The sequence below is a fragment of the Mesorhizobium sp. B2-1-3 genome, from assembly GCF_006442495.1.
Lineage (GTDB): Bacteria > Pseudomonadota > Alphaproteobacteria > Rhizobiales > Rhizobiaceae > Mesorhizobium.
Genome location: NZ_VFWL01000009.1, coordinates 1 through 55,836 on the forward strand (window position 1 = coordinate 1; position 55,836 = coordinate 55,836).

52 protein-coding genes, 1 other RNA gene and 1 pseudogene (1 of these 54 only partly in view) are annotated in these 55,836 nt (G+C 63.9%); 19 read left to right on the top strand and 35 right to left on the bottom strand.

Annotated features, from left to right (window positions below; translation table 11 throughout):
- The first annotated feature begins 242 nt into the window (after positions 1-242).
- Positions 243-407: a hypothetical protein gene (locus FJ973_RS16210; protein WP_140496794.1), complete on the top strand. Its 165-nt coding sequence runs from the start codon at positions 243-245 to the stop codon at positions 405-407.
- 113 nt (positions 408-520) lie between these two features.
- Here FJ973_RS16210 and FJ973_RS16215 read toward each other — a convergent pair whose 3' ends face one another.
- The 18 genes from FJ973_RS16215 to FJ973_RS16300 all read right to left on the bottom strand — a co-directional run bounded on the left by FJ973_RS16215 (position 521) and on the right by FJ973_RS16300 (position 17,769).
- Positions 521-1,222, bottom strand: a complete 702-nt coding sequence (locus tag FJ973_RS16215; protein ID WP_140556714.1) for a tRNA (guanosine(46)-N(7))-methyltransferase TrmB — start codon at positions 1,220-1,222, stop codon at positions 521-523.
- A 27-nt stretch (positions 1,223-1,249) separates the two neighbouring features.
- Positions 1,250-2,515 carry a methionine adenosyltransferase gene (gene metK, locus FJ973_RS16220; RefSeq protein ID WP_140496798.1) on the bottom strand — a complete coding sequence of 422 codons (1,266 nt, stop codon included), beginning with the start codon at positions 2,513-2,515 and terminating at the stop codon, positions 1,250-1,252.
- A 169-nt stretch (positions 2,516-2,684) separates the two neighbouring features.
- Complete coding sequence (locus FJ973_RS16225) at positions 2,685-3,104, bottom strand: helix-turn-helix transcriptional regulator (RefSeq protein WP_140496800.1); 420 nt, start codon at positions 3,102-3,104, stop codon at positions 2,685-2,687.
- 138 nt (positions 3,105-3,242) lie between these two features.
- Positions 3,243-4,835 carry an apolipoprotein N-acyltransferase gene (gene lnt / locus FJ973_RS16230; protein ID WP_140496802.1) on the bottom strand — a complete coding sequence of 531 codons (1,593 nt, stop codon included), beginning with the start codon at positions 4,833-4,835 and terminating at the stop codon, positions 3,243-3,245.
- Between the two features lie 200 nt (positions 4,836-5,035).
- Positions 5,036-5,503, bottom strand: a complete 468-nt coding sequence (locus FJ973_RS16235; protein ID WP_140556716.1) for a VOC family protein — start codon at positions 5,501-5,503, stop codon at positions 5,036-5,038.
- 10 nt (positions 5,504-5,513) lie between these two features.
- Positions 5,514-6,608, bottom strand: a complete 1,095-nt coding sequence (locus FJ973_RS16240) for a hemolysin family protein (protein WP_140496806.1) — start codon at positions 6,606-6,608, stop codon at positions 5,514-5,516.
- Between the two features lie 27 nt (positions 6,609-6,635).
- The gene (gene ybeY, locus FJ973_RS16245) at positions 6,636-7,142 is read right to left on the bottom strand and encodes an rRNA maturation RNase YbeY (RefSeq protein WP_140556718.1); all 507 of its coding nucleotides are present in this window, start codon (positions 7,140-7,142) and stop codon (positions 6,636-6,638) included.
- Between the two features lie 17 nt (positions 7,143-7,159).
- Complete coding sequence (locus FJ973_RS16250) at positions 7,160-8,152, bottom strand: PhoH family protein (RefSeq protein ID WP_224518987.1); 993 nt, start codon at positions 8,150-8,152, stop codon at positions 7,160-7,162.
- Between the two features lie 83 nt (positions 8,153-8,235).
- Positions 8,236-9,645, bottom strand: a complete 1,410-nt coding sequence (miaB, locus tag FJ973_RS16255) for a tRNA (N6-isopentenyl adenosine(37)-C2)-methylthiotransferase MiaB (protein WP_140556720.1) — start codon at positions 9,643-9,645, stop codon at positions 8,236-8,238.
- Positions 9,646-9,709: 64 nt separating this feature from the next.
- Positions 9,710-10,510: a lysophospholipid acyltransferase family protein gene (locus tag FJ973_RS16260; RefSeq protein ID WP_140513156.1), complete on the bottom strand. Its 801-nt coding sequence runs from the start codon at positions 10,508-10,510 to the stop codon at positions 9,710-9,712.
- Between the two features lie 21 nt (positions 10,511-10,531).
- Positions 10,532-11,026: a ribosomal protein S18-alanine N-acetyltransferase gene (gene rimI / locus FJ973_RS16265; protein WP_140496816.1), complete on the bottom strand. Its 495-nt coding sequence runs from the start codon at positions 11,024-11,026 to the stop codon at positions 10,532-10,534.
- Positions 11,026-11,703, bottom strand: coding sequence for a tRNA (adenosine(37)-N6)-threonylcarbamoyltransferase complex dimerization subunit type 1 TsaB (gene tsaB, locus FJ973_RS16270; RefSeq protein WP_140513154.1), 678 nt, complete (start codon positions 11,701-11,703; stop codon positions 11,026-11,028). The genes rimI and tsaB overlap by 1 nt, the downstream gene beginning before the upstream one ends.
- A gap of 109 nt (positions 11,704-11,812) precedes the next feature.
- Entirely contained in the window at positions 11,813-12,919 is a 1,107-nt protein-coding gene (locus FJ973_RS16275; protein ID WP_140556721.1) for a DUF1513 domain-containing protein, read from the bottom strand.
- Between the two features lie 2 nt (positions 12,920-12,921).
- Entirely contained in the window at positions 12,922-14,001 is a 1,080-nt protein-coding gene (locus FJ973_RS16280; protein ID WP_140556723.1) for an imelysin family protein, read from the bottom strand.
- Complete coding sequence (locus tag FJ973_RS16285) at positions 14,001-15,596, bottom strand: di-heme oxidoredictase family protein (protein ID WP_140556725.1); 1,596 nt, start codon at positions 15,594-15,596, stop codon at positions 14,001-14,003. Before FJ973_RS16285 ends, FJ973_RS16280 begins: the two co-directional genes overlap by 1 nt.
- A 12-nt stretch (positions 15,597-15,608) precedes the next feature.
- The gene (gene bfr, locus FJ973_RS16290) at positions 15,609-16,094 is read right to left on the bottom strand and encodes a bacterioferritin (protein ID WP_140496826.1); all 486 of its coding nucleotides are present in this window, start codon (positions 16,092-16,094) and stop codon (positions 15,609-15,611) included.
- On the bottom strand, positions 16,060-16,371 hold the full coding sequence (locus FJ973_RS16295; protein WP_140496828.1) for a (2Fe-2S)-binding protein: 312 nt from the start codon (positions 16,369-16,371) through the stop codon (positions 16,060-16,062). The genes bfr and FJ973_RS16295 overlap by 35 nt, the downstream gene beginning before the upstream one ends.
- A gap of 108 nt (positions 16,372-16,479) precedes the next feature.
- Positions 16,480-17,769 carry an imelysin family protein gene (locus FJ973_RS16300; RefSeq protein WP_140556727.1) on the bottom strand — a complete coding sequence of 430 codons (1,290 nt, stop codon included), beginning with the start codon at positions 17,767-17,769 and terminating at the stop codon, positions 16,480-16,482.
- 438 nt (positions 17,770-18,207) lie between these two features.
- Between FJ973_RS16300 and FJ973_RS16305 the strand changes: the two genes are divergently transcribed.
- The 3 genes from FJ973_RS16305 to FJ973_RS16315 are packed head-to-tail and all read left to right on the top strand — an operon-like array spanning position 18,208 to position 20,061.
- On the top strand, positions 18,208-19,461 hold the full coding sequence (locus tag FJ973_RS16305) for an FAD-dependent oxidoreductase (RefSeq protein ID WP_140556729.1): 1,254 nt from the start codon (positions 18,208-18,210) through the stop codon (positions 19,459-19,461).
- Positions 19,462-19,498: 37 nt separating this feature from the next.
- Positions 19,499-19,729 (top strand): type II toxin-antitoxin system ParD family antitoxin, encoded by a 231-nt coding sequence (locus FJ973_RS16310; RefSeq protein ID WP_140496834.1) that lies wholly within the window; start codon positions 19,499-19,501, stop codon positions 19,727-19,729.
- Positions 19,730-19,740: 11 nt separating this feature from the next.
- Entirely contained in the window at positions 19,741-20,061 is a 321-nt protein-coding gene (locus FJ973_RS16315; protein ID WP_181167355.1) for a type II toxin-antitoxin system RelE/ParE family toxin, read from the top strand.
- Positions 20,062-20,115: 54 nt separating this feature from the next.
- Here the strand turns inward: FJ973_RS16315 and FJ973_RS16320 are convergent, their stop codons facing one another.
- Positions 20,116-21,393 (bottom strand): 4-aminobutyrate--2-oxoglutarate transaminase, encoded by a 1,278-nt coding sequence (locus FJ973_RS16320; RefSeq protein ID WP_140496838.1) that lies wholly within the window; start codon positions 21,391-21,393, stop codon positions 20,116-20,118.
- 465 nt (positions 21,394-21,858) lie between these two features.
- Between FJ973_RS16320 and FJ973_RS16325 the strand changes: the two genes are divergently transcribed.
- From FJ973_RS16325 to FJ973_RS16335, 3 genes are read left to right on the top strand one after another with little or no spacing between them, the layout of a single operon-like run.
- A complete protein-coding gene (locus tag FJ973_RS16325) occupies positions 21,859-22,998 on the top strand; it encodes an efflux RND transporter periplasmic adaptor subunit (RefSeq protein WP_140496840.1) in 1,140 nt (379 codons plus the stop codon).
- Positions 22,995-24,074, top strand: a complete 1,080-nt coding sequence (locus FJ973_RS16330) for an efflux RND transporter periplasmic adaptor subunit (RefSeq protein WP_140556731.1) — start codon at positions 22,995-22,997, stop codon at positions 24,072-24,074. Before FJ973_RS16325 ends, FJ973_RS16330 begins: the two co-directional genes overlap by 4 nt.
- Positions 24,071-27,169, top strand: a complete 3,099-nt coding sequence (locus FJ973_RS16335) for an efflux RND transporter permease subunit (protein WP_140556733.1) — start codon at positions 24,071-24,073, stop codon at positions 27,167-27,169. Before FJ973_RS16330 ends, FJ973_RS16335 begins: the two co-directional genes overlap by 4 nt.
- Positions 27,170-27,181: 12 nt before the next feature.
- On the opposite strand, the gene FJ973_RS16340 is transcribed toward FJ973_RS16335, so the two are convergent.
- From FJ973_RS16340 to ffs, 13 genes and pseudogenes are all read right to left on the bottom strand, one after another.
- The gene (locus tag FJ973_RS16340; RefSeq protein WP_140556735.1) at positions 27,182-27,496 is read right to left on the bottom strand and encodes a hypothetical protein; all 315 of its coding nucleotides are present in this window, start codon (positions 27,494-27,496) and stop codon (positions 27,182-27,184) included.
- A 39-nt stretch (positions 27,497-27,535) separates the two neighbouring features.
- On the bottom strand, positions 27,536-28,285 hold the full coding sequence (locus FJ973_RS16345; protein ID WP_140556737.1) for an ABC transporter ATP-binding protein: 750 nt from the start codon (positions 28,283-28,285) through the stop codon (positions 27,536-27,538).
- A complete protein-coding gene (locus FJ973_RS16350; protein ID WP_140513126.1) occupies positions 28,282-29,142 on the bottom strand; it encodes an ABC transporter ATP-binding protein in 861 nt (286 codons plus the stop codon). Before FJ973_RS16350 ends, FJ973_RS16345 begins: the two co-directional genes overlap by 4 nt.
- A complete protein-coding gene (nikC, locus tag FJ973_RS16355; RefSeq protein WP_140496850.1) occupies positions 29,139-30,065 on the bottom strand; it encodes a nickel transporter permease in 927 nt (308 codons plus the stop codon). Before nikC ends, FJ973_RS16350 begins: the two co-directional genes overlap by 4 nt.
- Positions 30,066-30,261: 196 nt before the next feature.
- The gene (locus tag FJ973_RS16360) at positions 30,262-31,329 is read right to left on the bottom strand and encodes an ABC transporter permease (RefSeq protein ID WP_140556739.1); all 1,068 of its coding nucleotides are present in this window, start codon (positions 31,327-31,329) and stop codon (positions 30,262-30,264) included.
- 9 nt (positions 31,330-31,338) lie between these two features.
- Complete coding sequence (locus FJ973_RS16365) at positions 31,339-32,982, bottom strand: ABC transporter substrate-binding protein (protein ID WP_140556741.1); 1,644 nt, start codon at positions 32,980-32,982, stop codon at positions 31,339-31,341.
- Between the two features lie 253 nt (positions 32,983-33,235).
- Positions 33,236-34,513, bottom strand: coding sequence for a lytic murein transglycosylase (locus FJ973_RS16370; protein ID WP_140556742.1), 1,278 nt, complete (start codon positions 34,511-34,513; stop codon positions 33,236-33,238).
- A 197-nt stretch (positions 34,514-34,710) separates the two neighbouring features.
- On the bottom strand, positions 34,711-35,316 hold the full coding sequence (gene recR, locus FJ973_RS16380; protein ID WP_140513120.1) for a recombination mediator RecR: 606 nt from the start codon (positions 35,314-35,316) through the stop codon (positions 34,711-34,713).
- A 98-nt stretch (positions 35,317-35,414) separates the two neighbouring features.
- Positions 35,415-36,374 (bottom strand): cell wall hydrolase, encoded by a 960-nt coding sequence (locus FJ973_RS16385; protein ID WP_140556744.1) that lies wholly within the window; start codon positions 36,372-36,374, stop codon positions 35,415-35,417.
- 196 nt (positions 36,375-36,570) lie between these two features.
- Positions 36,571-36,978, bottom strand: coding sequence for a hypothetical protein (locus FJ973_RS16390; protein ID WP_140556746.1), 408 nt, complete (start codon positions 36,976-36,978; stop codon positions 36,571-36,573).
- Between the two features lie 71 nt (positions 36,979-37,049).
- Positions 37,050-37,379, bottom strand: a pseudogene (locus FJ973_RS16395) (YbaB/EbfC family nucleoid-associated protein); the annotation flags it as partial.
- A 24-nt stretch (positions 37,380-37,403) separates the two neighbouring features.
- Complete coding sequence (locus FJ973_RS16400) at positions 37,404-39,230, bottom strand: DNA polymerase III subunit gamma/tau (RefSeq protein WP_140556747.1); 1,827 nt, start codon at positions 39,228-39,230, stop codon at positions 37,404-37,406.
- Positions 39,231-39,335: 105 nt separating this feature from the next.
- Positions 39,336-39,432: signal recognition particle sRNA small type (gene ffs, locus FJ973_RS16405), an RNA gene on the bottom strand.
- 145 nt (positions 39,433-39,577) lie between these two features.
- On the opposite strand from ffs, the gene FJ973_RS16410 reads away from it, so the two are divergent.
- From FJ973_RS16410 to FJ973_RS16420, 3 genes are read left to right on the top strand one after another with little or no spacing between them, the layout of a single operon-like run.
- The gene (locus FJ973_RS16410; protein WP_140556749.1) at positions 39,578-39,997 is read left to right on the top strand and encodes an HIT family protein; all 420 of its coding nucleotides are present in this window, start codon (positions 39,578-39,580) and stop codon (positions 39,995-39,997) included.
- A 51-nt stretch (positions 39,998-40,048) separates the two neighbouring features.
- The gene (nudC, locus tag FJ973_RS16415) at positions 40,049-40,990 is read left to right on the top strand and encodes an NAD(+) diphosphatase (protein WP_140496871.1); all 942 of its coding nucleotides are present in this window, start codon (positions 40,049-40,051) and stop codon (positions 40,988-40,990) included.
- A 19-nt stretch (positions 40,991-41,009) separates the two neighbouring features.
- Positions 41,010-41,309, top strand: coding sequence for a Dabb family protein (locus FJ973_RS16420; RefSeq protein WP_140523808.1), 300 nt, complete (start codon positions 41,010-41,012; stop codon positions 41,307-41,309).
- Between the two features lies 1 nt (position 41,310).
- Here FJ973_RS16420 and FJ973_RS16425 read toward each other — a convergent pair whose 3' ends face one another.
- A complete protein-coding gene (locus tag FJ973_RS16425; RefSeq protein ID WP_140496876.1) occupies positions 41,311-42,174 on the bottom strand; it encodes a prephenate dehydratase in 864 nt (287 codons plus the stop codon).
- A 35-nt stretch (positions 42,175-42,209) separates the two neighbouring features.
- Positions 42,210-42,938: a 3-deoxy-manno-octulosonate cytidylyltransferase gene (locus FJ973_RS16430; RefSeq protein WP_140556751.1), complete on the bottom strand. Its 729-nt coding sequence runs from the start codon at positions 42,936-42,938 to the stop codon at positions 42,210-42,212.
- Between the two features lie 191 nt (positions 42,939-43,129).
- Between FJ973_RS16430 and FJ973_RS16435 the strand changes: the two genes are divergently transcribed.
- From FJ973_RS16435 to FJ973_RS16465, 7 genes are all read left to right on the top strand, one after another.
- Positions 43,130-43,831, top strand: coding sequence for a cytochrome c family protein (locus FJ973_RS16435; RefSeq protein ID WP_140496880.1), 702 nt, complete (start codon positions 43,130-43,132; stop codon positions 43,829-43,831).
- A gap of 165 nt (positions 43,832-43,996) precedes the next feature.
- Positions 43,997-45,874, top strand: coding sequence for an extracellular solute-binding protein (locus FJ973_RS16440; protein WP_140556752.1), 1,878 nt, complete (start codon positions 43,997-43,999; stop codon positions 45,872-45,874).
- Complete coding sequence (locus FJ973_RS16445) at positions 45,874-47,742, top strand: extracellular solute-binding protein (RefSeq protein ID WP_140556754.1); 1,869 nt, start codon at positions 45,874-45,876, stop codon at positions 47,740-47,742. The genes FJ973_RS16440 and FJ973_RS16445 overlap by 1 nt, the downstream gene beginning before the upstream one ends.
- A 168-nt stretch (positions 47,743-47,910) precedes the next feature.
- Positions 47,911-49,005, top strand: coding sequence for a microcin C ABC transporter permease YejB (locus FJ973_RS16450; RefSeq protein ID WP_140496886.1), 1,095 nt, complete (start codon positions 47,911-47,913; stop codon positions 49,003-49,005).
- Positions 49,005-50,150 carry an ABC transporter permease gene (locus tag FJ973_RS16455; RefSeq protein ID WP_140556756.1) on the top strand — a complete coding sequence of 382 codons (1,146 nt, stop codon included), beginning with the start codon at positions 49,005-49,007 and terminating at the stop codon, positions 50,148-50,150. Before FJ973_RS16450 ends, FJ973_RS16455 begins: the two co-directional genes overlap by 1 nt.
- Positions 50,147-51,778: an ABC transporter ATP-binding protein gene (locus FJ973_RS16460; protein ID WP_140556758.1), complete on the top strand. Its 1,632-nt coding sequence runs from the start codon at positions 50,147-50,149 to the stop codon at positions 51,776-51,778. Before FJ973_RS16455 ends, FJ973_RS16460 begins: the two co-directional genes overlap by 4 nt.
- A gap of 86 nt (positions 51,779-51,864) precedes the next feature.
- On the top strand, positions 51,865-52,806 hold the full coding sequence (locus tag FJ973_RS16465) for a glyoxylate/hydroxypyruvate reductase A (RefSeq protein WP_140496893.1): 942 nt from the start codon (positions 51,865-51,867) through the stop codon (positions 52,804-52,806).
- A gap of 43 nt (positions 52,807-52,849) precedes the next feature.
- Here the strand turns inward: FJ973_RS16465 and FJ973_RS16470 are convergent, their stop codons facing one another.
- Entirely contained in the window at positions 52,850-53,209 is a 360-nt protein-coding gene (locus FJ973_RS16470) for a hypothetical protein (RefSeq protein WP_140513098.1), read from the bottom strand.
- Between the two features lie 186 nt (positions 53,210-53,395).
- Here FJ973_RS16470 and FJ973_RS16475 point away from each other — a divergent pair, with 186 nt between their 5' ends.
- Both FJ973_RS16475 and FJ973_RS16480 read left to right on the top strand, forming a co-directional pair.
- Positions 53,396-54,406 (top strand): ligase-associated DNA damage response exonuclease, encoded by a 1,011-nt coding sequence (locus FJ973_RS16475; RefSeq protein WP_140496897.1) that lies wholly within the window; start codon positions 53,396-53,398, stop codon positions 54,404-54,406.
- A 4-nt stretch (positions 54,407-54,410) separates the two neighbouring features.
- Positions 54,411-55,836, top strand: partial view of a cisplatin damage response ATP-dependent DNA ligase gene (locus FJ973_RS16480; protein WP_140496899.1) — the 5' portion only. It continues 176 nt past the right edge of the window; the window shows 1,426 of its 1,602 coding nt (coding positions 1-1,426); its start codon is at positions 54,411-54,413; the stop codon falls past the right edge of the window.

The window sequence follows — 55,836 nt, forward strand, 5'->3', positions numbered from 1 at the left end:
TGAACCGCTTCGACGCCAAAACAGAAGCGGACAGATCATGTGCTACCAAACCGGACAACTTGATTAGCTACCGACAGCCCGCCGTCCCAACTGCGCGAATGTCCTGGCGCATTGGGGTTGCGCCAGGTGCATGCCATCCATGCGGCAACGGCCCTTGTTGGTCCTCAAGCCGCGCTCCTATCTATGTTGCATTGCACAAAGCGACAGCGATAGCGCGTCACCGCACGCGAAAGGACATGACAATGAACAGCCGCAAGGTTTTTTCCGCCATAGGCGATCTCTTCACCACATTCGGCAGCGCCGTAGCCGCGTCGCGGGCGGTGGAAGCCGGCCGCAAGCCGCGCGCCCAGGATCTGCGCAGCCTCGGCATGGATCCGACGGCTTTCGACAAGATCGGCCGTTTCTGAACTCCGGCCAACGGGCGACATTCGATTTCTGTGTCCCCGCAACAATTGAAGATCTCTCCCTCACGAAGGGCCCAGATCCTGATGCCCAAATCCCGATGCCTGGGACCTGATGCCTAGGTCCTGATGAAGGTAAGATAGGCCGGCCGCCTGCCCTCGCGGACGGCTTTCGCCTCGTAGCGGGTGCCTGGCCAGCCATCGTAGGGGCGATGCCAGTCAACGGCCTCTGAAGCCTGCCAGGCGAAACCGCCATGCGCACGGCAATGCAGCAGGGTCCAGTTCACATAGGTGTCGATGTCGGAAGCGAAACGGAATTCGCCGCCACGCTTCACAACGCGTGCGAAACGATCGAGATTGACCGGGCTGACGAAACGGCGCTTCCAGTGCTTCTTCTTCGGCCACGGATCGGGATAGAGCAGGTCGATGCCATCGAGCGAGGCCTGCGGCAGCCAGTCGAGCAGCCGCGTGGCGTCGTCGTCGTAGACCCTGAGGTTGGCCAGCGGCTTTTCCCGCATCGCCATCATCATCTTGGCCATGCCGTTGACGAAGGGCTCGACACCGATAAAGCCGGTCATCGGCGCTTCGGTCGCGCGATGCAGGAGATGCTCGCCGCCGCCAAAGCCGATTTCGAGGCGAACGGCGGAAACATCGGCTTCGAACAGAGCCCGCAGATCCGACGGCGCCTCGGTCGTCAGATCGAGCCGATAGGTGTCGAGGCCGCTTTCCAGCGCCGCCGCCTGCTGCGGGCGAACCGGCTTGCCGCGCCGACGGCCGAAGAAGGCTTCTGTCGCGCGGCTTGGCCTGTCCCCGGAACTCATCGGCTGATCAAGGTCCTGTCGCCGCCCTCAGGCAGCGACAGCATCCTTGAGCGCCTTGGCGAGATCGGTCTTTTCCCAGGAAAAAGATCCGTCGCGGCCGGCCTTGCGGCCGAAATGACCGTAGGACGAGGTCTTGGCGTAGATCGGCTTGTTGAGGTCGAGGTGGCGGCGGATGCCGGACGGCGACAGGTCCATCACAGTGCGCAGCGCCTCCTCGAGCCTTGCCTCGTCGACCTTACCGGTGCCGTGCAGGTCGACATAGACCGACAAGGGCTGGGCGACGCCGATGGCGTAGGAAAGCTGGATGGTGCAGCGGTCGGCAAGTTTCGCCGCCACAACGTTCTTGGCTAGGTAGCGCGCCGCATAAGCGGCCGAACGGTCGACCTTGGTGGTGTCCTTGCCCGAGAAGGCGCCGCCGCCATGGGGTGCGGCGCCGCCATAGGTGTCGACGATGATCTTGCGGCCGGTCAGCCCGGCGTCGCCATCAGGCCCGCCGATGACGAACTTGCCGGTCGGATTGATGTACCACATGCAATCGTCGGCGATCTTGAGGTCACCCAATGCCTCGCGGATATAGGGCTCGACGACCTTGCGCACCTTCTTGGAATCCCAGCTCGCATCGAGGTGCTGGGTCGACAGCACGATCTGCGTCGCTTCGGCGGCCTTGCCGTCGATATAGCGGACGGTGACCTGGCTCTTGGCGTCCGGCCCGAGCTTGCCGGCATCGCCGTTGTTCTGGTGGCGGGCGGCGGCCAGGAGTTCGAGGATCTTGTGGCTGTAGTAGATCGGTGCCGGCATCAGGTCCGGCGTCTCGCGGCAGGCATAGCCAAACATGATGCCCTGGTCGCCGGCACCCTCCTCGCCCTGGCGGTCGGAGGCATTGTCGACGCCTTGGCCGATGTCGGGCGACTGGCCATGCAACAGAACGTCGATCTTGGCCTTTTTCCAGTGGAAACCGGCCTGCTCATAGCCGATCTCGCGGATCGCCTTGCGGGCGACCGACTTGAACTTCGCCGGGTTGACGACCGGATGGCCGGCGGCATCCCTCAGGATGTTGCCTTCCTTGTCCTTCTTCAGCAGCGTCTCGGGAACGCGCACCTCGCCGGCGATGACGACGCGGTTGGTGGTCGCCAGCGTCTCGCAGGCGACGCGGACTTTCCACGGGTCCATGCCCGTCTTCTTGGCCTCACGGTAGACCAGGTCGACGATCTCGTCGGATATCCGGTCACAGACTTTGTCGGGATGGCCCTCGGCAACGGATTCCGAGGTAAAGAAGTAGTTCTGCCGCGTCACGGGTGTCCCCTCTTGAAAAACGATCGGCAGGCTGCCGATTTGGCGCGCCACGTGTTAGCGGGGCGAAGCGCCGCTCGTCAAGCGGTGCCGCCCTTCTGGCATGGATGTCGATGTCGATATTTTGTACCACCAGCGGCCGGAATGCCGCCGGTTCGAGTCCTGTTGCGGATCAGTCGGAATCTTCGGACGCCAGCGACTTCACCAGGTCTATGATCCTGCGACGCACCTTGACGTCGGCGATCTTGACGAAGGCCCGGTTGAGCTGAAGGCCCTCCGGGCTGCCGCAGAATTCCACGGCGAAAGCCATTGAAGCATCCTCCGCGAAACCGCGGCCGGCCGGGCTCTCCTGGCCCGGCGCATCCTCGAAAAAGAAGGCGACAGGCACGCCGAGTATGGATGCTATCGCCTGCAGGCGGCTTGCGCCGACACGGTTGGTGCCCTTTTCATATTTCTGTATCTGCTGAAATGTGATGCCGAGGTTCTCGCCTAGTTTTTCTTGGCTCATTCCCAACATATTGCGGCGAAGCCGGATGCGACTTCCAACATGGATGTCGATCGGATTCGGTTTCTTCTTGTTATCTTCTGTCATTTTTTCCTCGCCGAATTTTTTCGGCTTTGTGATTTTTTCCTACCCAAACAAAGCCGGAGGCGACTGCCCCAACAGAACGATCCACCGGCTTCGAGAAATTTTCAGGCGTTACAGTATGAGTTTCTAATGTGTCGACTGTCAATTCACCCGTAGCCTTTGCCTTACATTGAACAGGACGGCAGCCAGGGCAAACAGCAACATGATCAGCATTCCGTTAATGCGCAGCTGGCCGGCGGACACGACAGCTTGCCGCGAGATTGGCACACGGACGTCGATGGCCCCGCGCGCGTCGATCGCCAGCGCATCGACGATGCGCCCCCGTGGGTCGACAACCGCCGAGATGCCGTTGTTGGCCGCACGCAACAAGGGCAACCCGTTCTCCACCGCGCGAATCTGAGCCTGCCTGAAATGCTGATAGGGACCCGGCGTATCGCCGAACCACGCATCGTTGGTAACGTTGACAATAAGCTGCGCTGACGTTGCGTCAACCGCCACCAGTTCGGGAAAGATCACTTCGTAACAGATGAAGGGCAAGGCGCGGACGCCATCCGGCAGCGTGATCGCATGCCGCTCATTGCCTGCCGTGAAGGTCACCGGGCCAGCGACCAGTTGTTCGATGCCGAAACGATCGAGCAGGTCGGCGAAAGGCAGGTATTCGCCGAACGGCACCAGATGGACCTTGTCGACGGCGTCAGCGATTTCGCCCTTGTCGTTGATCGCCACCACGGAGTTGTAGTAGCGGCTGCCGGCACCGGCCGCCGCACCGCCTTCCTCGCGCACGACGCCGGCGATCAGCATCTGGCCGGCGTCCAGCATGTCGCCCAGTGCGGTCAAAGCGTCCGGCCGCTCGGTGAGGAGGAACGGGACCGAGGTTTCGGGCCACAGGATCAGTTGCGGCTTTTCATGGCCGGGGTCCGGCGCCTTGGCCGACAGGCCTATCAAGGTGGCGAAGATACGGTCGCGCACCGAGGCGTCCCACTTTTCCGAAAGGTCGACGGCCGGCTGGACGATGCGCACATCGATCGTGCGGGCCTCCGGCGCGGCCGGAGCGTTGAGCCTGAGATAGCCGAAGCCGGCATGAGCGGCGACGAGCACGACAAGCAGCGCGACGCCAAGACGAAGATGCGTGCGCGCCGCCAGCAGCGCCGGCAGCGAGAAGACGAACACGGCGAGCACGTTCATGCCGACCATCCCGGTGACCGAGACGCTCTGCATCAGCAGGGGCACCGGCATCGCCGCGTAGCCGATCGCATTCCAGGGAAAGCCGGTGAACAGGAAGCCGCGCAGCCACTCGGCCAGCCCGAAGGCGGCGGCCAGGGCCGCGATGCGGCCGATGTCGTTGCTCCACAGGAGCCGGGCGACCATGGCCGCAAAGCCGTAGAAGAAGGCCAATGCAAAGGGGATGCCGACCACCGCGAAAGGCAGCGCCCAGGCGAAACTGTCGGCCTCTACAAGCAGGGCCGAGCCGATCCACCACAGGCCGGCGAGGAAATAGCCGAAGCCGAACCACCAGCCGACGGCAAAGGCCGGCCGCAGCCGCGCAAACAGGCTGCCCGAGGCCTCACCGGTCGCCCCGTCGAGCAGCCAGACCAGCAGCGGAAACGAAATGAAACAAGCGGCAAAGAAATCGTACGGCGCCTGGCCGAGCACCGCCAGGGCGCCCGCGAGGAACGCCACGAGCGCACGCCGCCAACCCCAAAACAGAATTATCCGGCCGGCCAGGCGGTTCATGCATTGTTCCGAGTCGTGCGAATCACGGCAGCAGATTTATCAGGCCGCGGCCTGCGCTCCAAACTTCGGGTGGTCTGCCGTGAAACCCACTCACCACTGCTGGAGCGCATCGCGTTTAAACTGATCAGACGACGCGCCTTAGATCTTTGTTTTTGTGCATGTCCTCCTCCCAAAACCGAAGTTACTTAGGGCGACATGGATCAGCGGTGCCACCCTTCTATGCGCACGTCGCCGAGCCGTTCGGCCTCTTCCAGCGGAACGGAGCGGATGGTCTGGGTGAAGGTCCAGACATGGCCCTCGGGATCGCGCGCCCGATACTGGCGCTCGCCGTAGAACTGGTCCGCCGGCTCCTGGATTATACCGGCACCCGCCGTCCGCGCCTGCTCGCAATGTGCATCAATGCCGTCTTTCAGCCTGACATAGACCGACTGCGTGTTCTTGCCCGAGACCGAGGCCGGCCTGGCGACGTAGTCGCTCCATTCGGAATCGACAATGATGTAGCAGTCGCCGAACCGCATCTCGGAATGGACGAGCTTGCCGTCGGCATCGCTGACCACCATGCTGCGCTCGAAGCCGAAAGCTGCCTCCAGCCAATCCAGCGCGGCCCGCGGATCCCTGTAGAACACGCCGGATCCCAAGGCGGCGTGCTTGAAGGGGTCTTCGGTCATCCGCAGGCGCTTAAGCCTGCTCGGTGCGGGCCGCGGCGCGGCGGCGACGTTCGCCCTTCTGGTTCTGCACGATGCGCACGCGCTTGACGCGGCGCGGATCGGCGTCGAGCACGTGGAACTCGAAGCCAGGGATGGCCTGCACCACCTCGCCGCGCGCCGGCACCCGGCCAAGCGTGTTGAAGATCATGCCGCCGATGGTGTCGACATACTCGCCATGTTCGCCGGCGGCGAAATCCCCGCCGATCATCTTGGCAACCTCGTCGATCTCGGCCTTGCCGTCGACGACGAACACGCCTTCACCGGTCTGGGTGATCATCGGCTCGTCGTCGTCGTGCTCGTCCTCGATGTCGCCGACCACCATCTCGACGATATCCTCGAGCGAGACGAGCCCGTCGGTGCCGCCATACTCGTCGATGACCAGCGCCATCTGCGTGCGGGTCGTCTGCATGCGGCCCATCAGATCGGAGGCCAGCATGGACGGGGGCACGAACAGCACCGGCCGGATCAGGTTCAGTTCGCCTATGGTGCGCGAGAGGTCGACCTGGGTGAGGTCGAGAACCGTGGCGGCGGGTGTCTTCCTGGTCGCCCGGCCTTTCCTGACGCGCGCAATCTTGGTGATATGGGCCAGCACGTCGCGGATATGGACCATGCCGCGCGGGTCGTCGAGCGTCTCGGCATAGACCGGCATGCGGGAATGGCCGGACTGCTCGAACATGCCAAGCAGATCGCCAAGCGTGGTCGTGATCTCGACCGCCTCGATGTCGGCGCGCGGCACCATGACGTCCTCGACGCGCACCTCGCGCAGCCGCAGGATGTTGTTGAGCATGGCGCGTTCGCCCGGCGAAAAGGATTCGACATCGCTCGTCGTCTCGGCGAGCGCGCCGGCGATCTCCTCGCGCAGGCTGGTTCCGTTGCGTTGCCTGAACAGGCCCAGAACGCGGTTGAACAGGGAAGGCCCGGCAGGCGACGGCTCACTGGCAGCGCTGCCGGTGTTGGCAACGCCAGGGGTAATGGTACTCGGACTTGATCCCTCTTCCGACGTATCGGAAGCCTTGGTCGCACTGCCGGCGTCGGGGCGGACGGCAGTTTCAGGTTTGTCGTTCATCTTCGTCCGTCAATTGGTTAGAAGTAGTTACGCGTAGGGATCGGGAATGGCAAGTCTGGCGAGCGCGGCGCGCTCGACGGCCTCCATCTCCTCGGCCTCGGCATCGGTCTCGTGATCATGGCCCATGAGATGCAGCAGGCCGTGGATGACGAGATGGGAAATATGGTTCTCCAGCGGCTTGTCTTCCAGTCCCGCCTCGCGCGCCACCGTCTCCGCGGCCAGCACGATATCGCCGAGCATCGGCGGCAGGGGACCGCCCTTGGGGAAAGGAAAAGCCGGAAAAGACAAGACGTTGGTCGGCTTGTCCTTGCCGCGCCAGCCGGCATTGAGCGCCTGGACATGGGCATCGTCGGAAAAAACGACGCTGAGTTCGGAATGGCCCGTGGCGCCCGTCTCGGCGAATGCAGCGGCGGCGGCGGCGCCGACCAGCCGGACAAGCTCGGCTTCGTCCGGCCAATGCCCGGCCTCGACCGTCAGATCGATGTCGACGGGCAGCGGCGGAGCCGGCCCGTTCGGCGTTTCGGGCTCAACCATGAGGTCGCTCGATCAAATCAGCCTTCGGTCCCCAGACCGCGGGCGAGCTTGCCGTCACGGTCGTAGGCCTTGACGATCTCGGCGACCAGCGGATGCCTGACGACGTCGCCTTCATTGAAGCGGACCGTCACCATGCCGGTCACACCGTCGAGAATCCGGAGCGCCTCGACAAGGCCGGACTTGGTGTTCTGCGGCAAATCGATCTGCGTTGGGTCGCCGGTGACGATCATGCGCGAATTCTCGCCCAGACGGGTCAGGAACATCTTCATCTGCATCGGCGTGGTGTTCTGCGCCTCGTCGAGAATGACGGCGGCGTGTGCCAGCGTGCGGCCGCGCATGAAGGCGAGCGGTGCGATCTCGATCACCTCGGCGGCGATGGCGCGTTCGACCTTGTCGGCCGGCATCATGTCATAGAGCGCGTCGTAGAGCGGCCGCAGATAGGGATCGACCTTCTCCTTCATGTCGCCCGGCAGGAAGCCCAGCCGCTCGCCGGCCTCGACGGCAGGCCGCGACAGCACGATGCGCTCGACCATGCCGCGTTCGAGCAGCATCGCCGCATGCGCCACCGCCAGGTAGGTTTTGCCGGTACCGGCCGGGCCGATGCCGAACACCAGTTCCGAGCGCTCCAGCGCCCGCATATAGGCATCCTGCGTGAGCGAGCGGGCGTAGATCGTCTTCTTGCGCGTCGATATCTGGGCGGCCGAAACCTTGCCCTTGCGCTCCAGCGTCGGCAGCGTGAGCTGGTCATCGGCGGCGACCGCCATGCGCACGGCGCCGTCGACATCGGACTGGCCGATATCCACCCCCTTCTGGAGAATGCCGTAGAGATTGTCGAGCGCCCGGCGGGCCTGCTCGGCGGCGGAAGCCGACCCCTTGATGGTCAGCTGGTTGCCGCGCGAGCGGATGTCAACGCCCAGTTTCTGCTCAAGCCGGGCGAGGTTCTCGTCGAACTGGCCGTAGAGGGCGCTGGCAAGCTTGTTGTTGTCGAAAGTCAGTACGATGTGCGCCATGTCAGAAGCCCCAGATGCCGGTACCGGGGGCAGGTTCTTCAGCTCCGCTGCGCTCAACCGTCTCTCCTCATCTGCCGAGGTCATCAGACCAATTCGGCGAACAGGCTATTGTAACCCGTCTTCGTGATTCGCACCTGGATAATGTCACCGATTTCGCCGGCCTTTTCATCAACAATAACGGGCTGAAGCCAAGGTGAGCGTCCGACCTTCTGGCCGGCCTGGCGACCGGGCTTCTCAATCAGCGTATCTATGGTGCGGCCGACGAGACTCAAGCCGAAATCCTGCTGCTGCTTCAAAAGCAGCGCCTGGAGCCGCTGCAAACGCTCGTCCTTGACCGCTTCCGGCACATGGCCGGCCATCTCGGCGCCCGGCGTGCCGGGGCGCGGCGAATATTTGAACGAGAAGGCCGAGGCGTAGTTCACCTGGCGCACCAGCTCCATCGTCGCCTCGAAATCCGTCTCGGTCTCGCCGGGGAAACCGACGATGAAATCGCCCGACAGCGCGATATCGGGCCGCGCGGAACGGATGCGGTCGAGCAGCGCCAGATAATCCTCCGCCGTGTGCCTGCGGTTCATCGCCTTCAGGATGCGGTCGGACCCGGATTGCACCGGCAGATGCAGATACGGCATCAGTGCCGGCAGGTCGCGATGGGCCGCTATTAGCTCGTCGTCCATGTCGCGCGGGTGGCTCGTGGTGTAGCGCAGGCGCGCCAGCCCGGGAATTTCGGCCAGCCTGAACAGAAGGCGGCCAAGGCCCCATTCCTTGCCGTTTTCGCCTTGCCCATGCCAGGCATTGACGTTCTGGCCAAGCAGCGTCACCTCGCGCACCCCGGCTTCCGCCAGGCGCTCGGCTTCGGCGACGATCTGTGCCACCGGCCGCGACACTTCGGACCCCCTGGTGTAGGGCACGACGCAGAAGGTGCAGAACTTGTCGCAGCCCTCCTGGACGGTGAGGAAGGCGGTGACGCCGCGCTTGATCACCTCGGCGCGCTTCGGCTGCGGCAAGTGCTCGAACTTGTCCTCGATGGCGTAGTCGGTTTCGACGATCTTCTCGCCGCCGCGCACCCTGGCCAGTACGTCCGGCAGCCGGTGATAGGTCTGCGGGCCGATGACCAGGTCGACGGCGGGCGAGCGGCGGATGATCTCGGCCCCTTCGGCCTGCGCCACGCAACCGGCGACGCCGATCAGCAATTCGCGTCCGGCGGCGGCGCGTTCGGCCTTCATTTCGCGAATGCGACCGAGCTCGGAATAGACCTTTTCAGCCGCTTTTTCCCTGATGTGGCAGGTGTTTAGCAGCACCAGGTCGGCTTCGCCGATGGTCTGCGTCGCCGTGTAGCCGTCGGCGGCCAGCGCATCTGTCATGCGCTGCGAATCATAGACGTTCATCTGGCAGCCATAAGTCTTGACGAAGACCTTTTTCGCTGCCGCGGAAATCACTGCCTGCTGTCCAGCCGCAGTGCCGATGTCGTCGCTTTCAACCGTGTTCAAGTCCATCCGGCGGCTTCTAACGCCTTTCCGCGACAAAAAACAGACGATTCTGCCTGGGGGCCTTCGGGATTCAGCGGCTCGGGCGCGGCGCGGCCAGTGCCGCCTGCATCATTTCGCGCACGCGGCTTTCCATCAGCTTCGCCGTTTCCTTCCGGTTCGACCCCTTGGCGAAGGCGATCGGCTCGCCGAAATGCACCTCGACATCGAGCGCGCCTTCCGCCATCAGCACCTTGAGGTGCGGCATCAGATCCTCGTCGCCGATCCACGCCGCGATCGGCCGGTGCCGGCGGCCGAGCGGCACGCCATGCAGCCGGGTATAGGCGATCGCTACCGGCTGGATGAAGACCTGCTCCGCCGCGCCCTCCGAAATCGCCATCGAGGCGGCACCGAACAGCGTGCTCTTGAAGGGCAGGACGATGTTGCCGTCGCCCGTCGAGCCTTCGGCAAACAGCACCATGGCATCGCCCTTGGCCATGCGGTTGGCGATCTCGCTCGCCTGGTCGCCGGACGAGCGCTTGCGCTCACGCTCGATGAAGACGGTGCGCTGGAGCTTCGACAGCATGCCGATCAGCGGCCAGCCTTCCATGTCGGCCCTGGCGATGAACTTCACATCGGCAAACGAGCCCAGCACCATGATGTCGGTCCAGGAGATGTGATTTGAGGCAATCAACAAGGGGCGGCGGTCGGACATCGTGCCGTTTACATGGATGCGCATGCCGAGCGCCCTGACGATCAGCCTGTGCCAGATCTTGAGGATGAAGGTTTCCGGCCACCAGCCGGTCTTCATCGACAGGACCTGCAAAGGCACCAGGATCAGCGAACCGGCGACGACCAGCCCTATCGCCAGGAAAATCCTGATTTTTCCGATCATCGCTCCACCCCGAAACCCTGGCTAGCGAAGATCGCGGCGCATGACAAGCGCGCCGGTCGGTCCATGCTCGGGCGACCTGTAATAGTTGGGGCGCTTGCCGACCTCGCGGAATCCGAGACGCCTGTAGAGGGCGATCGCGGCGACATTGGTCTCGTCGACCTCGAGGAAGAGCGCTTCGGCGCGTTGCGCGTGCAGTTCGCGCAGCACCGCGTCCATCAACTGCCAGCCCAGCCCCTGGCGGCGATGCGACCGCGCCACCGCGACGGTCAGGATCTCGCCCTCGCCGGCCGCCAGCCGGGCCAGCACGAAGCCGACCGGCGGCTTGGCGCCCTGCCCGGTTTCGCGCGCGGCATAGCCGAACACGGTGTCCTGTTCGAGCAAGGCCGCGAACTCGCCATCGGTCCATGGGCGGACGAAGTCCTCGCGGTGCAGGAGCGAGACCGCCGGACTGTCGGTGGTCCTGAGCGGTTCGAGCGCGTAATCGCGGCGGCGCGGCTGGAGAAAAGGTATGCGCATTATTTCCCTTGCCTGGAAAGTATGAACCCGGCCTGCGGCTTGGCGTCGGCGCCGCGCAGATAAAGAGGTTTCGGCCTCTCGCCCTCGCCCTTGGTGACCGCCAGGCGGGCGTAGGTGAGAATGTCCGCGGTCGCCGTCTCGGGTCCGATGTCGAAGGAGCGTCCGGCGGATGCCGCGATCCGCGTCGCGGCGGTTCCGGCGAGCACCGAAGACCGCTCGCTCGCCATGGCCACGGCATCCGCCAGCGTGACCACGGCCGGACCGTAAGTCAAAACCGACATTTCATCATAGAGAGCGGCATGGATCTCCTCGCGGCCGGCATCGAGCGCGGCCAGCACGGCACGGCCGGGAAATGCCCCTGCCGCCTCGGCCGCCAGCGCCTCGAGCGTCGTCACGCCGATTGCAGGCAGCTTGAGCGCCAGCGCCAGGCCACGCGCAGTGGAAACCCCGACGCGCAGGCCGGTGAAGGAACCGGGGCCGACGGAGACGGCGATGGCGCCAAGGCCGGCATAGGCGGTTGCACCGGCCTTCAGCGCCTCGGCGATGACGCCCATCAGATGCTCGGCATGGCCCTTGCCTAGATCGAGCACCGCGCGGCCGAGTTCCTGCCTCGCCCCGGCATCATAGACGCAGGCGGCGCAGAGGTTGGCGGCACAGTCGATGGCGAGCATTTTCATGAAACGACCGGTTCGAAAAACAATTCCCTGTGCCTGCCACAGCGCGCCACCGCAAGGGGAAAGCGCATAATTTCTTAAGCGGCTTCGCTCCGACGCAGCGGGAAGGTGTCTATGCGGCCGGCTCTATGCGCAGCATATGGTTGTCCCAGACGTAGTCCGGTTCGGACCGTGTCGCGCCATTGCATTCGACGATTTCGCCGGCTCCGGTGGTGGCCATAAAACCCGTCCCGTCTGGCGCCACGCCGCAGACCTCGACCAGTGCGCTTGACGAGACGAGCCGCCCGCTCGCCGCATCGATCACCACAAGCGAATTGCCTTCCGGCGAAGAGACGGCAATGGTGCCGGCAACCGGATTGGCGGCGACGGAACCGATATAGTTGCGGAAGCCGGACAGGACATCCTGCGGCATGTCGAGGAGCTGCAAATCCGCGCCGCGCGCGGCGCGGCCGACCAGCAGCGGACGGTCGGTGCCGGGCCCCCTGTACTGGCAGCCGAACCAGACGGTGCCGGTCTGGTCGGTGTCCATGTGGCGGATCGACAGCTGGTGCAGCGCCGCCGGCAATTCGTGCTTCTCGACCAGATCGCCGGTGACACGGTCGATGAGCACATAGGACGGCTTCATGGTGGCGATGTTGAGTTCGGCGCGGCCATAATCGGGATGAGTCTCGATGCCGCCATTGGCAACGGCGATCGTCCTGCCGTCGCCCAGGAGCAGAAGCTCGTGGGGTCCCATGCCATAGGTCGGGAATTCACCAAGGCGCTTGAATTTCGCCCGCGCGTCGTAGACGCCGACGACGCCGGCCGCGTTGTCGAAATCGTTCTCGGTGGCATAAAGCAAGGCGCCGTCCGGGGAGAACACGCCATGGCCGAAGAAATGCCGGCCGGTGATGCTGGCGATGGTCAGCGGTTCATCGCGCCCGGCGTGATCGAAGACCACGGCGAAGGTGCCGGGCTGGCGGGCGAACACCACTGAGCGCTTCGATATGGGATCGAAGGTGACGTCGTGGCCGCGGTCGGGCAAGTCGATCGCGTGCAGGAGCTTGCCGGCCTCGGACAGGATTGCGGCGCCATAGCTGCCGTCGCGCTTGACGAAGGCGGTGGCGAAGACGGCATCGGCGGCAAGCGTATTTGCCCAGGCCGGCGGCGCCATCGCGGCGGCAAAACCGATGCCCGCGGCTCTCAGGAAATCGCGACGGTCAATGAGGGAGGTTTTCACGCTCAGTCCCCATCCAGCGAGGAAAAACCGGCGGTCAGGCCGAATTCGGCGGTCAGCCTTGTGCCGAACAGGGTCGACAGGCTGGAGGTGATCAGCGCGAGATGCTCGAGCTTTGCGCGCAGCGCCGGGTCGGCGAGCGCCATGTCGATCGGCCCCTGGACCGACTTCGCGGTGGCGACGCCGTTGACCAGCTGGATACGGATCGATTCCGCCATCCAGCGCGCATCGGGCGGCAGCGCATCGCCGAGCTTCGAGGCCTCGAACAGCCCGTCGATGCCGGCAAGGTTTCCAGCCAGCGAATTGGTGGTGTTTTGCGAACGCCAGTAGATCGCCTGTTTCGGCTTGTCCGCCTCCGGCTTGCCGCCCAGGAAGCCTTTCAGGCGCACGTCGCGAACCATGTCCAGCTCGTTGATGAAGATGCCGACCAGTTCCGTCACCGCTTCCGTGCCGTCGCGATAGAGCGGATTCTGCGGCCCCGGATTGGCCCAGAGCGCCGCAAAGCCGTCCGGCTTGTTCCAGGCGTCGGCGACATCGCCGGCCATGGTTTCGATGTTGCCGGCAACCGCCGCACCATAGGCGCAGCGATAGGGATCGTTCTTGCCGGCAAGCGCATCGGCGCCGTCACCGTAGAGCACGAACTCCAAGGCGCCGAGCCCCTGCATGGCGACGCTCTTGCCGGAAAGCTGTGCCGGATCGGTGGCGCTCGGGTCTTGGGCGGCCAACGCGGCCTGCACCTGTTTCAGGCCGATGCTTTTGCGATCCGGCCAGAACAGCATTCGCTCCAGCCGGTTGTTTTCCTTGATCGGGCCGAACCCGATGATCTCGGCCGAAGACCAGGCATCCACCGTACGCGAGAATTCGGCGCGAGCCGCATCGAGATCGCCCTTTGAGGGTTTTTCGCAAAGCGCGTGCATTGCCTTGTTCAAGCCCGCCGCGCGGTCGTGCAGACTGGCATAGGCCGGGCGGACAAAGCCGTCGATTGCCCGCTGGATGATGTCAGTGGCCTTCACCGCCGCCCATGCGGGGGTGGCGCCCAGCAGGGCCAGAGGAAGAACGAGAACCAGCGCGGAACGCTTCAGCATCAAAGTGACTCCAGGAATTTGAGCAATGCCTCGCGGTCGGCGGCGCCGGCGGCGGCGAAGCGGTCGCGCGACTTCTGGCCCTCGCCGCCATGCCAAAGAATCGCCTCGACCAGGCTGCGGGCGCGGCCATCGTGCAGATAGAAATTGTTGCCGTTGACCGTTTCGGTGAGGCCTATGCCCCATAGCGGCGGCGTGCGCCATTCGTTGCCCGTCGCCTCGCCCACCGCCTGGCCGTCGGCAAGGCCGGGGCCCATGTCGTGCAGCAGGAAGTCGGAATAGGGCCAGATAAGCTGGAAGGCCTGCGCCTTGTTGGGCGCGTCGCGGCGGGTTACGAATTTCGGCGCGTGGCAGGAAATGCAGCCGATCTCGTAGAAGAGTTTCTTTCCGGCGAGCACATCCGGGGCGCCGAGGTCGCGGCGCGCCGGCACGGCCAGGTTCTGCGAATAGAAGGTGACGAGGTCCATGACCGGCGCCGGCGCCTCGGCCGGACCGAGCCGCTCCTGCACGCCGTCCGGCATGGCAAGGCAATCCTTCTCGGCGGCGGTGCAGTCGCCCCAGTGTTTGGGCTCCTCCGGCGTCGAGATGCCGATGTCGCCGGCAAAGGCATCCGCGGCCTGCTGGCGGATTGACGCGGTCTGCGCCTTCCAGCCGAAACGACCAAGGGTGAGCGCGCCGCTCATGCCGTCGCGCACGATGTTCGGCCTGCCGGAAATGCCGTCGCCGTCCCGGTCGTCCGGATCGGCATGGGCGAGTATATCAGCAGGCGCGATCTGCTCGATGAGGCCGAGCCCGATCATCGGCGGCGTCAGACGCGGCGACAGCGTGGTGCGCGGATCGAGCGGGCCGTAGGCCAGATCATCGACCGCGTAAGCGGGCTTGCGCAGCGAAACCACGGCGCCGTCGCCGAGCCCGACCTTTTCCTCGCTGTAGTCGACGCGCATCCGGCCCTCGCCGCGCAGGCCGGGGACGGCCAGGTCCTGCAGCTGCGAACCGTAGACCGGATCGGGGATGTTAAGCAGCCTGTGGTCGGCAAGCCCAGCCTTCTCCTCCTCGGTGCTCGCCTCGCGCGCCAGCCGCAGGAACATCGACGTGCTGCCGGTGCCTTGCGGCGGACGGCCGCGGCCGTCCTTCAGATGACAGTTCTGGCAGGCGCGTTCGTTGAACAGCGGTCCGAGCCCGTCGGAAGCCTGCGTCGAGGACGGCGACGAGACCCAATTCTTGCGGAACAGGGCGTTGCCCAGCTTGAAGGTGCCTTCTTCCTCGAAGGTGATGTTGGCCGAGGATTGCGAGAAGGAATCGCGGTTGACGTCCTTCCTGGATGTGCCGGCGCCGCCTTGCATCAATTCGAACTGCTCGGGTTTCGAGAAGTCCTTGGTCGGCCTGGTAACGGCTGTGACGCGCGCCTGATCCTTCGGGCTGAGGTCGGTGCGCGTGGCGGCGAAATTGGCGGGCTGCTGCGAGCCGGACCCGCCCGTGGCGAAGGCCAAAAGGATGATGGCGGCCGAACCGGAAAGCACGACGCTTCCCGGTTTTCTGTTTGACGACAGCCCTTTGGCCCGCCGCCAGCGGCGCAGCAATGCTAGGGTGCGCCGCATTCCCGCATGCCCTTACTCCGCCTCGTCCGCCGATGCGGCATTGAGCTGGCCGTATTTTTCCTCGCCGATCGAGGCAAGCAGATCGAGCTGCGTCTCGAGGAAGTCGATGTGCCCCTCCTCGTCGGCCAAGAGTTCCTCGAACAGTTTCATGCTGACATAGTCGCCGGCTTCGTTGCAGACCTCGCGCGAGCGCTTGTAGGCGGTGCGAGCGTCATACTCGCCGGCAAGGTCGGATTCGAGCACTTCCTTCACGTTCTGTCCGATACGCAGCGGCGCCACGGACTGCAGATTGGGGTGCCCTTCCAGGAAGATGATCCGGGCCACGAGCTTGTCGGCATGGTGCATCTCCTCGATCGATTCGGCGCGTTCCTTCTTGGCGAGCTTGGCGTATCCCCAGTCCTCCAGCAGACGGAAATGGACCCAATACTGATTGACGGCACCAAGCTCCAGGAACAGAGCCTCGTTAAGCCGCTCGATGATCTGTGGTTCGCCTTTCATGGGTTCTGCTCCCGTATTGGACGCGCAGGCCTCTGACGCGATCCAGATGTGAAACGATGTCCACGCCGCTCGCCTGCGAGCGGGCGTGGTAGTTCTCGGTGACCCGAATGATCGCTTCGACCACATTTGGGAAGCAGCCGCAACAGCGACCGCGCTTGTGCATGGCGTGATAGACTTTTGCCGGCACGATGAGCTGCCAGGGATCCTGGTCCAGCAGCCCGACGATCGTCTGCTCAATCTCCTTCTCGGTGATGATGTTGCAATGGCAGATCAGCATAAACTTGCTCGGATGGCTGACGGCGCCTTCCGCGCCGTGTGGCTTGACTCTATCTTCCCCGCGCCGAAGCCCTTTGTGACTTCGGCCCGGGCTTCCAGGCTTCGACGCTTACTGGAACACCTTGTCCGGCGCATCGAGGCTGTCTGAACCCTCAAAGGCGATGGCGTTGAGCTTCAGCGCGCCGACGGCGCGTTCGACCGATTTGGTCTGGTCGACCAGTGCGTCGATTGCCGCCTGCACCGTGGCGTTGCCCTCGGTGTTGCCTTCGGCGATCTGCTGGTCGTAAGCCTCGCCGCCTTCGGCGCGGGCCTTGATTGCCTCCATCTTGGCGACGGTGGCATCGAGCTTGTCAGACAGTTCCTTGTCGATGGCCGGATCGGCCGCCTTGACCATGTCCGCCACCGACGGCCCTGAAACGACGGTGCCGTCCAGCCTGGTGTAGCTGGCGTGATAGGCGGCGCGGATACCGACGGCGTCATAAAGATGGGAATTGTAGGTGTTGTCGGAGAAGCAGTCATGCTCCTCTTCCGGATCGTGCAGCAGCAGGCCGAGCTTCATGCGCTCGCCGGCGAGTTCTCCGTAGGAGAGCGAGCCCATGCCGGTGAAGATGGCCGAAATAGCGGCGTTCGGCTCGCCGTCGACCAGGTTCTTGCGCGCAGCGCCGCCTTCCTTCCAGTCGCCGACCATCTCCTGGAGGTCGGACACCAAAAGCGTGCTGGCTGACTTCAGATATTCCGCGCGGCGGTCGCAATTGCCGCCGGTGCAGTTCTTGAGATCATAGTCGGTGTAGGGGCGCTCGCCGGCGCCCGGTCCGGTGCCGTGCAGGTCCTGACCCCAGAGCAGGAACTCGATGGCATGGTAGCCGGTGGCGACATTGGCCTCCACGCCGCCGGCCTCCTGCAGCGTGCCGGAGAGGAATTCCGGCGAAAGGTTCGAGGCGTCCACCTTCTTGCCGTTGATCTCGATCTCCTTGTTGGCGATCACATTGGCCGTGTAGAGCGAATTCGCGTCGGATTCTGTGCCGTAGCTCTTGGCGACATAATCGATCAGGCCTTCGTCCAGCGGCCAGGAATTCACCTTGCCTTCCCAGTCGTCGACGATCTTGTTGCCGAAGCGGTAGACCTCGGTCTGCTGGTAGGGAACGCGCGATGCCTTCCAGGCCTCGCGGGCGGCATTGAGCGTCTCGGCCGAAGGCTTGGCCAACAAGGTATCGACCGCCTTGTCGAGCGCCTGCGCGGTGGTCAGCGAATCCTCGTATTTGGCAAGCGCGATGTCGGCATAGGTCTTGATGACCGCCTTGGGATCGCTCTCGGCCTTGGCCGGCAGCACGAACACCGCCGCCGTCAGCAGCGCCGTGGCACTGATCGCCGCAAGCCTGCTGCCATGTCGTGCCGTCATTATCACTCTCCAGTTTTTCGGGAATTTTGTGAACGGCGCGCGCGACAACCGGCGCCAGGCCATGTGCAGGCCGTCATTCGCGGGGCATGCCGCGCTGTCGCGCGGGTCGAAGAAGAAAGACACCAAAATGCCTCCAATCGAAAGGGTTCAAGGCCCAGACATCAAAGGGATGCGCCGATGCGCGAGGCCCCATAAAGCTTCAGGACCGATGGAAGTCAACGAAAATCGACAGGAAAACTCAATCGAAACAACAGTTTAGAATTATTCTAAACTGCGATAGTCAACTTTAGCCGCCTGCACCGTGTGCCGACTTCATCGCCGAACTGTCCGATTGACAGCCGCCGTTCCGGGTGCGACCCGCAAATGGCCTCTTGCGGCGGCGCCAGACAATTGCCACGTGGCGAGACATCCTAAAATCAAGCTTGGGATCGGAATGCGATGAAGAACGGCGTGGTCATTGTCGGTGCGGGACATGCGGGCGTGCAGGCGGCGGCAAGCCTGCGCGAGGAGGGTTACGACGGGCCGGTGATCCTCGTCGGCGACGAGAACGAACTGCCCTATCACAAGCCGCCGCTGTCGAAGACCTTCATCAAGGATGCCGAGGCCAAGCCGCAACCCTTGCGTGGCGAGGCATTTTACACCGGCAACGCCGTCGACTACCGGCCGGGCGTTCGGATCGACCGCATCGATGCCGGCAGTCGCCGTTTGGAGATATCAGGCGGCGGCGAACTTGCCTTCGATCATCTGATCCTCGCCACCGGCTCGCGCCCGCGCCTCCTGCCGCTGCCCGGCGCGGATCTGTCCGGTGTGGTGTCGTTGCGCTCGCTGGCCGATGCGCGGCTGATCCGGGACTTGAGCGCACGGAGCGAAGACGTCGTCATCCTCGGCGGCGGCTTCATCGGGCTGGAGATCGCGGCGACGCTGCGCGCGGCCGGCCGCACCGTAACGGTCGTGGAAGCGGTCGACCGGCTGCTTGGCCGCGCCGTGGCGCCAATCGTGGCGAGCCATGTCCGCCAACGGCTGGAAGCGACCGGCGTGCACATTCTCACCGGCACCACGATCGCAAGGCTCGAAGGCGAAAACGGCCATGTCACGGCAGCGATCACCTCGTCTGGCGAAAGGCTGCCGGCGCGCATGGTCGTCGTCGGCATCGGCGCCTTGCCCAACGTCGAACTGGCCGGGGAAGCCGGCCTCACCATCGCCAACGGCATTCGCGTCGACCACCAGATGCGCAGCTCGGTGCCGGAAATCCTCGCCATCGGCGACGCCGCCTCCTATCGACACTGGTTCACCGGGGGCGACGTGCGGCTGGAATCGGTACAGAACGCTACCGACCAGGCGCGGCTTGCCGCGCGCACCATAACGGGCCATGCCGACGCCTATTCGGCCGTGCCCTGGTTCTGGTCCGACATCGGCGACATGAAGCTGCAGATGGTCGGTCTGACATCCGGCGGCGACAGCCATGTCGTGCTGGGCGATCTCGCCGACAACAAGTTCTCGATCTACCATTATGCCGCAGACAGGCTGCTCGGCATCGAATCGGTCAACCGCCCCGGCGACCACATGCTCGGCCGCAAGATGCTGAGCGCCGGCTTCTCGCCGGCGCCACAGACGGTGGCAGCGGGGCCGGACGGATTGAAAGCGGCGCTGGCCGCGTTCCAGAACAAAGAGTCAGCCGAGGCCAGTGCCTAAGATTGCCAATTTTTGCCATAGGCTATAAAATGCCTGAATGAGCACCATGAACATCTCCCTGCCGGAAAGCTTGAAGCATTTTGTCGATCAGCAAGTGACCGATCGCGGCTATGGCACGAGCAGCGAGTATGTGCGTGAATTGATCCGCCGCGATCAGGATCGTCAGCTTCTGCGCGGCTTGCTCCTTGAGGGCGCATCGTCCGCCCCGGGCGCTCCGGTTGACGACGACTATTTCGCCGCGCTGCGGAAACGGGCGCAGGGCCAATAGAGTAAGTGCCCATAAAGGCGATCATTCCTCGAAAACTAGCCCTGCGGGATGTCGAGGATGCTGTCGATTACTATACGCGAGAAGCTGGTTCGCGCGCGGCATTGGGCTACATCGAGGAGCTTCAAAACGCCTACAAACTGCTAGCCAGCCATCCGGCATCGGGCTCTCTGAGATATGGCTACGAAATTGGATTGCCTGGTCTGCGTAGCGTGCAAGTCAGGCGCTATCCATACCTGATTTTTTATCTTGAACAGACCGACCATATCGATGTTTGGCGGGTGCTGCACGCCAAGATGGACATTCCAGCCTGGTTACAGAATCCGAGCTCCTGACGGCACGTTCACCGGGTCCGGTGTAAGCCGTCAGGAGAAATGGGCGCCGCCCTTTCAGGCAGCGCGAACCTCGCGGATCGAGCTTTCCAGAATGTCGAGCGCCTCATTCATGATGCCGTCCTGGATGGTGAGCGGCGCCAGGAAGCGGATGACGTTGCCGTGGACGCCGCAGGTGAGCAGGATCAGCCCCTTGTCGAGCGCCTTCAGCCTGACCGCATTGGCCATCTCCGCCGATGGCAAGCCCTTCCTGACGTCGTTGAACTCGACCGCGTTCATGAAACCGGGGCCACGGATGTCGACGATTTCGGGGACGTCGTCGCGGATCGAGCCCAGACGCTGCTTCAGCCTGGCGCCGAGCGAGTTGGCGCGATCGCACAGTTTCTCTTCCTCGATCACGTCAAGCACCGCGTGCGCGGCGGCAACGCCGATCGGGCTGCCGCCATAGGTGCCGCCCAGCCCGCCGGGGCCAGGCGCATCCATGATCTCGGCGCGGCCGGTGACCGCCGCCAGCGGAAAGCCGCCGGCCAGGCCCTTGGCCATGGTGGTGATGTCGGCGGTCACCTCATGATGCTCCATGGCAAACATCTTGCCGGTACGGGCAAAGCCGGTCTGCACCTCGTCGGCAATGAGCAGGATGCCGTGCTGATCGCAGATCTTGCGCAGCGCGGTCATGAAATCGCGCGGCGCTTCGTAGAAGCCGCCCTCGCCCTGCACCGGCTCGACGATGATGGCCGCGACCCTGGCCGGATCGACGTCGGCCTTGAACAGGCGATCGAGCGCGGCAAGCGAATCGGCCACCGACACGCCGTGCAGCGGCACCGGGAACGGGGCGTGGAAGACGTCGGCCGGCATGGCGCCGAAGCCGACCTTGTAGGGCACGACCTTGCCGGTCAGCGCCATGCCCATGAAGGTGCGGCCATGGAAGCCGCCGGCAAAGGCGATGACGGCCTGGCGGCCGGTGGCATTGCGGGCGATCTTGATGACGTTCTCGACCGCCTCGGCGCCGGTGGTGACGAAGATCGTCTTCTTCTCGAACTTGCCCGGAAGAATGCCGTTCAGCCGTTCGGCCAGCCTTACATAGCTCTCATAGGGCACCACCTGGTGGCAGGTGTGGGTGAAGCGGTCGAGCTGCGCCTTGACCGCCTCGATGACCTTGGGGTGGCGATGGCCGGTGTTGACGACGGCGATGCCGGAGGAGAAATCGATGTAGCGGCGGCCCTCGACATCCCAGATCTCCGAGTTCTCGGCCCGGTCGGCGTAAATCTGCGTGGTCATACCGACGCCGCGCGAGATCGACTGGCTCTTGCGTTCGGAAATGGCTGAGTTCTTCATGATGTCCCTCATAGGGCCGGCGCCCGTTCTGCTTGATCAGATGTCTTCTGGGCTTATTTCATGCTTTCCTCAAGTCGGCACCGCCGGCAGGCGATTGGGCCTGAGGTATCGCGCCTGACCAGCCGGCGATATCCGTACCAGGCAACGGACTGCGTTGAAGGGTTCGGAGCCTTCGCGGCGCGCTGTTGAGGATCATTGAGCGGAAAAACCGCCTGTGCGGCGGGTCCCTGGCGCAACTCAGCACCATATCCAAATATCTATCATAGTTGCCTTCACCTCATCAAGGAAAAAATTCCTATCACGAAAAGCTGCCCGGCCGGGACCGGCCGTCGTCAGGCCTTTGCAAACCCGAGTCGGATCACTGATACGGGTACGAGTCCGGTTTCCTTTTTCGGGAGATCGACTATCGTGCCGGGATCCGCGAGGCATCGCGATCGGCGAGCGGCCCTGCGGCTGAGGGAGCCCATGAGCAGGAACGCGACATCGTCCGTCTCGCCGCCATCGGCCAAACCTTCCAATTTTTCGTCTTTTTCCATCGGCGTAGCGCTTTTCACTTGCACGGCCGCCCTGCTTTTGGCCGGCTGCCAGAAACAGGAAGCGGCGGAGAAAAAGCTGCCGATCATGGTGCGCACCGAGACCGTGGCGATGGCCGACTATGCGCCAAGAACCGCGCTGACCGGGGTGATCGCGGCGCGCACGCTGAATAATCTGTCGTTCCGGGTCGGCGGCCGCGTCGCCGAACGGCTTGCCGATGTCGGCCAGCATGTCGACAAGGGCGCGGTGCTTGCCCGCATCGACCCGCAGGAGCAGGAATCCGATTTGCGCTCGGCGCAGGCCGATCTCGACGCGGCGCAAGCGCAGTTGACCCAGTCCGCCGCCGCCTTCGAGCGGCAAAAGACGCTGCTTGCCCAGGGTTACACCACCAGGCGCGACTATGACGCCGCCGATCAGGCATTGAAGGTGGCGCAGGGCAGCCTCGACGCGGCGCAGAGCGCGCTCGCCAATGCCAAGCAGAACCTGTCCTTCACCGAACTCAAGGCTGGCGCCGCGGGCGTCATCACCGCCCGCCAGGTCGAAACCGGCCAGGTGGTGCAGGCTGCGCAGACCGTCTTCACCGTCGCCGAGGACGGCGACCGCGACGCGGTGTTCAACGTCCAGGAGACGTTGGTCGCCAGGACGCCGACGTCGCCGGCGGTGACGATCACGCTCCTGTCCGACCCGCAGATCAGGGCAACGGGCAAGGTGCGCGAAATCTCCCCGGCGGTCGATCCGGCGTCGGGCTCGATCCGGGTCAAGGTCGGCATTGCCGATACGCCCGCCGGCATGCCGCTGGGCGCGGCCGTCATCGGCTCGGTCGGCGCCAAACCGGCCAAGGCGATCCTGCTGCCCTGGCAGGCATTGACGTCCAGCGCCGGCAAGCCGGCGGTCTGGATCGTCGATCCCTCGACCGGTACGGTGACGATGGCACCGGTCGAGGTGCTAGCTTTCAATTCCGGCACCGTCGTCATCGCCAGGGGATTGGAGGAGGGCCAAAGCGTCGTCACCGCGGGCGGACAGTTGCTCAGTGCGGGTCAGAAAATCGAGATATCGGGAGCGGGCCAATGAGCCGGCTGCCGCGCCTCCTGCTTGGCGTGATCGCGCTTGGCGCGCTCGCCGCCTGCTCGAAATCGGAGGAGAAGCCGCCGGAGATCATCCGGCCGGTGCTGTCGGTGGTGGTCGAGCCGCGCACCACGCAGGTCTTCGGCTTCGCCGGATCGGTCGAGCCGCAGGTCAGCGCCGATCTCGCCTTTCGCCTGCTCGGCCGGGTCGTGTCCCGCGACGTCAATGTCGGCGACATCGTCAGCAAGGGCACGACGATCGCGGCACTGGACCCGACCGCCTTGGAGCTGTCGGTCCAGGCGGCCAAGGCCGAGCTCTCCAATGCCGAGGCACAGTTTGCCAACGCCGCCGCCAGCGAGGAGCGCCAACGCCAATTGCTTGCCAGCGCCAACACCACGCAAGCCGTGTTCGATGCCGCGCAGCAGGCGAGGAAGGCGGCCGAGGCCAGTGTCGAGCGGGCCAAGGCCTCGCTGGCCAAATCGCAGGAGCAGCTCGGCTATGCCAGGCTGTTCTCGGATTTCGACGGCGTCGTCACCGCTGTCGGCGCCGAGGTCGGCCAGACGGTCTCCCCCGGCCAGACGGTCGTCACCGTGGCGCGCTCGGACCCGCGCGAAGCGGTGGTCGATATTCCCGACCAGTTGACCGGCGATCTCACGGCCGGCACGCCGTTCCAGGTCATCCTGCAATCGCTGCCGACGATCCGGACCGAGGCCAAGCTGCGCGAGATCGCGCCGCAGGCCGAGGGATCGACGCGCACGCGGCGCGTGCGGCTGACGCTTACCGATCCGCCGCAGGCCTTCCGGCTCGGCTCGACCGTGACCGCAACGCGCATGACCACGGTGGAGCCGACGATCGAACTGCCGCTGTCGGCGCTCTTCCAAAGGAACGGCTCCGACAGGGTGTGGATCGTCGATGCGCAGACATCGAGCGTGAGCACGCGCGAGATCAAGGTTGCCTCCAGGAACGGCGGAACCTTCACGGTGGCTCAGGGACTGGAAGCGGGAATGCGCGTCGTCACCGCCGGCGTCCACAGCCTGACCGAAGGCCAGAAGGTCAAACTGCCCGCGGGAGGGGCCTCATGAAGGGCTTCAACCTCTCCGACTGGGCGCTCAACCACCGCTCGATGGTCTGGTATTTCATGCTGGTCTTCGTTGCGGCCGGCATCTTCTCCTACCTCAACCTCGGCCGCGAGGAAGACCCCGCCTTCACCATCAAGACCATGATCATCCAGGCCAATTGGCCCGGCGCTTCGGTCAAGGAGACGGTGCAGCAGGTGACCGACCGCATCGAGAAGAAGCTCGAGGAACTCGACAGCCTCGACTACACGAAATCCGTCACCACAGCCGGCCAGACCGTCATCTTCGTCAACCTGAAGGATACCACCAAGGCGCGCGATGTCGTGCCGAACTGGATTCAGGTGCGCAACATGGTCAACGATATCAAGGCGCAGTTCCCGCAAGGCGTCCAGGGGCCGTTTTTCAACGACCGTTTCGGCGACGTCTATGGCAACATCTATGCCTTCACGTCGGACGGGCTGACGCCGCGCCAGCTGCGCGACTATGTCGAGGATGTCAGGACAAAAATCCTGACCGTGCCGAATGCCGGCAAGGTGGACCTGGTCGGTGCCCAGGACGAGGCGATCTATCTTGAATTCTCGACCCGCCAGATCGCGGCCCTCGGCCTCAACCAACAGGCGATCGTGGCAAGCCTGCAAGCGCAGAACGCGATCACGCCGTCCGGCGTAATCCAGTCCGGCCCGGAACGCATCAGCGTGCGGGTCGGCGGCCAGTTTACCTCCGAAGAGAGCCTTCGCGCCATCAATCTTCGCGTCAACGACCGCTTCTTCCGGCTGAGCGACGTGGCGACGATCACGCGCGGCTATGTCGATCCGCCAACGGCACTGTTCCGCTTCAACGGCCAGGATGCGATCGGGCTCGCCATCGGCATGAAGCCCAACGCCAATCTGCTCAAATTCGGCGAGGCGCTGCATGAGGCGATGAACAAGGTGCTGGCAGACCTGCCGGTAGGCGTCGGCGTGCATCTGGTCGCCGACCAGCCGGTCATCGTCGAGGAAGCGGTCTCGGGCTTTACGCGCGCTTTGTTCGAGGCGGTGGCCATCGTGCTGGCCGTCTCCTTCATCAGCCTCGGCATGCGCGCCGGCTTCGTCGTCGCGCTGTCGATCCCGCTGGTGCTGGCCATCACCTTCACGGTCATGTCCTATCTCGGCATCTCGCTCCAGCGCATCTCGCTCGGTGCGCTGATCATCGCGCTCGGGCTTCTGGTCGACGACGCGATGATCGCGGTCGAGATGATGGTGGCGCGGCTGGAGGTCGGTGATAGCCTGCGCAAGGCGGCGACCTATGTCTACACATCGACCGCCTTTCCGATGCTGACCGGCACGCTGGTGACCGTCGCGGGCTTCATTCCGATCGGCCTCAACAACAGCGCCGCCGGCGAATACACCTTCACCCTGTTCGTGGTCATCGCCGTGTCGCTGCTGGTGTCGTGGATCGTGGCGGTGCTGTTCGCGCCGCTGCTCGGCGTCACCATCCTGCCGGCGGCGATGAAGACGAAGCATCACGACCAGCCGGGCCGCTTCACCTCGCTGTTCCGGCGTGCCCTTGTCGGCTCGGTGCGCCATCACTGGCTGACCATCATCGCCACGGTGCTGTTGTTTGCCGGGTCGATCGCCGGCTTCGGTCTGGTGCAGCAGCAGTTCTTCCCGCCATCGGACCGGCCGGAGCTGATCGTCGACTGGAATCTGCCGCAGAATTCCTCGATCGCCGACACGCGCGAGCAGATGGAGCGGTTCGAGCAGCGGGCGCTGGTCGGCAATCCCGACATCGACCATTTCTCGTCCTATATCGGCCAGGGCGCGGTGCGGTTCGTGCTCGCCTATGACGTGCAACCGGCCAATCCCTATTTCGGCCAGACGGTCATCGTCACCAAGAGCATCGAGGCGCGCAACCGGGTGAAGCCGGCGCTGGAAAAGCTGCTGCGCGAGGAATTCGTCGGTACCGACGCCTTCGTGAAGCTACTCGAACTCGGACCGCCTGTCGGCCGGCCCGTGCAGTACCGCGTCGGCGGGCCCGACATCCAGACGGTGCGCTCGCTGGCGCAGCAATTCGCCGGCGTGATTTCAGCCAATCCCAAACTCGCCGCGCCGACCTTCGACTGGAACGAGCCGCAGCGCGTGCTCAGGGTCGACGTGCTGCAGGACAAGGCGCGGCAGCTCGGCATCACCTCCTCCGACATCGCCAGCGCGCTCAACAGCACCGTCGGCGGCGCCACCATCACGCAAGTGCGCGATGCCACCTATCTGATCAATGTGGTGGCGCGCTCGCGCGAGGCCGAACGCGGTTCGATCGAGACGTTGCAGAACATGCAACTGCCGACCAGCACCGGCGAGGCCATCCCGCTCGCGGCGGTGGCCAACTTCCGCTACGAGCTCGAACAGCCGACGGTGTGGCGACGCGACCGCATCCCGACCATCACGGTGCGGGCCGGCCTGGTCGGCGACGTTCTACCGGCAACGGTGGTCAACGAATTGAAGCCTTCGGTCGATGCCTTCATCGCCAAGCTGCCGCCGGGCTATTCGATCGAGACCGCCGGCTCCGTTGAGGAAAGCGCCAAGAGCCAGGGGCCGATCGCGGCCGTCGTGCCGCTGATGCTGTTTGTGATGGCAACCATCCTGATGGTCCAGCTGCAGAGCTTCCAGCGCCTGTTCCTGGTCGTTGCGGTGGCGCCGCTCGGGCTGATCGGCGTGGTGGCGGCCCTGGTGCCGAGCGGCGCGCCGCTCGGCTTCGTCGCCATTCTCGGCGTCCTGGCGCTGATCGGCATCCTGATCCGCAACTCGGTCATCCTGATCGTGCAGATCGAGGACCTTGTCGCAGAGGGCAAGGACCGCTGGGCCGCCGTCATCGAAGCGACGGAACACCGCATGCGGCCGATCGCCCTGACGGCCGCCGCCGCCAGCCTGGCGCTGATCCCGATCGCGCGCGAAGTGTTCTGGGGACCGATGGCCTACGCGATGATGGGTGGCATCATCGCGGGTACTGCGATCACGCTGCTGTTCCTGCCGGCGCTTTATGTGACGTGGTTCAGGATCAAGGAGCCGAAGCGTCGGGATGAGCCGCCCGCTCTGGAGACCGGCGAACCGGTGCAAGCTCAGACCTGAGACATTGCCGAGTCATTCGTTGTCGTTGGTGGGTGTGGGACGCGATTTTGCCCGCTGCCAAGGTGACGATTTTGAGCTGCGCCAGGCATGCCAGCCTTCCGGCAAGTCGGCCAAGATTTGGATGCTTTCATCCCGCTGCAAAACGCTTTGCAGGCTCACGATCATTATGTCGCCTTCTTCAACAGCTCCGGTTTCGCTGTTGTGGAATTGCCAACTGCCGTCGTCATCGTCATGCGAGACATATGCGATCCAGTCGCCCCGGGTTACTATGCCCCTGTCCAAAAACACCCCGACGTTAGGAGGATCTGCAAACTGCCATTCCTTCATGACGTCCCCTAAGACGATCGGTTCGCAAGACAAGCGAATTCAAATAGCTCTCACAAACCCGTCGCTGGCCCGCAAGAGATTGCGCGTGTAATCCTTCGTCACGCGCCGCTCGACCAAGTCACCCGCCGTCAAATTCTCCACCGCCTCGCCGCTTTGCATCACCATCAGGCGCTCGCACATATGGGTGATGATGGCGAGGTCGTGGCTGACCATCAGGAAGGTCAGCTTGCGCCGCCGGCGTACTTCCTCGAGCAGGTTGAGCACCTCGGCCTGCACCGAGGCATCGAGCGCCGAGGTCGGCTCGTCGAGCAGCAGGATCGACGGTTCGAGGATCAGCGCGCGCGCGATCGCCACGCGCTGGCGCTGGCCGCCCGACAATTGATGCGAGTAGCGGAAGCGGAAGCCGTTGCCGAGGCCGACCTCGTCGAGCGCCCGCTGGATGCGCTTTTCGCCGTCGGCAAAGCCATGGATGGCGAGCGGCTCCTGCAGCAGGCGGTCGATGGTCTGGCGCGGGTGCAGCGAACCGTACGGATCCTGGAACACCATCTGCACTTCGCGGTAAAAGGCCTTGTCGCGGCGCGCGCCGAGCTTCTTGCCGTTGACCGTGATGCTGCCCGAAGCGACCGGCGCAAGGCCGGCGATCGCCCTGAGCAGCGTCGATTTGCCGGAGCCAGATTCACCGACCAGGCCGAAGGATTCGCCCGGCTGCACGTCCAGGCTGACGCCCTTCAGTGCGCGAAAGCGGTCGAAGATGACCTCCAGCCCGTCGACGGCAATTGCTGACGTCATGCCGCCCACTCCGGCTTGCGGTCGAGCACCGGCAGCGGGTGACGATCGGCGCCGATCTTGGGCATGCAGTTGAGCAGGCCGCGCGTGTAGGGATGCTGGGCGCGACCGAGTTCGGAGGCCTTGAGCTGCTCCACCACCTTGCCGGCATACATGACGATGACGCGGTCGCAAAAGGACGAGACCAGGCGCAGATCGTGCGAGATGAAGATCAGCCCCATGCCGCGCTCGCCGACCAGCCGGTCGAGAATGCCGAGCACGTCGAGTTGCACGGTGACGTCGAGCGCCGAGGTCGGCTCGTCGGCGATCATCATTTCCGGCCCGGCGATCAGCATCATGGCGATCATGGCGCGCTGGCCCATGCCGCCGGAGACCTCGTGCGGATGCAGGTCGAAGACACGCCGGGGGTCGCGGATCTGCACCGCCTCCAGCATGGCCAGCGCGCGCTCCCGCGCCTCGGCCTTGGAGACCTTCTCATGGGTGCGCAGCGTCTCGACGATCTGGCGGCCGATGCTCATCACCGGGTCGAGCGAATATTTCGGATCCTGCAGGATCATGGCGATGCGATTGCCCCGCAGCGCGCGGCGCTCACGTGGCGATGCGGCCAGAAGGTCGATGCCGTCGAAAGCCAGCCTCTTCGCCGATATCCGCGCCTGGGGCGGCGTCAGCCCCATGATGGCACGGCCGGTCTGCGACTTGCCCGAGCCGCTCTCGCCGACGATGCCGAGCCGCTCGCGGCCTAGCGAGAAGGAAACGCCGCGCACCGCCTCGATCAGCCCGGTGCGCGTCGGGAAGGTGACGCGCAGATCGTCGACTTCGAGCAATGCGCGTTCCGGCCGTGTCCTCGTTTCGCCGTTCATTGGTCGCCGCTCCGCGGGTCGAGCGCGTCGCGCAGGCCGTCACCCAGCAGGTTGAAGCCGAGGCTGACGATCAGGATGGCGAAGCCCGGCGCGCCGGCCACCCACCATTGGTCGAGCACGAAACGGCGGCCCGAAGCGATCATCGTGCCCCATTCGGGCAGCGGCGGCTGCGCGCCGAGCCCGAGGAAGCCGAGGCCGGCGGCGGTGAGGATGATGCCGGCCATGTCGAGCGTCACGCGGATGATCAGCGAGGAGATGCAGAGCGGCATGATGTGGCGCAGCACGATGCGGAAGGGCGAGGCGCCCATCAGTTCCACCGCCTTGATGTAATCGGAATTGCGCACGGTCAGCGTTTCGGCACGCGCGATGCGGGCATAGGGCGGCCAGGAGGTGATGGCGATGGCGAGCACCGCGTTCTCGATGCCGGGGCCGAGGGCCGCGACAAAGGCCAGCGCCAGGATCAGCTTGGGGAAAGCGAGGAAGATGTCGGTGATGCGCATCAGTATGGCATCGGTCCAGCCGCCGGCATAGCCGGCGACGGTGCCGACCACGAGGCCGATGGGGGCGGCGATGATGGCGACCAGGATAACGACATAGAGCGTCCAGCGCGAGCCGTAGAGAATGCGCGAGAGGATATCGCGGCCGAGATCGTCGGTGCCGAACCAGTGCTCAGCACTTGGCGCCAGCAGGCGCGCATTCTTCAGATCGCCGAAAGTCGGCGAATAAGGCGCCAGCACCCCTGCAAGGGCGGCAATGACCAGCAGCGCGATGATGATGAGCAGGCCGAGAAAGGCCAGCCGATTGGCGGAAAAACGCCGCCACGCGACATAGGCGCGGCCGAGCCTCGCCTGCATGCGCGAGGCCGGCCGCTCGCTGAGCAGCCAGTCGCGGCGGGAGAGGGGGGCGGCGTCGGAGGCGGTCATGACGATGCCTCTTGGCGCTGTCGGCCCCCACTCCGGTCTGCTTCGCAGACCAACTCTGCCCCGTTCGACGGGGGAGAGGAAAGGCGCCAGGCGTGCGACCGGCTCTTCCTCTCCCCCGGGCAAGAGGAGATGTGGCCCGAAGGGCCGGAGTGGGGGCGATTGGCGGCAGCCGAGGCCGAAAGCGGGATTCGTCTGCTCATCGAACCTTGGTCCTCGGGTCGAGCACGCGGTAAAGCAGGTCGGACAGAAGATTGATGGCTATGAACACCGAACCGATCACGATGGTGCCGCCGAGCACCGCGTTCATGTCGGCATTCTGCAGCGAATTGGTGATGTAGAGGCCGATGCCGGGCCAGGAGAAGACCGTCTCGGTCAACACCGAACCTTCGAGCAGCCCGGCATAGGAGAGCGCGATCACGGTCACCATCGGCACGGCGGCATTGCGCAATGCATGAGCCCAGATGATGCGGGTTTCCGACAGGCCCTTGGCGCGCGCGGCGACGATGTATTCCTGGGTGAGTTCGTTGAGCATGAAGGAGCGCGTCATGCGGCTGATATAGGCGAGCGAGAAATAGCCGAGCAGCGAGGCCGGCAGGATGATGTGGCGGAAGGCGTCCCAGAAGACATCCCACTGCCCCTGCATCGCCGAGTCGAGAAGATAGAAGCCAGTGATCGGCGTGAAGGTGTATTCGTAGACGACGTCGAGCCGTGCCGGGAAAGCCACCCATTGCAGCTTGGCGTAGAACAGGACGAGCCCGAGCAGGCCAAGCCAGAAGATCGGCACGGAATAGCCGATCAGGCCGATGACGCGGACGACCTGGTCGATGAGGCTGCCGCGCCTGACGGCGGCCAGCACACCCAGCGGCACGCCGAACAGCGCACCGATCAGTGTCCCCAACGTCGCCAGTTCCGTCGTTGCAGGAAGGGCGCGGCGGATGTCGGTCATGACCGGATTGGTGGTCAGCACCGAGGTGCCGAAATCACCATTGAGGGCATTTTTGACATAAATATAGAACTGCTCGACCAGCGGCAGGTCGAGACCCATCTCGCGGCGCGTGCGTTCCACGACATTGGCCGGCGCCCGGTCGCCGAGCACGGCCAACACCGGGTCGATGGGGATGACGCGGCCAATGAAAAAGGTCACCGCGAGCAGACCGAGATAGGTCGTGATCGCGATCACCAGGAAGCGACCGATCGATGAGAAAATGGTGACGGCGCGGGCGCTGCCGCGCCCTGCCGCCGCCTGATTTTCAGCTACGCTCATCCGCCGGCGCTATTCCTTGGAAACCGGCCCAACGAAATTGGTGTCGAAGCTCGGGCCGAGCGCGAAACCCTTGAGGTTCTTGCGCAACCCGGCGACTTCCAGCTGCTGATGGATGATGACGAAGGGACTGGTGTCGAGGATCTTCTGCTGCAGATCCTTGTACATGTCGGCGCGCTTGCCCGAATCCTTCTCCAGCAAAGCGGCTTCGGTTTGCTTGGTCAGGTCCGGAATATCCCAGGCGTTGCGCCAGGCCAGCGTCTTGGACTTGCCCTCATCCGAATTGTCCGGGTTCGAGGCAAAGGTCTGGGCATTGGAGTTCGGATCGAAATAGTCCTGGCCCCACTGACCGATATAGATGTCATGGTTGCGGGCGCGGTACTTGGTCAACGTCTGCTTGCCGTCGCCGGGAATGATCTCAAGCTTGATGCCGGCCTGGCCGAGCGTCTGCTGGATCGATTCCGCCATGCCGGTTGTCGGCTGGCCGGTGCGCACATCCATGGTCACGCTGAAGCCGTCGGGCAGGCCTGCCTTTGCCAGCAGTTCCTTGGCCTTGGCGACGTCGAGCTTGAACGGGTTCTTGTCCAGTTCTCCGAGCACGCCCTTGGGCAGGAAAGTCTGGTGGATTTCACCGATGCCCTTGAGGATGGTCGAGCTCAGCGCGTCATAGTCGACCAGATATTTGAAGGCCTGACGGACTTCGGGCTTGGCGAGGTTCTGGTTCTTCTGGTTGAGGCTGATGTAGTAGACAGTTCCCTTCGGCGCACTGGTTGTGGTGAGGTCGGCGTTCTTGGCAGTGGCGTCGAGGTCGTTCGGCTCGAGATTGCGGGCGACGTCGATGTCGCCGGCCTCAAGCGCCAGGCGCTGTGCCGAGCTTTCCTTCATGTTGCGGTAGATGACGCGGGCAAGCTTTGCCTTTTCGCCGTAGTAATTGTCGTTCCGTTCGAGCACGACGGCCTCGTTGGCGCGCCACTCACGCAGCTTGTAGACGCCCGAGCCGGCATAGCCGGTCTTCAGCCAGGCATTGCCGAAATCATTGTCCCATTTGTAGTCGGCGCTCGGCGTGACCGCCGCGACATGTTCCTTGACCAGCTTGGCGTCGACGACCGAGGCGACGGTGGCCGACAGGCAGTTCAACACGAAGCTCGGCGCATAGGCCTTGTCGACGATGAACTGGAAGGTGGTGTCATCGACCGCCTTGGCCTTTTCGGCGACATTGTCGCCGCTGATCCCGAACTGGTCGATGATGAAGGCCGGGCTCTTGTCCAGCTTGACGGCGCGTTCGAACGAATAGGCGACGTCGGCCGCGGTGATCGGGTTGCCCGAGGCGAATTTCAGGCCGGGCTTGAGCTTGAACGTGTAGGTCAGGCCATCGTCCGAGACGGTCCAGCTTTCGGCGAGGTCGCCCTTGACCTTGGAGGTGTCGCTGAGGTCGAGCCGGACCAGCAGGTCATAGGTGTTGCCGGTGACCTCGGCGGTCGACAGCTCGAATGCCTCGCCCGGATCCATGGAGATGATGTCATCGATGGCGAAGCCTTCGACCAGCGTGTCGGCTGGCGTGACCGCGCCAGCCGGCGCTCCCGCCAGAAGCAGCGCCGACATTGCGGCACCCGCAAGCAGAATGCGGGATCGTAGAGCAAGCTTTTCCATCATCATGGTGATTGTTCCCTGTTTTGTTGACCTGAGTTCCCGGCTCAGGGTTGCGGTGTTTTTCCAGGCCGACAAGGGCCCCCTTTGACCACTTACCGTCGTGGTTTTTGTCCAGTTGGTCAACAGCATATCCGGCGGCCTCGCGGCGGGCAACGAGCATTTATGCGTCGGCTCACTGGATCATAGTGGCAGGCGGGCGAGCCGGAGCATGCGAAGGCCAACAGAGGCCCGCATTCGAGAAAAAACCCTGACGTGGGAGTTACTTCAGAGCAGCGACCAGGCCGGCATCGGGGAAGCAGGTGGCGGGCTTGCCGTTCTTTTCCTGCCAGGCGCCGATCGAGCGGCGGGTCTTGAAGCCGGGCAGTCCGTCGGCACTGCCGACATCATAGCCCTTGGCCTCCAGCGCCCGCTGCAGGGCGGCGATGTCGGAGCGGTGGAGGTCACCGACCGCACCCCAGCTGCCGGAAAAATTCGCATCGCCATGGGCGATGCGGTCGGCGCCATGGCCGATGAAGAGGGCATAGAGGTCGCTGGTGTTGTATTGCTTCAGCACGTAGAAATTGGGCGTGGCGATGAAGGCTGGGCCGCTGCGGCCGGCCGGCATCAGCAGGAAGCCCTCGGCCTTCAGCTCGCTCGCCGGGAATGCCTTGCCGCCGACACGCTTGATGCCCATTGCGGCCCATTGCGAGATTGTCTTGCCCTGGTCGGGGCCTTCGAGCGAACAGGAGACGCTCTCGGGCACGGTCACCTCGAAGCCCCAGCCACGTCCCCTCACCCAGCCATAATGGACGAGATAGTTGGCGATCGAGGCGAGCACGTCAGGCGTCGAGCTCCAGATGTCGACACGCCCGTCGCCATCGAAATCCACCGCATGCTTGAGAAACGATGTCGGCATGAACTGCGGTTGGCCGAGCGCGCCGGCCCAGGACGATTTCATCGCATCCACCGGGGCCAATCCGCGCTGGACGATCTCGAGCGCCGCCAGCAGCTCGGTGCGGAAGAAGTCCTTCCTCGTCGACATGAACGCCTTGGTGCCCAGCACCTCGAAGGCGTCGTAAGGCATCTTCGCCGCGCCGAACCCTGTTTCGCGGCCCCAGATCGCCAAAAGGACCTCGCCCGGCACGCCATAGCGCTTTTCGATCGCGGCGAGTGTACTGGCGTTGGCCGCCTCGCGCGTCCGCCCGCCCGATGTGACCGCGCGGATGGTCTTCTCGGCGAAATAGGCGCCGGGCGAGCCGAACTCGGCCTGATGCTGCTTCTGCGGCGTCTTCGGCTTCTCGCCGGGCATGACAAGATCGGGCAGCTTGAGATTGGGTTTGACGCCGTCGAAAGCGGCATCGAAGGTCTGCTTGGAAATGCGCTTTGCCTTGGCGTCAGGCCACAAATCGTTCCGCAGCCAGGCGCGGAACTGGTTGTCGACTTTGGCGGCCGAGGCGGGGGTGGAGAGGAACAGTGCAGCCAGTATCGCCAGGAAAAACGCAAAGCAGAACTTGCGGAGGCCGCGTTCCTTGGCGCCCCCCTCTGGCCTGCCGGCCATCTCCCCCTCAAGGGGGGAGATCGACTGTTGTCTCTGCCTTCGCCAAACACCGCCGTTGAAAAGGAGATGCCGGCTGCGAAATTGCCAATCTCCCCCCTTGAGGGGGAGATGTCCGGCAGGACAGAGGGGGGCGCCACGGAACGCCAACTTTTGAGGATGCGGGATCATCGTGACAAGCATCCTTCCTCGCAATCGCGTCAAAACGCCGTCCTGGAGCGCAGCGCTGCCGCCAGCGTGCCTTCGTCGAGATAATCGAGTTCGCCCCCGACCGGCACGCCGTGGGCCAGCCGCGTTATCTTCACCTCGAAACCGGACAATTGATCGGTCAGGTAATGGGCCGTGGTCTGGCCCTCCACCGTGGCATTGACGGCCAGGATGATCTCCTTGACCTCGCCGCCGGCGACGCGGTCGACCAATGAGCGGATGTTGAGCTGATCGGGGCCGATGCCGTCGAGCGGCGACAGCGTGCCGCCCAGCACGTGGTAGCGCACGTTCATCGCCGCCGCCCGCTCCAGCGCCCACAGATCAGAGACGTCCTCGACGACGATCAGCGTGCCGGCGTCACGGCGTGGATCGGTGCAGATCATGCAGGGGTCCGACGTGTCGACATTGCCGCAGGTCGAGCAGATGCGCACCTTGTCGGCCGCCTCGCCCATGGCGGCGGCGAGCGGCGACAGCAGTTGTTCCTTCTTCTTGATCAAATGCAGCGCGGCGCGCCTGGCCGAGCGGGGACCGAGCCCCGGCACTTTGGCCAGGAGCTGGATCAGGCGTTCGATCTCGGGACCCGCGATTCGCTTGGACATTGCCCTGATCTAGAGCAATTCCGCGAAAAGTGCGAAGCGGTTTTGCGTCCGGACCGCGTCTCCAACCAGCACCGGCAGGCCGTCAAGTGCGGCCCGCCTCAGTTGGTTTCGAGCGGACGGCTCTGGCTGACGATCATCGCGCCGATGGCATCGGTGTTCTCAGGCGTCGACTGGAATCCCATCGCCGCTTCCTGCGGCGCGCCCTGCACCGAGGAAATGACCTTCGTGTTCAAGGTCCCGCCAAAACGAGCGGCGTCCGGTTCCTCCATCGGCTCCTGCATCGCCACCATCGTCGGCTTTTCCTGGACGCGCGCAGACTTTGCGGCCGGCGCAGCCGATGCCGTCACGTAGGTCTGCTGGGCCGCCTTGCCGGAGCGCACCGGCTCCGCCGCGGCAGTCACGTAGGCCGCAGCGGTGCGATCGGATGTCTTGGCCGCCGGCTCGGCGAAAGCGACGCGAGTCGCGGCAACTCCGGGCAAGGCTGATGGCTGCTCGGCCGAGGCGACCGCGACCGTCGGCTCGTCCGGCAGCGGCTGCCAGTTGCGGCCGCGCTTCTCGTAGAACGCATTGCCGCCGGCGACCATGGTGTAATGCATATTCTTGTAGGGGAAGCGCAGGCCCGCGGTGTGGAAATACATCGTGTTCTTGAGCTTGGCCTTGCGCTCGCCCTTGAGCACGGCGTCGGCGGCTTCCTCGACATCGGGCATGGCACGCGAATTCATCGGCCTGGTCATGACGCCGGGCGCGAACTGGCCGCGCTCGCCCACCACCGCGCAGATGGTGTCACCATGTTTGCCGGAGCGCAGCCGGTTCATCACGACAGTGCCGACGGCGATCATGCCATCGCGGCTCGACCGGTTGGATTCGAAGAACATCGCCCTTTCCAGGCATTCCCTGTCCTTCGGCGTGTGGTAGCCGCGAGAGCTCAGGAAACTCGGCGTGATGGCGTCGGTCAGGCTGGACATGCCGTGTGACGCGGTCTGGCTGCAAGCGGCCAGGAACAGGGGAGACGTGACGACGCCGAGCAACAGCGGCGTCTTCCATCGCGTGGCAATCAACAGGTAACCCTCTCACTTCGATGCCCGCCCCCAGGCTGCGGCAAGAATGAGACACTTTCGGGCAAAATGATGGCTAAAACGTTATTGGTGAGATGCTGTTGCCAAACTGGCACAGTTACGTGGCAAGATCCGGACTTCAAGCCTTTGTTTTATGCACGCCCTTGTCCAGGCCGAGACCGCTTTTGGACGACATGCATTATCGCTCGGCTGAAATCGCTGCCGGCCGTCCTGGCTCAATTTCTTCGAATTTCTCCGAGAACAGCCCGCGCTTCAGGAACAATGCTCGCGCATTGCGGGCGACCGGCGCGATCTTTCCCGGCCAGTCGCTGTCGATGAACTCGGACCTGGTGAAATCGGGGTTGGCCTCTCCGGCAGCCTCCAGGAAATCCGCGATCTCCAGCACGATGGCGCGTTCTTCCTTCGAGAGCGCCGAAGTGCCCGCTTCGATCGAGGGGCGATGCACGAAATCCTCGAACAGGTTGAAATAGCCCTTGATGCCGACGAGATCGACGCCGGCATCAGAATCGGCCAGGATTTCCAGGATCTCGTAGATCCTGTTGCGGATACGCTGCTCGATCAGCCTTTCGGACGGCTCTTCGGCCATGGCCAACTAGTCTTTGGCTTTATGCATGTCGTTATCCCCAAAACCGTCGCACACTCTTGGGCGACATGCATCTAGAACGGCAGTTTCATTCCCGGCGGAATCGGGAGGCCGGCGGTCAGCGCCTTGGTCTTTTCCTGCATGATCTGCTCGACCTTGGCCTTGGCGTCATTGTGAGCGGCCAGAAGCAGGTCTTCGAGGATCTCGACCTCATCCTCCTTGAACAGAGACGGGTCGATCTTCAGCGACTTCATCTCAAACTTGCCGGTCAACGTGACAATGACCAGGCCGCCGCCGGCCTGGCCGACGGCTTCGACCGTGGCGATCTCGTCCTGCATAGCCTGGAACTTGGCTTGCATTTCCTTCGCCTTGCCCATGAGGCCGAGAAGATCTTTCATGGTCCGATCCTTTGCAAAGTCGTGGTTTCGTCAGGGTTCGTCGTCGTCCGCCGGCGGCTCGACCGGCACTTCGGCTTCGACCGCGTCGGCTTCCGGCGCGTCGGGAATGCGCACGTCGATGATCCTGGCGCCGGGAAAACGCGCCAGGATGGCGGCGACCGTCGGATCGCTCTTGGCATCGAGCAAAGCGTTCTCGCGCCTGGTCGATTCCATTTCGGCCAGCGTCTGGCCGCCCTCTTCCTTCGACAGCGACACCAGCCAGTTGCGGCCGGTCCAGGCGCGCAGCTTGGTCGTCAAATCGTTGAGCAGCATTTTGGGCGCATCGTCGGTCAGGCTGACGTCGATGCGGCCGGGCTCGATGCGCACGAGGCGGATGCAGCGCTTGACCAGCACCTTGAAGGCGATGTCGCGCTGCGCGTCGGCAAGGGCGACAATATCGGCCAGCGATTTCAGCGGTATTGGCTGCGCCTCCGGCGCCGGCTGCACAGGCGCAATGAAGGCGGCCGGAGCGGCTTCCACCAGCCGCATGGTCTGCGCGCCGCCCGACCCGCCGGGCATGCGCGCCTGCGCCACTGCGCTGGCGCCGTTGCCACCAGGAGCGCCGCCATTACCGGGGCTCGCCGGCGCGCCGTTCGAACGCGGCGCCGCGCCCGGCGCCGGCAGGCCGTTCTCCAGCGATCTCAATGCTTCGTCCAGCGTCGGCAAGTCGGCCGCGTGCGCCAGCCGGATCAGCACCATCTCGGCAGCACTTACCGGGCGGTTGGAGGACTGCACCTCCGGGATGCCCTTGAGCAGCATCTGCCACGTCCGCGACAGCACCTTGATCGAGAGCGTCCGCGCGAAATCTGCGCCGCGCTCGCGCTCGTCCTGCGACAGCGCCGCGTCGTCGGCGGCGGCCGGCACGAAACGCAGCCGGGTGACGAGATGGTTGAATTCGGCAAGGTCGGTCAGCACGGCGGCCGGATCGGCGCCGGTGTCGTATTGCGCGCGCAATTCCGCCAGTGCCGCGGCAACGTCACCTTTCATGACATGTTCGAACAAATCGACGACGCGGGCGCGATCGGCGAGACCCAGCATCGCGCGCACGGCTTCGGCGCTGACCGCACCGCCGCCATGCGCGATGGCCTGGTCGAAAATCGATTGAGCATCGCGCATCGACCCCTCGGCCGCGCGCGCGATCATCGCCAGCGCGTCGTCTTCCGCCTCGATGCCTTCCAGGCCCGCTATCCGGGCGAGATCAGCCTTCACCACAGCCGCATCGATGCGCCTCAGGTCAAAGCGCTGGCAGCGCGACAGCACGGTGATCGGCACCTTGCGGATTTCGGTGGTGGCGAAGATGAACTTGACGTGCGGCGGCGGCTCTTCCAGCGTCTTCAACAGGCCGTTGAAGGCCTGCGTCGACAGCATGTGCACTTCGTCGATGATGTAGACCTTGTAGCGGGCCGAGACCGGCGCGTAGCGCACCCGTTCGATGATGTCCCTGATGTCGTCGATACCGGTGTGCGAGGCGGCATCCATCTCGATGACGTCGACATGGCGGCCTTCCATGATCGCCTGGCAATGCTCGCCGAGCACGGCAAGGTCGACGGAAGGCTGGTCGATTGTTGCCGTTTTATAATTCAGGGCCCGCGCGAGAATGCGCGCGGTCGTGGTCTTGCCGACGCCGCGCACGCCGGTCAACATCCAGGCCTGGGCGATGCGGCCGGTGGCGAAAGCGTTGGTGAGCGTGCGCACCATCGGCTCCTGGCCGACCAGTTCGGAGAAATTCGCCGGACGGTACTTGCGCGCCAGCACGCGATAGGCGCCAGCCTTGCCTATCTCCAGGCTTTTTGGTCCCGAATTTCCGGCTTCGCTCATTCGCCCGCAAAACTCCAAATGGCCGCGCCAAAAGGCGGCCGATTCCTGCGCATAGTTTCGCCCGCGCTGCAATGCGTCGTCAACGTCGCGAGAAGGGCCGATGAGGTGGGAGGCTGGAACAATGACCCGTTCCGGGCTCGTTAGGGCTGCTTCCTTCCGGACCTGACCCGGTTGGCGAGTGGATCGTCCACCACCAACCTCCCTCCGTCCATATCGGCAATTCGGCGACGAAATGCAAGGGCGCAGGCAAATCGGCTGCACCAGCCACGAGATTCGCTTGCAGCCTCGATGCAGCCGCTCTAGCGTTCATGACTCTGAGGAAAACACCAAAAGCAAGGGAAACGCCGATGCTGCCGGGCCTGAAGGCCGGATTCACGCTGGATACCCGGCTGGAGGCGGACAGCGAGCAGTTGATGTGGCTTGGGCTGTGTGAACTGCGCGTGATGAACGACCGCCGCTGGCCATGGCTGCTTCTGGTGCCGCAGCGGCCGGGCGTGGAGGAAATCCACGACATGACGCCGCTCGACCAGACAATGCTGACCTTCGAGACCAATATGGTGGCGCAGGCGCTGAAGAAGGTGACCGGCTGCACCAAGATCAACACCGGCGCGCTCGGCAACATCGTGCGCCAGCTGCACATCCACGTCATCGCCCGTTCGGAAGGCGATCCCGGCTGGCCCGGCCCGGTGTGGGGACACGGCCTGCGCGAGCCCTATCAGCGCTCCGAGCTGCGCCGGTTTGCCGAAACGATAAGGGCGGCGCTATAAGCCTTCCCGTGTCCATCCCGAACATGTCCATCCCGAACGCCCAGAGTCCGCATGAGCTTTAGCCTGTTTGACGCGCCCTTGCGCGAGCCGAGCCAATTCGTCGGCTTCGCCGGCAACAGTATCGACCGACAATCCGAGAACCGCGCCGACGATTCGGTCGACAAAGCGCTCGCCGATCCCGGAACCAGGCTGCTTTTGATGCAGGGCGGCCGGCTCTACCTGAAGGTTCGTGACGGCAGCTTCGATCCCTGGTTCGGCGTCGCCGAAAGCCTGCCCTTCCAGACCTTGCCCGGCAGCGGTGTGCTGCTTGGATTCTCCGACCAGGGCCCGGTGCTGGCGGTGACCGCCGGTCTCGAGCCGGAACAGCTTCCCGAAACAGTCAAGGCCATCGACTACCGCTCGGTCTACATGCAAGGCCTGATCGACGAAGCGGCCGCCGGAGCGATGGCGCAGGGCGCCGCACTGCTCGCCTGGCACGCCAGCCATCGTTTCTGCAGCAAATGCGGGACCGAGTCACAAATGCGGGCCGGCGGCTACAAGCGCCATTGCCCGAATTGCGGCACCGAGCATTTTCCGCGCACGGATCCGGTGGCGATCATGCTGACGGCGACGCGCGAGAAATGCCTGCTCGGGCGCGGCCGGCATTTCGCGCCGGGCATGTACTCCGCCCTTGCCGGCTTCATCGAGCCGGGCGAGACGATCGAGGCGGCGGTGCGCCGCGAGACGCTGGAGGAGGCCGGCATCCGGCTCGGCCGCGTCGTCTACCACGCCAGCCAGCCCTGGCCATTCCCCTATTCGCTGATGATCGGCTGCTTCGGCGAGCCGCTCAATGAAGACATCCAGGCCGACCTCAACGAGCTGGAAGACTGCCGCTGGTTCTTGCGCGACGAGGTGCGCCTGATGCTGGCCAGGGAGCATCCGGGCAATCTGATCACGCCGCCGAAGGGAGCCATCGCGCATCACCTGATCCGCGCCTGGGTCGACAGCGAATAATGGAAATCAGGAGAGGGAAATGATCCGCCATACCGTCGTGTTCACGCTGAAGCATCCGCCGCACTCGCTGGAGGAAAAAAGGTTCCTGGTCGACGCCAAAAAATTCCTCTCGGCGATCAGGGGCGTCACCCATTTCGAACAATTGCGCCAGGTCAGCCCCAAGAACGACTACCAGTTCGGCTTCTCCATGGAATTCGCCGACCAGGCCGCCTATACCAGGTACAACGACCATCCCGACCACGTCGCCTTCGTGCGCGACCGCTGGATTCCTGAAGTCGAGACCTTCATGGAGATCGACTATGTGCCCCTTGGCTGGTAGCTCAATCCGCTACCTTCCACTGCTCGCGTGACTCACTCGCCGGATAGACGCCGAGGATCCGCACTTCGCGCGAGAAGAAGCGAAGCTCGTCCAGCGCCAGCTTGACCAGCGGATCGTCGGGGTGGCCCTCGATGTCGGCGTAGAACAGTGTCGCCGTGAAGGCGCCGAGTTGGTAGCTCTCGAGCTTGGTCATGTTGATGCCGTTGGTGGCGAAACCGCCCATCGCCTTGTAGAGCGCGGCCGGCACGTTGCGGACGCGGAAGATGAAGGTCGTCATCATCTTGGCGTCAGGCGACGGGCGTTCGGCCCACTGCTTGTTCTTGGTCAGGACGACGAAGCGCGTGACGTTGGAATCGGTGTCCTCGACATTCTCCTCGATGATGTCGAGGCCGTAGAGCGTGGCGGCCAATGCCGGGGACAAGGCCGCCATGGTGCGGTCCTTGACCTCGGAGACCATCTTGGCCGCGCCCGCCGTGTCGCCGGCGACAACCGCCTTCCAGCCATTTTTGCGGACGTATTTGCGGCACTGGCCGAGCGCATGGATGTGGCTGTGCACGGTTTTGATCTCGTCACGCCTCACACCTGGCAGCACCATCAGCTGGAAATGGATGGGCAGGAAATATTCGCCGACGATGTGCAGCCTCGATTCCGGCAGCAGATGGTGAATGTCGGCGACGCGCCCGGCGATGGTGTTCTCGATCGGGATCATGGCGAGATCGGCCTTGCCGGTTTCGACCGCGTTGAACGCATCCTCGAAGGTCGGGCACGGCAGCGGCTGCATCGAGGGATAGACGTTACGGCAGGCGGTGTCGGAATTGGCGCCGGGCTCGCCCTGGAAGGATATTCTGTTGGTCTTTTCAGGCATGGCCAATTCTCGTTGAAGGGGTGTCGGTTCGGCGCTCAGTTTGAAAGGATCGTCCTGGCCCGTTCCAGGTCTTGCGGCGTGTCGACGCCGAGCGGCAGCGACCGCACGATCTCGGCGTCGATGCGCATGCCGGCTTCCAGCGCCCGCAACTGCTCCAGCCGCTCGCGGCGTTCCAGCGGCGACGGCTTGAGCGCCACGAAGCGCTCGAGCGCCGAGCGGCGATAGGCATAGAGACCGACATGGTGATAGAGCGCGCCCTCGCCCCAGGGCGCGGTGGCCCGGGTGAAATAAAGCGCCCTCAGCCTGGTGGCCGACAATGGCGAGCCAACGATCTTGACGACGTTGGGATTGGTCTTTTCCTCGTCGCGCTCGATCTCGACGCCGAGCGTGGCGATGTCCACCGCCTTGTCCTCGAACGGCCTGAGCGAGGCCACGATGATCGCGGGATCGATGGTCGGCAGGTCACCCTGCACATTGACGATGGTTTCGACCTTGTTTGCCGGATCCAGCACCGTCAGGGCCTCGAATATCCGGTCCGAACCCGATTCGTGGTCCGAGCGCGTCATCACCGCCTCGAAACCATGCGCGCGCACCGCTTCCGCCACGCCTTGCGTGTCGGTCGCCACCACCACACGGCCAAGCCCGGCCTCGGCGGCGCGGCGCGCGACATGGACGATCATCGGGGCGCCGGCAATGTCGGCCAGCGGCTTGCCGGGGAGCCGGGTCGAGGCCATGCGGGCGGGGATCAGGATCAAGGTGGACATCGGTTTGGCGGGCGTTCGAAACGAGGAGGGGAAAGTGGCAAAAGGTCTCACTGGAAGCGCCCTTATAGGTGTTGCAACGCCGGAGCAAAAGACCTAGTTTCCGCGCGATTTGACCGGCTCTGGAGGGCAGGTCTCGATACCGACGGACGGAGTGGACGGATCGGTCCGCCGGAAAAGGGAGCAAGGGGCGTATGGATTCCAACGAAGTCAACAAGCTGCTCGCCGGATTGCTCGGAACCGTTTTCGTGGTGTTCTCGGTCGGCATCGTGTCGGACGCGCTGTTTGCCTCGCCCGCTCCGGAAAAGCCCGGCTTCGCCATCGAGGCCGCCGAGCCCGCCGAGGGCGGCCCCGCCGCTCCGGCAGCCGCCGAAAAGCCGATCGCGGATCTTCTGGCCAACGCAAGTGCCGAACAGGGCGCTGCCATCTTCAAGAAATGCCAGGCCTGCCACTCCGGCGAGAAGGGCGGCCCCAACAAGGTCGGCCCGGATTTGTGGGATCTCATCGACCGCCCGGTCGCCGAGCATGAGGGCTTCGCCTATTCGGCCGGCATGAAGGAGTTTTCCAAGGGCGGCACCGAGAAGTGGACCTACGACAACATCAACCACTTCATCACCTCGCCGAAAAAATTCGTGAAAGGCACGGCGATGGGCTTTGCCGGCCTGCCGAAGGAAGAAGACCGCGCCAACGTCATCGCCTATCTGCGCACGCTGTCGGACAATCCCAAGCCGCTGCCCGCGCCGGGCGCTGCCGCCGATGCATCCGCCCCCGCCAAGCCCGCCGAAGGGGCCGCACCGGCCAAGCCGGCCGAAGGCGCAGCTCCCGCCAAGCCGGCGGCGCCTGCGGCTCCCGCCGCACCAGCTCCGGCCGCCCCGGCACCGGCGCCTGCTCAATAAATCGGATATAGTCTCGACGACCTTGAAAAAGCCGGGTTCTGCCCGGCTTTTTCGTTAGGAAAACCGCCTCTACGGCGACAAAGCCGCGCATGGCGGTTTTCACGCGCGGCAAATCATCTAGATTGCCTTTCTGGATGATGGCACGCATCGCGAAGAGGACAGTGGATGACGCTTGGCCCAGTGCTTCTCAAATCGTTGCTGGCGGCGGCCCTGCTGGCCGCGGGGTTGCAGGCGGCCCTGGCCGATGAGTGGCGCACCACCTCATCGCTGATCGGCGAATCCAAATATGGCGACAATTTCCAGCACTACGACTACGTGAACCCCAACGCACCCAAAGGCGGCACGCTGAATTCGGTGGTACTGGGCACTTTCGACAGCTTCAATCCCTATATCGTGCAGGGTTCACCGGCCGCCGGCCTGGTCGGGTTCGGCGGCGGCCTGCTCTACGACACGCTGATGGAGCAGGCGACCGACGAAGGCAGTGTCAGCCATCCGCTGATCGCCGACGCCTACAAATACCCGGCCGACTTTTCCTCGGCGACTTACCGGCTCGACCCCCGCGCGAAATGGCATGACGGCCAGCCTATCACCGTCGACGACGTGATCTGGTCATTCCAGGTGCTGAAGGCGAACAGCCCGATGTACAGCCGCTATTTCGAGAATGTCACGGATGCCGTGGCCGTCTCGGATCGCGAAGTCGAGTTTCATTTCAGCCAGAAGGGCAACCGCGAGCTGCCTAAAATCCTGGGTGACCTCGCCGTGCTGCCGAAACATTGGTGGGAAGGCACGGATGCCAACGGCAAGAAGCGCGACGTCACCAGGCCGACGCTGGAGCCGCCGCTCGGCTCCGCCGCCTACAAGATCGCCAGCTTCAAGCCTGGCTCGGAAATCGTCTGGCAGCGCGTGCCGGACTATTGGGGTGCCAAGCTGCCGGTGAAGGTCGGCCGCGAGAATTTCGACAGGCAGCGTTTCACCTACATCCTTGATGACAATGCCGCCTGGCAGGCCTTCACCAAGGGCGGACTTGACGACATCAAACCGGAAAACAGTTCGAAGCGCTGGAAAACATTCTATGATTTCCCGGCGGTCAAGGCCGGCGATGTCATCAAGCAGGAATTCAAGACCACCTCGCCAGAGCCGATGCAGGCTTTCATGCTCAACCAGAGGCGCCCGCTGTTCCAGGACCGCCTGGTGCGGGCCGCGCTGACCTATCCTTTCGACTTCGAGACGATGAACCGTACGCTGTTCTACGGGTTCAACACTCGCACCAGCAGCTATTTCCAGGGAACTGAACTGGCCTCCAGCGGCTTGCCGCAAGGCAAGGAGCTGGAAATTCTTGAACAGTATCGCGACAAGCTGCCGCCCGAACTGTTCACCCAGGAATTCAAGCTGCCGGTCTACGATTCGCCGCAAGCCGAGCGCAAATACCTGAAGCAGGCTGTCGACCTCTTCGCCAAGGCTGGATGGGTGATCAAGGGCGGCAAGATGGTCAATGCCAAGACCGGCGAGCCGTTCAAGTTCGAGATACTCGGCTGGAACGACACCGACCAAGTCATCTCCAGCCCCTATATCGCCAATCTGCGCAAGATCGGCGTCGACGCCACGTTGCGCATCATCGACCAGACCCAGTACGTCAACCGCGTCAACAATTTCGACTACGATGTCATTATCGGGCAACTCGGCCAGTCGGAATCGCCTGGCAATGAGCAGCGCGACTTCTGGAGTTCCAAGGCCGCCGACAGGCCGGGATCGCGCAACTACGCCGGCATCAAGAACCCGGTCGTCGATGCCCTGGTCGATCGCATCATCTTCGCCACCGACCGCGAGGACCTGGTTGCCGCCACCCACGCGCTCGACCGCGTGCTGCTGTGGAACTACTACGTCGTGCCGCAGTACTATCGAGCCGTGGTCTGGCTGGCTTACTGGAACAAATTCGGCATTCCCGCCAAACAGCCGAGCTATATCGGCGCCGACCAGAATTCCTGGTGGATCGATCCGGAGAAGGAAAAGGCGCTGGCGGCCAAATACAAGGGCAACAATTGATGGCGGTGCTGCCCCGTCGCGATTTCCTGGGCCTGGGCAGTGCCGCCGCTGTCGCCGCCCTGTTGCCCGGAAAAGCCTTTGCCAATATTGCGACCGGCACCAAACTGCACGGCCTGTCCGCCTATGGCGACCTCAAATACAAACCGGATTTCACGCATTTCGACTACGTCAATCCGGATGCACCCAAGGGCGGCCAGATGAATTTCGCGCCGCCGAACGCCACGCTCAACCAAAGCTTCCTGACCTTCAACACGTTGAATTCCCTGGTATTGAAAGGAGATGCGCCGCCGCGCACCGAACTCTGTTTCGATTCCTTGATGGCAAGCGCGCTCGACGAGCCGGATGCGGTCTACGGCCTGCTTGCCGAGTCCGTCACCTTGTCGCAAGACCGCAACGGCTTCCGCTTCGCGCTGCGACCGCAAGCGCGTTTCCACGACGGCTCGCCGCTAACCGCCGAAGACGTCGTCTTCGCGTTGAAGCTTTACAAAGAGCAAGGGCATCCGAACCTTTCCCAGGCGTTGCGGTATATGACCGACGCGGTCGCCGAGGATCCGCTCACCCTCAACCTTACCTTCAACGGCGAACAGTCCGCGCAAAACATCCTCAGGATCGTGGCGATGCCGATCGTGTCCAAGGCCTTTTATGCGGTCAATGATTTCAATGCCTCGACGATGACGCCGCCGCTCGGCTCGGGACCATACAAAATGGGGCGAGTGGCCGCGGGACAGACAGTCGAATATGAGCGCGTGGCCGACTATTGGGGCCGCGACCTCCCGGTGAATCGCGGCCAGTATAATTTCGACCGTATCCGCATCGACTTCTATCTCGACCGGCAGGCGGCGTTCGAAGCCTTCAAGAAGGGTGACACGCATTTTCGCGAGGAGTTTACCGCGCGGGTCTGGGCGACCGGCTACGATTTTCCGGCGCTCAAGGACGGCAAGGTCGTCAAACGGGAATTTCCCGGCGAGAAGACGCCAGACATGCAGGGCGTCGCACTGAACCAGCGTCGTGCGCAATTCCGCGATGAGCGGGTGCGACGGGCGATCGCCCGGTGTTTCGATTTCGAATGGATGAAGCGGGCGTTGTTTTATGGCTCTTACGAGCGCTCTCAATCGAACTTCGAACGGTCGGATTACAAGGCCGAAGGCTTGCCCTCGCCTGAGGAATTGGTCCTGCTGGAGCCATTCCGGGCCGAGTTGCCACCGGAGGTTTTTGGCGAAGCCGTGACGCAGCCTCTGTCCGACGGGTCAGGCCATGACCGCAAGCTGCTGGGCGAGGCTTCGAGATTGCTCGCGCAAGCCGGCTGGAAGCGGGCGGGCAATTTCGTCGTCAACGACAAGGGCGAGCGGCTGCGGGTGGAAATGCTGACGGAGGATGACGGCATCGTTCGCATCTACACCCCATGGTCCGAGAATATGAAGGCGATCGGGATCGACGCTTCGATCCGGCAGGTCGATTCGGCGCAATATGAACAGCGGCAGAGCGATTTCGACTTCGATCTTACCGTGCTGCATTGGTCGATCGGGGCGACGCCGACTGATGACAGCCTGGAGATGCTCTATGATTCTCGAATGGCGAAAATCCCGGGGCAGCGCAACTACCCCGGAACAGAAAGCAAGGCCATCGACGCGTTGATCGTGGCAGCCGGCAAGGCGCGAAGCCGGTCCGAACTCGTCACCGCGCTCAGAGCCCTCGATCGGGTCTTGCGCGCGCGGCTGGACTGGATTCCAACATACTATCTGGCGAATCACCGCGTCGCCTATTGGGACATGTTCGGCTTCGTCGAGCAAAAGCCCGATTTCGGCTTTCCGGTCGAGACGCTGTGGTGGTTCGACAAGGGCAAGGCGGCAAAAATTGGCAAAGGCTGAATTTCTTGCGGGCGTAAGCACCGCCCCTCACCTGCCTGCCCGTCCTCCGCAGCAGCTGCGCCGCAGTTGCGGAGGGTGGACCGGCATCCTCTGCCCGTATAGTGACGGGGAAAGAGGCGCGTTCATCGACGGTTTCGCCAATCACATGCGTCGGGAGGGCACCATCTGATGGGCGCCTATATCCTGCGCCGCATCCTTTTGATGATTCCGACCCTGTTCGGCATCATGGCGATCTCGTTCGCCGTCATCCAGTTTGCGCCCGGCGGCCCGGTCGAGCAGGTCATCGCCAAGCTGACGAACCAGGGCGGCAGCGACCGTCTGGGCGGTGGCGGCGGCGATGCGGGCGGCGGTAATTTCGATGCCGCCGGTGACGTCGGTTCAAAATATCGCGGCGCGCAGGGGCTCGATCCGGAATTCATCAAGAAGCTGGAGAAGCAGTTCGGCTTCGACAAGCCGCCGCTCGAGCGCTTCGGCCTGATGCTGTGGAATTATATCCGGTTCGATTTCGGCGACAGTTATTTCCGCGACATTTCGGTGCTCAACCTGATCCTGGAAAAAATGCCGGTGTCGATCTCGATCGGGCTGTGGATCACGCTCCTGTCCTACCTGATCTCGATCCCGCTCGGCATCCGCAAGGCGGTGAAGGACGGCAGCCCCTTCGACATCTGGACCAGCGGCGTCGTCATCGTCGGCTATGCCATTCCGGGTTTCCTGTTCGGCATCATGCTGATGGTGCTGTTTGCCGGTGGTTCGTTCTGGGACTGGTTCCCGCTGCGCGGCATCGTCTCGGACAATTGGGACCAGTTGTCATGGCCGGCCAAGATCGGGGACTATCTCTGGCACATGACCTTGCCGCTGACGGCGCTGGTGCTGTCGGCCTTCGCCACGACGACGCTGCTGACCAAGAATTCCTTCCTGGAGGAAATCCGCAAGCAATATGTGGTGACCGCCCGCGCCAAGGGCCTCTCGGAACGGCAGGTGCTCTATGGCCATGTCTTCCGCAACGCCATGCTGATCGTCATCGCCGGTTTTCCCGGCGCCTTCATCTCGGCCTTCTTCACCGGTTCGCTGCTGATCGAAAACATCTTCTCGCTCGATGGGCTCGGCCTGCTCGGCTTCCGGTCGGTGGTCGAACGCGACTATCCCGTGGTGTTCGCCAACCTCTACATCTTCTCGCTTCTCGGCCTGTTCGTCGGATTGCTGTCCGACCTCATCTACACCTGGGTCGATCCGCGCATCGATTTCGAGCGGAGAGACGTTTGATGTCGGAGGCAAGTGTTACCGCCGGGGTCGTGCCGGAGCGGATGCCGCGGCCGTTTCTGTCGCCGCTCAACAAGCGCCGCCTGGAGAACTTCAAGGCCAACCGGCGCGGCTACTGGTCGCTGTGGATCTTCCTTGTCCTGTTCGTGCTGTCGCTGTTCGCCGAATTCATCGCCAACGACAAGCCGATCATCGCCTCCTACAAGGGCGAGATCCTGTTTCCGGTGCTGGTCGCCTATCCCGAAGAGAAGTTCGGCGGCTTCTATGCCGTCACCGACTATCGCGACCCGGTGATCCAGGACGAGATCAACGCCAATGGCTGGATGATCTGGCCGCCAATCCGCTATTCCTACCAGACCGTCAACAATGCCATTCCCGAAGCAGCCCCGGCCAAGCCGTCCTGGCAGTATGACGCCAAGACGCGCTGCAACCAGTACCCGCAGGGGGCTGCTGATCCGGCCTGCAGCGTCGGTAACTGGAACTGGCTGGGCACCGACGACCAGGCGCGCGACGTGCTGGCGCGGGTCATTTACGGTTTCCGCATCTCGGTGCTGTTCGGACTGATCCTGACCGCCGGCTCGGCTCTGATCGGCGTCGCGGCCGGCGCCCTACAGGGCTATTTCGGCGGCTGGACGGACCTGCTGTTCCAGCGCTTCATCGAGATATGGTCGGCTATTCCCGTGCTCTATCTCCTGCTTATCGTCGCCGCCATATTGCCGCCGGGCTTCTTCATCCTGCTCGGGCTGATGCTGCTGTTTTCCTGGGTGGCGTTGGTCGGCGTGGTGCGGGCCGAATTCCTGCGCGCGCGCAATTTCGAGTACGTCAACGCGGCGCGCGCGCTCGGCGTGCGCAACCGCACCATCATGTTCCGGCACCTGTTGCCCAACGCCATGGTGGCGACACTGACCTTCCTGCCGTTCCTGCTCTCAGGCTCGATCTCGACGCTGACCTCGCTAGACTATCTCGGTTTCGGCCTGCCGCCGGGCTCGGCCTCGCTCGGCGAATTGCTCAAGCAGGCGCAGCGCAATCTCAACGCGCCGTGGCTCGGCATTTCCGGCTTCGTCGTCATCTCGCTGATGCTGTCGCTGTTGGTCTTCGTCGGCGAGGCGACACGCGACGCCTTCGATCCGCGCAAGACGTTCCGATGAGCGACGCCCCCTTGCTCTCGGTCCAGGACCTCAGCGTCGCTTTTGCGCAAGGCGGACAGCAGTCGCTGGCCGTCGATCACATCTCCTTCGACATCGCCAAGGGCGAGACGGTGGCGCTGGTCGGCGAATCCGGCTCCGGCAAATCGGTCTCGGCGCTGTCCGTGCTGAAGCTCTTGCCCTATCCCAGCGCCAGCCACCCCTCGGGCAGGATCCTGTTCCAGGGCGCCGACCTGCTCGCCATGAACGAGAAGCAACTGCGACGGGTGCGCGGCAACAAGATCACCATGATCTTCCAGGAGCCGATGACCTCGCTCAATCCGCTGCACACGATCGAGCAGCAGATCGTCGAAATCCTGAAGCTGCACCAGGGCATGGCCGACCGCCCGGCCAAGGCGCGCACGCTGGCCCTGCTCAACGAGGTCGGCATTCGCGATCCGCAGAAACGGCTCGACGCCTATCCGCACCAGCTGTCCGGCGGCCAGCGCCAGCGCGTCATGATCGCCATGGCGCTGGCCAACGAGCCGGAACTCCTGATCGCCGACGAGCCGACGACGGCGCTCGACGTCACCGTGCAGGCGCAGATCCTCGAGCTGCTGGCCGGCTTGAAAAGCCGCAAGGGCATGTCGATGCTGTTCATCACCCATGATCTCGGCATCGTGCGCAAGATCGCCGACCGGGTGTGCGTGATGACCAAGGGCAAGATCGTCGAGATGGGGCCTGCCAAGGACATCTTCGCCAATCCGCAGCACGCCTATACGCGCCATCTTCTGGCGGCCGAGCCCAAGGGCAAGCCACCCGCGGCCAACAGCGCCGCGGCACCCGTGATGACCGGCAAGGACATCCAAGTCTGGTTTCCGATCAAGCAGGGCTTCTTCCGGCGCACCGTCGACCATGTGAAGGCGGTCGACGGCATCGATGTCACCGTGCGGGCCGGCCAGACGCTGGGCGTGGTTGGAGAGTCCGGGTCGGGCAAGACCACGCTCGGCCTGGCGCTGGCGCGGATGATCTCGTCGAGCGGAACCATCCAGTTCAACGGGCGCGACATCAACCAGCTCTCGTTCAACGCCATGCGCCCGCTCAGGCGCGAATTGCAGATCGTCTTCCAGGATCCTTTCGGCTCGCTCAGTCCCCGCATGTCCATCGCCGAGATCATCGAAGAAGGCTTGAAGATCCACGAGCCGAAGCTGTCGCTCGACGAGCGCGACGACAAGGTGGTCGACGTGCTGAAGGAAGTCGGGCTCGATCCGGCGACGCGCAACCGCTATCCGCACGAATTCTCCGGCGGCCAGCGCCAGCGCGTCGCCATTGCTCGCGCCATGGTGCTCAACCCGCGTTTCGTCATGCTGGACGAGCCGACCTCGGCGCTCGACATGAGCGTGCAGGCGCAGGTGGTCGACCTCCTGCGCAGCCTGCAGGCCAAGCATGACCTCGCCTATCTCTTCATCAGCCACGACCTCAAGGTCATCCGGGCCCTGGCCAACGATGTCATCGTCATGCGCAATGGCCAGATCGTCGAAGCCGGTCCTTCCGAACAGATTTTTGAAAAGCCGCAAACCGACTATACTCGGGCGCTGATCTCGGCCGCCTTCAAGATAGAAACCGCCCCGACGGGGGTCGTCAGCGAGTGACTCCTTCCTTCGCAATTCCGGTCGGAAAGCCGCCTTGCGCCTTTCCCGCAATTGCTCCAAACCGAACAACAGGACAAAATCCATAAATGGAAAAAGGCAAAATCCTGCTTGCCGTCACCGGCTTTCACCCGCAGCGCTGGCGCGAACTGCTGTCCGCAGAGCGCGAGGTGGTGCTCGAGCCGGACGGCGCCAGCGATCCTTCGATCACCTATGCGGTGGTGTGGAAACAGCGGCCGAACCTGTTGGGGTCGCTGCCCAATCTGCGCGCCATCTTCTCGATCGGCGCCGGTGTCGACCACATCTTCTCCGATCCCAGCCTGCCGGACGTGCCGATCGTCAAGGTCGTCGCCGGCAACCTGGCCCAGCACATGACCGAATATGTCGTCTGGCGGGTGCTCGATCATCACCGCCAGGGCCTGCTGTACCGGTCGCAGCAGCCGAAGAAGATATGGCGCGAGCCGGCGCAGCGCACCGCTGAAGACATCTCTGTCGGCATCATGGGGCTCGGCAGTCTCGGCCGCGCGGCGGCGTCGGCGCTGTTGTCGCTCGGCTTCGCGGTCAATGGCTGGTCGCGCACGGACCGGCCGATGGAAGGTGTCGCGACCTATTGCGGCGAGGCCGGGCTTATCCCGTTCCTCAATGCCACAGACATACTGGTCGTGCTGCTGCCGCTGACGCCGGATACCAAGGGTATCATCAATTACGGCGTGCTGAAGGAATTGCGCAAGCGCAACGGTCTTGGCGGCTCGGTGCTGATCAATGCCGGTCGCGGCCGCCTGCAGAAGGATGCCGACATCGTGCGCGCGCTGGACGACGGCACGCTGAAGGAAGCGAGCCTCGACGTGTTCGAGGTCGAACCGCTGCCGAAGACCAGCCCGCTATGGGCCCATCCGAAAGTGTTCGTGACGCCGCATGCCGCGGCCACGTCCGATCCCGTCCACCTGGCGCCGATCATGCTGCGCCAGATGGACGCCTTCGAGCGGGGCGAAAAGCTGGAGAACCTGGTGGACCGCAAAGCGGGATATTAGGCCGCTGGCATGTGGTCATCGGGATCGCCTTAGGCGACCTGCGTCAGCCGGGCAGAGCGAACTTCTTCTGCTTGTCCGGCTTGCCGCAATCGCGGCGCTCGATAGACCGGTTCATGGCGTCGATCTCGCCGCTTGCCTTGTCGGCATCGCGCTTGGTCTTGGAGCGGATATCCGGAATGAACGGGCCGAAGCCCATCGCGGGGTTGGAGAATGTCGGCTTGGCCTGCTGGGACAGATTGTATTGCCGAGCCAGGGCGTTGCGTTGCGCCAGCAACTGGCCGCAAGGCACGCTGTCATACTGCAGTGAAGACTGGACGTTTTCGTCCTGGCGCTCGGACATGGAGTTGCCGACACAGCCCGCCATAACGAGGCAAGAGGCCAAGGCCATCATGTTCCAGCGCATGGAAAATCCCTCCGTACGACACTGCCCCGACATAATCCGGCATGCGATTGGGGCTTTTTCGCAGCAGAGGCATCCGCAGGCCTCAGAGTGCGTTGCCTGACTGCTGCCCGGCGGGTGGCTGTAGGACGAGTCAGCAGTCTCTTGCAACAGGCTTCCCGCGCCCGAATTAGCCACTATCTTGGAACGATGCGCGCCAGCGACCTGCTCCATCCCCGGCCCGAGGGCCTTTACTGCCCGCCGGGCGACTTCTTCATCGACCCGGTGCGGCCGGTCAACCGGGCGCTGATCACGCACGGCCATTCCGACCACGCACGCTCCGGCCACGGCTCGGTGCTGGCGACGCAGCAGACGCTGGACATCATGAGGCTTCGCTATGGCGAGGGTTTTGCAGGCACGACACAGACGGCAGGACTGGGCGAGCGAATTGCCTTCAACGGCGTCGACATCAGCTTTCATCCGGCCGGCCATGTGCTGGGCTCGGCGCAGATCGCGGTCGTGCATCAGGGCATGCGCATCGTCGCCTCCGGCGACTACAAGCGGCAGCAGGACGCGACATGCCTGCCGTTCGAGCCAATCGCGTGCGATGTGTTCATCACCGAGGCAACCTTCGGCCTGCCGGTGTTTCGCCACCCGCCGGACGAGGAGGAGATCGCGCGGCTCCTGAAATCGGCGGCGCAGTTCCCCGAACGCTCGCATCTCATCGGAGCCTACGCGCTGGGCAAGGCGCAACGGGTGATGCGTCTGTTGCGCGACGCCGGCTACGACAGGCCGATCTATATCCACGGCGCGCTGGCCAAGCTCAGCGACTATTACCAGAGCCAGGGCATCGATCTCGGCACGCTGGAGCCGGCGACAGTGGAGAGCGCCAGCAAGGATGATTTCACCGGCGCCATCGTCGTCGGTCCGCCGGCCGCCTTCGCCGATCGCTGGGCGAGGCGCTTTCCCGATCCGATCTCCTGCTTCGCCTCGGGCTGGATGCGCATCCGCCAGCGCGCCAAGCAGGGCGGCGTCGAGCTGCCGCTGATCATTTCGGATCATGCCGACTGGGACGAACTGACCGCCACGATCAAGGAGACCGGCGCAGAGGAAATCTGGGTGACACACGGCCGCGAGGAGGCGCTGGTGCGCTGGTGCGAACTCGAAGGGATCGCTGCGCGGCCACTGCATCTGGTGGGGTATGAGGACGAGGGCGATTGATGGCATGAATCGCTTCGCCGAACTGCTCGACCGCCTTGTGCTGACGCCGTCGCGCAACGGCAAGCTGACGCTGCTGACCGATTATTTCCGCAGCGTCGAGGATCCCGATCGCGGGCTGGCGCTGGCTGCCATCACCGGCGACCTCAACATCGCCGCGATCAAGCCGGCGATGCTGCGCACCCTGGTGACCGAACGCATGGATCCGGTGCTGTTCGGCTATTCCTACGACTATGTCGGCGATCTCGCCGAGACCGTGTCGCTGGTCTGGCCGCAGACGCCCGGAACCATACCGAACCGTGAGCCGACGCTCGGTGAGGTGGTCGCGAAGCTGCAGGCGGCGAGCCGCTCCGACGGGCCGAAAGTGCTGTCAAACCTGCTCGACAGTGCCGGCATCTCGGCCCGCTTCGCCATCATCAAGCTGGTCACCGGCGGGTTGCGCATCGGGGTGTCGGCGCGGCTGGCCAAGCAGGCACTGGCGGATTTCGGCAAGGTCGACGTCGCCGAGATCGAGGAACTCTGGCACGGGCTGTCGCCGCCGTACACAGCCTTGTTCGCATGGCTGGAAGGCAAGGCCGCAAAGCCCGAGAGGGCCGCGCGGGCACTGTTCCGGCCGGTGATGCTGTCCAACCCGGTCGGCGACGGCGATCTCGACAGGCTCGACCCCGCCGATTACGTGGCCGAGTGGAAATGGGACGGCATCCGCGTCCAGGCGGTGTCGGAAGGCGGCATCCGCCGGCTCTATTCGCGCACCGGCGACGATGTCTCCGGCGCCTTTCCCGACCTCGCCGAGGCGATGGTTTTCTCGGCCACGCTCGACGGGGAATTGCTGGTCGGCGATCCCCGGGAAGCGACAGGGACATTCTCGGATCTCCAGCAGCGGTTGAACCGCAAGACGGTGTCACTGAAGATGCAGCAGCAATATCCGGCTTTCATGCGTTGCTACGACCTTTTGCAGGTCGGCGCGGAGGATTTGCGGGGATTGCCCTTCCGGGAGCGGCGCGTCCGCCTCGAAAACTTCGTGAAAACGCTCGACCCGAGCCGCTTCGATCTTTCGCCATTCGTCGCGTTCTCGGACTGGCAGGCGCTGGAGGAACTGCGCCGGGCGCCGCCGCACCCGATCATCGAAGGCGTGATGCTGAAGCGCTGGGATTCGCCCTATGTCGCCGGCCGGCCGAAGGGGCCCTGGTTCAAATGGAAACGTGACCCGCACACGGTGGACGCCGTGCTCATGTACGCCCAGCGCGGCCACGGCAAGCGCTCGAGCTTCTACTCCGATTACACGTTCGGCGTCTGGTCCGGAGCGGAAGGCGAGGAGGAACTGGTGCCGGTCGGCAAGGCCTATTTCGGCTTCACCGACGAGGAATTGAGGCAGATCGACAAATATGTCCGCGACAACACGATCGAGCGTTTCGGGCCTGTGCGCTCGGTGC

Excerpts from the sequence above, each read along its gene's own strand:
- lnt (WP_140496802.1), bottom strand. The coding sequence starts at position 4,835 with ATGAACCGCCTGGCCGGCCGGATAATTCTGTTTTGGGGTTGGCGGCGT.
- FJ973_RS16445 (WP_140556754.1), top strand. The coding sequence starts at position 45,874 with ATGGCGGTGCTGCCCCGTCGCGATTTCCTGGGCCTGGGCAGTGCCGCC.
- FJ973_RS16325 (WP_140496840.1), top strand. The coding sequence starts at position 21,859 with ATGAGCAGGAACGCGACATCGTCCGTCTCGCCGCCATCGGCCAAACCT.
- FJ973_RS16475 (WP_140496897.1), top strand. The coding sequence starts at position 53,396 with ATGCGCGCCAGCGACCTGCTCCATCCCCGGCCCGAGGGCCTTTACTGC.
- FJ973_RS16410 (WP_140556749.1), top strand. The coding sequence starts at position 39,578 with ATGCTGCCGGGCCTGAAGGCCGGATTCACGCTGGATACCCGGCTGGAG.
- FJ973_RS16215 (WP_140556714.1), bottom strand. The coding sequence starts at position 1,222 with ATGAGTTCCGGGGACAGGCCAAGCCGCGCGACAGAAGCCTTCTTCGGC.
- FJ973_RS16455 (WP_140556756.1), top strand. The coding sequence starts at position 49,005 with ATGTCGGAGGCAAGTGTTACCGCCGGGGTCGTGCCGGAGCGGATGCCG.
- FJ973_RS16435 (WP_140496880.1), top strand. The coding sequence starts at position 43,130 with ATGGATTCCAACGAAGTCAACAAGCTGCTCGCCGGATTGCTCGGAACC.
- FJ973_RS16330 (WP_140556731.1), top strand. The coding sequence starts at position 22,995 with ATGAGCCGGCTGCCGCGCCTCCTGCTTGGCGTGATCGCGCTTGGCGCG.
- FJ973_RS16345 (WP_140556737.1), bottom strand. The coding sequence starts at position 28,285 with ATGACGTCAGCAATTGCCGTCGACGGGCTGGAGGTCATCTTCGACCGC.
- FJ973_RS16260 (WP_140513156.1), bottom strand. The coding sequence starts at position 10,510 with ATGATCGGAAAAATCAGGATTTTCCTGGCGATAGGGCTGGTCGTCGCC.
- FJ973_RS16335 (WP_140556733.1), top strand. The coding sequence starts at position 24,071 with ATGAAGGGCTTCAACCTCTCCGACTGGGCGCTCAACCACCGCTCGATG.
- FJ973_RS16305 (WP_140556729.1), top strand. The coding sequence starts at position 18,208 with ATGAAGAACGGCGTGGTCATTGTCGGTGCGGGACATGCGGGCGTGCAG.
- FJ973_RS16465 (WP_140496893.1), top strand. The coding sequence starts at position 51,865 with ATGGAAAAAGGCAAAATCCTGCTTGCCGTCACCGGCTTTCACCCGCAG.
- FJ973_RS16320 (WP_140496838.1), bottom strand. The coding sequence starts at position 21,393 with ATGAAGAACTCAGCCATTTCCGAACGCAAGAGCCAGTCGATCTCGCGC.
- FJ973_RS16240 (WP_140496806.1), bottom strand. The coding sequence starts at position 6,608 with ATGAACGACAAACCTGAAACTGCCGTCCGCCCCGACGCCGGCAGTGCG.
- ybeY (WP_140556718.1), bottom strand. The coding sequence starts at position 7,142 with ATGGTTGAGCCCGAAACGCCGAACGGGCCGGCTCCGCCGCTGCCCGTC.
- bfr (WP_140496826.1), bottom strand. The coding sequence starts at position 16,094 with ATGAAAGGCGAACCACAGATCATCGAGCGGCTTAACGAGGCTCTGTTC.
- FJ973_RS16365 (WP_140556741.1), bottom strand. The coding sequence starts at position 32,982 with ATGATGATGGAAAAGCTTGCTCTACGATCCCGCATTCTGCTTGCGGGT.
- FJ973_RS16425 (WP_140496876.1), bottom strand. The coding sequence starts at position 42,174 with ATGCCTGAAAAGACCAACAGAATATCCTTCCAGGGCGAGCCCGGCGCC.
- FJ973_RS16390 (WP_140556746.1), bottom strand. The coding sequence starts at position 36,978 with ATGGCCGAAGAGCCGTCCGAAAGGCTGATCGAGCAGCGTATCCGCAAC.
- recR (WP_140513120.1), bottom strand. The coding sequence starts at position 35,316 with ATGTCCAAGCGAATCGCGGGTCCCGAGATCGAACGCCTGATCCAGCTC.
- FJ973_RS16450 (WP_140496886.1), top strand. The coding sequence starts at position 47,911 with ATGGGCGCCTATATCCTGCGCCGCATCCTTTTGATGATTCCGACCCTG.
- FJ973_RS16440 (WP_140556752.1), top strand. The coding sequence starts at position 43,997 with ATGACGCTTGGCCCAGTGCTTCTCAAATCGTTGCTGGCGGCGGCCCTG.
- rimI (WP_140496816.1), bottom strand. The coding sequence starts at position 11,026 with ATGCGCATACCTTTTCTCCAGCCGCGCCGCCGCGATTACGCGCTCGAA.
- nudC (WP_140496871.1), top strand. The coding sequence starts at position 40,049 with ATGAGCTTTAGCCTGTTTGACGCGCCCTTGCGCGAGCCGAGCCAATTC.
- tsaB (WP_140513154.1), bottom strand. The coding sequence starts at position 11,703 with ATGAAAATGCTCGCCATCGACTGTGCCGCCAACCTCTGCGCCGCCTGC.
- FJ973_RS16310 (WP_140496834.1), top strand. The coding sequence starts at position 19,499 with ATGAGCACCATGAACATCTCCCTGCCGGAAAGCTTGAAGCATTTTGTC.
- FJ973_RS16280 (WP_140556723.1), bottom strand. The coding sequence starts at position 14,001 with ATGCTGAAGCGTTCCGCGCTGGTTCTCGTTCTTCCTCTGGCCCTGCTG.
- FJ973_RS16370 (WP_140556742.1), bottom strand. The coding sequence starts at position 34,513 with ATGGCCGGCAGGCCAGAGGGGGGCGCCAAGGAACGCGGCCTCCGCAAG.
- FJ973_RS16300 (WP_140556727.1), bottom strand. The coding sequence starts at position 17,769 with ATGACGGCACGACATGGCAGCAGGCTTGCGGCGATCAGTGCCACGGCG.
- FJ973_RS16350 (WP_140513126.1), bottom strand. The coding sequence starts at position 29,142 with ATGAACGGCGAAACGAGGACACGGCCGGAACGCGCATTGCTCGAAGTC.
- FJ973_RS16400 (WP_140556747.1), bottom strand. The coding sequence starts at position 39,230 with ATGAGCGAAGCCGGAAATTCGGGACCAAAAAGCCTGGAGATAGGCAAG.
- FJ973_RS16285 (WP_140556725.1), bottom strand. The coding sequence starts at position 15,596 with ATGCGGCGCACCCTAGCATTGCTGCGCCGCTGGCGGCGGGCCAAAGGG.
- FJ973_RS16235 (WP_140556716.1), bottom strand. The coding sequence starts at position 5,503 with ATGACCGAAGACCCCTTCAAGCACGCCGCCTTGGGATCCGGCGTGTTC.
- FJ973_RS16430 (WP_140556751.1), bottom strand. The coding sequence starts at position 42,938 with ATGTCCACCTTGATCCTGATCCCCGCCCGCATGGCCTCGACCCGGCTC.
- FJ973_RS16225 (WP_140496800.1), bottom strand. The coding sequence starts at position 3,104 with ATGACAGAAGATAACAAGAAGAAACCGAATCCGATCGACATCCATGTT.
- FJ973_RS16420 (WP_140523808.1), top strand. The coding sequence starts at position 41,010 with ATGATCCGCCATACCGTCGTGTTCACGCTGAAGCATCCGCCGCACTCG.
- FJ973_RS16360 (WP_140556739.1), bottom strand. The coding sequence starts at position 31,329 with ATGAGCGTAGCTGAAAATCAGGCGGCGGCAGGGCGCGGCAGCGCCCGC.
- FJ973_RS16460 (WP_140556758.1), top strand. The coding sequence starts at position 50,147 with ATGAGCGACGCCCCCTTGCTCTCGGTCCAGGACCTCAGCGTCGCTTTT.
- FJ973_RS16250 (WP_224518987.1), bottom strand. The coding sequence starts at position 8,152 with ATGGCGCACATCGTACTGACTTTCGACAACAACAAGCTTGCCAGCGCC.
- nikC (WP_140496850.1), bottom strand. The coding sequence starts at position 30,065 with ATGACCGCCTCCGACGCCGCCCCCCTCTCCCGCCGCGACTGGCTGCTC.
- miaB (WP_140556720.1), bottom strand. The coding sequence starts at position 9,645 with ATGGACTTGAACACGGTTGAAAGCGACGACATCGGCACTGCGGCTGGA.
- FJ973_RS16210 (WP_140496794.1), top strand. The coding sequence starts at position 243 with ATGAACAGCCGCAAGGTTTTTTCCGCCATAGGCGATCTCTTCACCACA.
- FJ973_RS16340 (WP_140556735.1), bottom strand. The coding sequence starts at position 27,496 with ATGAAGGAATGGCAGTTTGCAGATCCTCCTAACGTCGGGGTGTTTTTG.
- FJ973_RS16295 (WP_140496828.1), bottom strand. The coding sequence starts at position 16,371 with ATGCTGATCTGCCATTGCAACATCATCACCGAGAAGGAGATTGAGCAG.
- FJ973_RS16470 (WP_140513098.1), bottom strand. The coding sequence starts at position 53,209 with ATGCGCTGGAACATGATGGCCTTGGCCTCTTGCCTCGTTATGGCGGGC.